This is a genomic window from Micromonospora sp. WMMD735 (assembly GCF_049178995.1).
Taxonomy (GTDB): Bacteria; Actinomycetota; Actinomycetes; order Mycobacteriales; family Micromonosporaceae; genus Micromonospora; species Micromonospora wenchangensis.
In genome coordinates this window covers 5,481,219-5,538,221 of the sequence record NZ_JBMHMJ010000002.1, presented here as the reverse complement: position 1 = coordinate 5,538,221, position 57,003 = coordinate 5,481,219, and the positions used below count along the sequence as shown (strand labels likewise).

The following is a 57,003-nucleotide window of genomic DNA, read 5'->3' as shown; positions in this document are numbered from 1 at the left end:
TGCCTCGGCGGCGGCCACCGGCTCCACGTCCGCCTCGTCGCCGAGCCCGACCTCGGCCGCCCAGCTGGCCAGGGCCACGATCTGCTCACCGGGGAGCTTGGCCCCGACCGGGGTGCCCGGATTGACGGCGAACGCCCAGCTCGGGTCCGGCCACCGCCGGATCAGCTGCACGAAGCGCACCTCGATCGTGTCGACCGGCGGCACGTCGTGCTCGGCCAGCCGCTCCGGTGAGGTGTAGACCACCACGTACGTCTCACCGTCGGTCGTCCCGGTACGCCACTGGAAACCGGGCTCGCCGGGGCGGCTGCCGGCCACCGAGTCGGGGTTGACCGGAAGCAGCACCCGGGCCAGCAGCAGGGTGGAGAGGAAGCCGTCGGTGCTGCCCGCACCGACCGCGTCCAACAGGTTCTCCTCGACCTCGTTGGCCGGCAGGAACGGCTCGTCGGCGGTCGTCGGGGTGTCCGCACCGGCGGACGTCGACGGGGCCCCGGGCGGCGTGCCGCCGGTCGCGGCCGGATCGGCGGCCGGGCCCGGTGCCGCCGGGGAGGTCGGCGCGGCGGTGGTCGGTGCCGCCGGAGAGGTCGGCGCGGCGGTGGTCGGTGCCGCCGGGGAGGTCGGCGCGGCCCGTTCGGCGGCGGGGGTCCACAGGTCGACCGGGGTGGAACGCGGGTCGGCGCCGTCCGCGTCCGGAGCGGCGACCGTCGGAGCGGCTCCGGCGGCGGGCCGGGCCGGCGCACCGTTGGTGACGCCACCTGCGGCGTCCCCCGTCGGGGCGGGGGCGACGGACCCCGCCGCCGGGCTCCCGGCGGGCGCGCCGCCCGCCGCCACGTCGTCGGCCGTCGGAGCGGCCCACGCCTGCCCCGCAGCCGGCCCGGTGACCGGTGCCGCCGGTGCGGATGCGGACGGTGCCGGGGTGGGCGGTGCCGCCGATGCGGAAGGTGCCGGTGCCGGCGTGGACGAAAGGACGGTCGGAGCGCTGACCGGCGGGGTCGCCGCCACCGGTGGGGCTGCCGCGTCCGGTGGGGCCGCCGCCACCTCCGCTCGGGCCTTCGCGGCGGCCCGCTCGGCGGACGGGGTCCACAGGTCACCCGGAGCAGGGCGGGACCGGGCGACCGGTGGCGGGCCGGCGGGCGACGGCGGGGGAACCGGCCCGGGTGCGGACGGACGGCCGGGAGCGCCGAACGGCCCGGCCGTTCCGTTCAGGTTGACCGTGTCCTCGGCACCCGGACCCCCGGCCGGCGGCGCTGCGGGCGCGGGTGCCGACGTCGGCACCTGCGGCGGCGCGGGAGCGGCCGGGGGCACGAACGGCGCGGCGGCCGGCCGGGGGACGACCGGCGGCACGGAGGCCGCCGGGGGGACGAACGGCGGTCCCTGGGCGGCGGACGGGGCCGGCGCGGGGGCGACCGGGAGGTCGCGGGACTCCAGGATCACACCCTCTATCACGATGGGCATGAACCCCCGGCGGGACACCGGCGGCGCGGAGACCGGCTCGGCGACGGAGGGCGGCAGCTCCTCCGCCTCGCCCCGGGCGGGACCGGCCGGAGCGGTCGGCCCGGCCGGGCCGGTCGGAGCGGTCGGCCCGGTCGGAGCAGCCGGACCGGCAGGTGGAGCGGCGAACGGGTCGACCGGTGGGTGCGGCTGGCGCACCCCGGAGGAGGACCCGTCCGGGGTGGGCTGCCGGCGGGGCAACGCCTGGTTGGCCTCCGCCGCCGGTGGTGGCGTACGGAAGGCGCGGGTCGCCTCCTCCTCCGCCGCCGGGCCGACGTGGAAGGCCCGGGTGGGCTCGCCACCGGGCGGGTCCACCCGGAAGGCCCGGGTCGGCTCCTCGGCCAGCGGGTCCGGGAAGCGGCCGGCCGGGGGCACCCCGTTGCCGGGACCGGACCGGGCCGGCGGATCGGTCACCCGGAACGCGCGGGCGGCTTCGTCCTCGCCCGGTTGGGTGGGTGCGGGGCGACGTCGGGGAAAGGGTTGACCGCCCATCCCGGGCCGGGTCGGTGGGGCCGCCCGCTCACCCGAGCGCAACGGATTGTCCCGGGGTGACCGGGTGGCACCACGGGCGCTGGACGGCTCGAAGAACGAGGTGCGCCCGTTGGCCGGGCCGGCGGGCTCCTCGCCCAGCAACCGGCGGCGGGGAACCGCCGGCCAGCCGGCGTTGGTCGTCCCCGGCACGGCGGGGGGATCGGGGAAGGCGGGTCGGCCCTGCTCGGGCGGACCGGCGGTGGTGGTGCGCGGGCCACCACCGGGCGGGCCACCACCGGGTGGGGCGACCGGACGCCCCCGCTCGTCGGTCAGCGACGCGCCCGTCGCCGGGCGGATGCCACCCCCGGCGGGTGGCGCGGCGGCGGACGACGCCGGCCGGGGTTGGGCCCGGCCGGCGGAGAGGTCGGCGGTCGGCTCGACGTCGGCCGGCCTACCGGGCGTGGTCCGCACCGGCGTCTGGTCGACCTCCCCCCGGGGGCGCGCCCCCGGGGCGCGACCGGGCAGCCGGACGTCACCCCGGGAGAGCTGCGAGACGAACCAGGCGGGCAGGTAGCCCTCGATCGGCAGCCCGGGGTTCACCGCCAGCCACCACTCGTGGTTGGGCCACTCGGCGGCCAGGTCGGCGTAGCGGCTGCGCCGGTAGGGGCCGGCGGAGGACCCGAGACAGGCGTACATCGCGGCGGCCGAGGTGAAGGCCAGCACGTGGGTGCGGCCACCGGTGGTCCAGGTGCCCCAGCCCATCGGCGTCGCACCGGCGAGGGCCTGACCGGAGACCGGGAGGAAAAGCTCCGAATCGGCCAGAATCCGGAAGTAGAACTCCTGGTCACCGGCGTGCAGCGCGTCCCGCATCGCCGTCTCGGCCTCGGTAGCCGGCTCCCAGTCGGTCACGGCCACCTCTCCTCCCGGATCAGGCCACAGGCGTCGCGTACAACCTACAAGGTGAAAACAAGATCACGATAAGTCGGTCACCGGCCGGGCGGCCTGGTAGCGGACCGGGCGCTAACATCCCGTTGCGGAGTCGACACGATACGGAGGCGGTCGATGTCCCGATCCGGCAGCCGACGACCGTTCGTCACCCTGGCAGCAGCCCTGCTCGCCGTACCACCGGCGGCCGTCGTGGCGTCGGTCACCCCGGCCCGCGCCGCCCCCGGCTGCGCCACGTCGCCCGCGCCGGCCCGTCCGGTCGCCGCCGCCCCGTGGCCCCAGCGACGGTACGCCCCGCAGCGGCTCACCCCGCTGGCCACCGGTTCCGGCGTCACCGTGGCGGTGGTCGACTCGGGCGTCGACAGACGGCACCCCCAACTGCGGGGGCGGGTCCTCGACGGCGCGGACTTCCTCGACCCGGGCGGTGACGGCACCCGGGACTGCGCCGGTCACGGTACCGGGGTGGCCAGCATCATCGCCGCCGGGGAAGGCTCCGGGGTGGCCTTCCGGGGGCTCGCACCCGACGCCCGCATCCTGCCGGTACGGGTGAGCGAGCAGCAGGTCGTCGAGGGGCGGGAGTCGGGGCGTACGGTCAGCGCCGCCGGTTTCGCCCAGGCGGTGCGGTGGGCGGTGGACCACGACGCCGACGTGCTCAACCTCTCCGTCGTCCTGTACGCCGACAATCCCGCCGTACGCGAGGCGATCGACTACGCGCTGCGGCGGGACGTGGTGGTGGTGGCCGCCGCCGGCAACCTGCACGACGGCGGGGACCCGCTGCCCTATCCGGCGGCGTACGACGGGGTGCTCGGCGTCGGCGCGGTCACCCCGGACGGTGTGCGCGCCTCGTTCTCCCAGGTCGGCCCGTACGTCGATCTGGTCGCGCCGGGCGGCGACGTGCTGATGGCCGCGCCGGGGCAGGGTCACCGGCGGGCCGAGGGCACCAGTTACGCCGCCCCGTTCGTGGCGGGCACCGCCGCCCTGCTGCGGCAGTACCGGCCGGACCTGAGCGCCGCCGAGGTGACCCGCCGGATCGTCGGCACCACCGATCCGGCACCGGGTGGCCGGGAGGGCGGTTACGGTGCCGGCGTGCTCAACCCGTACCGGGCGGTGGTGGAGACCGGTGGTGCTCCCCGGCCGGTCGCCCGCCCGACGACGGTCCTGCCGGTGCCGCAGGCCGACCCGGCGTCGCTGGCGCGGGGGCAGCGGCGGGCGGCGGCCCGGCAGCGGGCGTTGCTGGTCGCCACGGCCGTCGGCGGGACGGTGGTGGTGGCGGTGCTGCTGGCCGTGGTGCTTCCCCGGGGCGTCCGCCGCCGCTGGCACCCGGCCGGCCCGGCCTGACGGTGACGCCCGACCGTCGGCCGGCCGGGCGTCACCGCCGGGGAACCGCCGGCAGCGTCACCCTCGCGGAGCCGCCAGGGCCACCGGAGCCGCCAGGGCCGCCGGAGATCCGCCGGGCGGCCCGTTCACTGGAACAGGCCGGTGTTGCGCTTCTCCGTGTCGAGGTAGTCGGCGGCGGAGTCGTCCACGGCGAGCTTGATGTCCCGCAGCATCGCCTGGAGATCCTGCGATGCGGAGCGCCACCGCGCCTGCCGCTGCTCGTACGCCCGGCGGGCCTCGCCGTCCCAGCCGGCGACCAGCGGGGCGGCGTCCCGTTCGAGCTGGCCGAGCTGCGCGTCGAGGGTGTTCAGTGCCTTCTGGATGTCCGCGCCCGCCTGGTGCAGCGCGGCGAAGTTGACGACCAGCACACCGTGGTCCATCGGATCGTTCCTCCCCGGGGTTCTGGTTAGAGCGGCAGTTGGATGCCGCGACTGGTGCCGGCGACCCGGCCGGCGGCCTCGGTGTCCGAGGCGTCGTACTGGCGGCCGGCGGTGCGGATGGCCGTCGCGGTCTCCCGCAGCGCCCGTTGCAGCGCGGCCTGGTCCCGCCCCCACTGCTGTTTGACCTGCTCGAAGGAGCGCCCACCGGCACCCCGCCAGGCCTGCTGCAACACCTCCAGCTCGGCCATCAGGCCGGTCAGCATGGCCTGCAACGACTGGTCCACCTGCTCGAACCTGGTGGCGGTGTGGTGCATCACCGCCGCTTCTGCCTGGGTCTGGGACACCCGGACGTCACCTCGTCTCCCCGGTCGGGGCCGACCGCCGGCCGTCCACCACGGACGCGCCGTCCGTCGGTATGGGACCGGACGGACCTGGTCGGCGAATCAGTCGCTGACGGTAGTCGCACCGTCGCCGTTGTGCTACCCCGCCCACCTCCCCTGTGGACAACCCACCCGACGCCGGGCGGGCGGGACCCCCACCGGGTCAGCCGACCACTACGATGGGTCACGCTCCCGTCGCGTTCCGGTCTCGGCCGGAGAATCCTGGCGGGGCACCCGACAGCCGGTGACGGGCGGGCACACGGAGGAGACGCGGTGACGGCGAGCACGACCGACCGACCGCTCCGGCGGGCCACCCAGGGCCCGCCCCGGCACCGCCCCGGCACCGCCGTACACCCCGGTCAGGTCGTCGCCACGCAGGTCGCGCTCGCGTTACCGGTGGCCGCGTACGGTCGCGGGCCGGTGCCCACGGTGCTCGCCGCGGTCGGTGCGGTGGTCCTGGCCGGTCTCGGCTGGGGGCGCTGGCACGGGCGGTGGCTGTTCGACTGGTGGGGCACCGCCGTCGGGTTCCTCACCCGCCGGCACGCCCTGCCCGCCGGCACCGCCCCGGAGGCACTCCTGGGCCTGCTGCTTCCCGACGCCGCGCTGGCCGGCGTGGAGTTGGCCGACGGGCCGGCGGGGGTGGTCGACGACGCCACCGGGCTGGCCGTCCTGCTCGACCTGGGCGACCCGGGCGATCTGCTCGGTGACCGGTCCCACCCGTTGCCGGCGCCCGGCACGCTGCTCCCGCCGGCCGGGCCGGAGCAGCCGCCGGTGCGGGTGCAGGTGCTGCTGCACGCCGTGCCGGCCCCGGCGGCGGCCGGTGGCGCGGCCGGCACGTCGTACCGGCAGTTGACCGAAGGGCGGGTGCCGGGTCAGGAGCGGGCCCTGCTCGCCGTCCGGGTGCTGCGGGCACCCGGCTGGTCCGACGCGGACCTGCGTCGGGCGCTGGCCGGCACGGTGCGGCGGATCGTCCGCCGGGTGGGGCCACTGCCGGCCCGTCCGCTGGGCGGGCACGCCGCGCTACGGGTGCTGGCCGAACTCGCCCACCACGACCCCGACCGGCCGGTGCGCGAGAGCTGGTCGAGGTTGTGCACCGGCGACCAGCACCAGGCCACCTTCCGGTTGGTCCGCTGGCCGGACGCTCGGGTCGATCCGGGTCGCCGCCTGGTGTCCCGACTGCTGGCCCTGCCGGCGACCGCCACCACCGTCGCGGTCGGGGCCGGCCCGCGCGTCGGCGACGCCGCACCGGCGACGTGCCTGACGGTACGGCTGGCCGCCACCACCCCGGTCGCGCTGGAACACGCCGCCGAGGGGTTGTCCCGGCTCGTCGCCGACGCCGGTGGTGAGCTGCGTCGACTCGACGGGGCGCAGTTGCCCGGCCTGGCCGCCACGTTGCCGTTGGCGGCGCCCGGGGTGGCCACGCCGGGGGTCGAGCCGCCGGAACTGACCCTCGGCGGGGCGGGCCTGATGGTGGGGGCCAACCGGCAGGGCGGCGCGGTGACGGTCCGGTTGTTCCGCGCCGAGGGCACCCGGTTGGTGCTGGTCGGCGGGCTGGCGGCGGCCCAGTTGCTGGTGCTGCGGGCGTTGGCGCTGGGGGCCGGGGTGCTGGTGCAGACCGGTCGGCCACGCGCCTGGGAGCCGTTCGTACGCGGGGTCGGCGGGCAGCAGGGCGGGGTGGTGGTGGTCCCGAGCGGGCGGGCGGTCGGCGTCACCGGCTCCCCGCTGCGCCCGCTGCTGGTGGTGGCCGACGCGGGTACGGCTGCCGGCGAGCCGCCGCCCGGGGCGGGGTGGGTGTCCACCCTGGTGGTCCGGGACGGGTTGACCCCGGCGGACGTCGACACCCTCGGCCGGGCCGACCTGGCGGTGCTGCAACCCCTCGACCCGTCGGAGGCCGCCCTGGCGGGCACCGCGCTGGGGCTGGGCGGTGCGGCGGAGTGGTTGACCCGCATCCGGGACGACATGGTCGCGGTGGTCAACCGGCGGGCGCTGCGCTGGGCGCTGCTCTCGCCCACCCCGATCGAGTCGCAACTGGTCGGTCGGCCCGGCCGGCGCTGACCGCACGGGTCACCGTGGTTTCCCTGGCTGGACGGCACGTGACACGATCCCGGCCATGGATTTTCTGAAGGGTCTTCTGATCCGGCTGGGCTCCACGGTGGTGGCGTTCTGGCTGGCGACGCTGCTCATCCCCGGCATCACGCTCGACACCGGCTCGGCCGGCGAGGCGATCGTCACCCTGGTGCTGGTCTCGGTGATCTTCGGCGTGGTCAACGCCGTGCTCCAGCCGGTCATCAAGACCGTCGGCTGCGGCTTCTACCTGCTCACCCTCGGGCTGATCGCCCTGGTCGTCAACGGGCTGCTGTTCCTGCTCACCAGCTGGATCGCCGAGCAGGCGGACCTGCCGTTTCACGTGGACGGGTTCTGGCCCGAGGCGGTGCTGGGCGCGCTCCTGGTGGGCATCGTGACCTGGATCCTCGGGGCGATCCTCGACCGCGACTGAACCGGTGGCCGGCCGCCGCTCCCGCGGGGCGGTGGCCGGCCGGCGTCGCCCCGCCGGGGCGGCCACCGGACGGGCACCGGTCGGCGGGACGGCCACCGGGCGGGAATTGGCTGGCGGGACGGCCACCGGACGGGGTTAGCGTGGCGGGGTGTTCTCGTTGACCCATCCCGACGGCTGGCAGCTCGACACCGACCCGGAGCGCATCGACCGGGACCGGGTGCACCACTGGCTCTCCACCGACGCCTACTGGGCGCTGGGGCGCAGCCGGGAGACGACGGAGCGGGCCCTCGCCGGCTCGACCCCGTACGGCGTCTACCGACCGCAGGACGGCGGGCAGGTCGCGATCGCCCGGGTGGTCACCGACCGGGCCACCTTCGGCTGGCTCTGCGACCTCTACGTCGACCCGCAGGCGCGGGGGCGCGGCCTGGGCACCTGGCTGGCCGGCTCGATCCGCGACCATCTCGCCGGGTACGGCGTACGCCGGATCGCGCTGTCGACCGCCGACGCCCACGGGGTGTACGCGAAGCTGGGCTTCACCCCGGCGTCCCCGGCGCGGTGGATGGAGTGGGTGCACCAGCGGTGACCCCGCTCACCGGAAAGGAGCCCGATCCGGCCGTACCCCTTACGGTGGGATCGTGACTCCGCTACGGCTCGGCTACCTGTACGGCTTCGGCGCGTACCTGCTCTGGGGTTTCATCCCGATCTACCTCAAGCTGCTCCGGCCGGCCGGGCCGTTGGAGATCCTCGCCCACCGGATCATCTGGTCGGTGGTGTTCGTCGCGCTGCTGCTCGCCGCACTGCGCAACGTCGGCTTCCTGCGGTCGCTGGCCCGCCGCCCCCGGACGCTGGCCGGGATCGTCGTCGCGGCGGCGCTGATCGCGGTGAACTGGGGCACCTACATCTACGGGGTGAACTCCGCCCGGGTGGTGGAGACCGCCCTCGGCTACTTCATCAACCCGCTGGTGTCGGTGCTGCTCGGGGTGCTGGTGCTGCGGGAGCGGCTGCGCCCGGCACAGTGGGTGGCGCTCGGGGTGGGAGCGGCGGCGGTCGCGGTGCTCACCGTCGACTACGGCCGGCTGCCCTACCTGGCGTTGATCCTGGCGGCCAGCTTCGCCGGCTACGGGTTGACCAAGAAGCGGCTCGGGCTGCCGGCGGCGGAGGGGCTGTTCGTCGAGTCGGCCGTGCTGGCGCTGCCCGCCCTGGGCTACCTGGGCTGGTTGGTGAGCCGGGGTGGGTCGACGTTCGGCGAGGTCTCGGCCGGGCACACCGCGCTGCTGGTGGCGGCCGGGGCGGTGACGGCCGTCCCGCTGCTGCTGTTCGCGGGCGCGGCCAACCGGCTGCCGCTGACCGCGCTCGGCATGCTCCAGTACGTGGCCCCCGTCCTCCAGCTCGGCTGCGGCGTGCTGATCTTCCACGAGCCGATGCCGCCGGCCCGGCTGGCCGGCTTCACCCTGGTCTGGCTGGCCCTGGTGATCTTCAGCCTGGACGCGCTGCGCAACGGTCGACGCACCCGGGCCGCCGCCCGCGCCGCCGATCCGCTGCCCGCCACCGTGCACTGAACCACCCGACCGCCGCGCGGCCTACGGGGATCAGCGGACGTCGTAGCTGAGCACCAGCGTCCCGTCGGCGCGCAGCAGTTCGAGGCGGACCAGTTCGGCGTCGGTGAACCGGGTCGCCCCGCGCAGGTTCACGTCGTCGCCGGGGGCGGCCAGCCAGGAGGCGATCTGCTCCGTCGCGTCGTCCGGCCCCCGGGCCACCAGCCGGAACGTGTACGCCTTGCCGTAGCCGGCCGTCGCGTCGTACCCGCAGTGCATGGTGACCTCGGTGCCCCACTTGGTGCCGCTCAGCCCGATCTCGGCGTGCACCGCCGGGGTCTTGGCCGCGACCGGCGCCATCGACACCATCCGTACCGCCTGGGTGGTCGGCGTGGGCGTCGGGGCCGGACGCAGGGCGGACGCCCCGGCGACGCCCAGCACCAGGGCGAACCCGGCGGCGACGAGGGCGGTCAGCGCGTACCGTCGGCGGCTGCGGGTCCGCTCCCGACGGCGACGGTCCCGGGCGGTGGCGATCAGGTCGGGCACCCGGCTGACCTCGGGCGGTGGCGGAAGGAACTCCTCCAGCGTGGTCGGGTCGAGCCGGCCCAGCAGACCCGGCAGCACGGCGATCTCGGCCACCGCGTCCCGGCACGCCGCGCACCCGGCCAGGTGCCGCTCGTAGGCGGCCCGGTCGGCGGGGGCGAGCGCACCCAGCACGTACGCGCCGTCGTCGTGTGCGAACTCGCAGCGGGTCATCCGGTCACCCCCATCTCGGCCAGGGCCAACCGTAGTGAACGCAACGCGTAGTGGGTGCGGGACTTGACCGTCCCCGGTGGCACCCCCAGCCGGGCCGCCGCCTCGGCCACCGAACGGCCCTGGTAGAAGCACTCGACCAGCACCTCCCGGTGGGTGGGGCTGAGCCGGCTCAGCGCCTCGGCGATGGTCCAGGCCTCCACCGCGCGCTCCGCTTCGTCCACCGTCTCGGGCGGCTCGGGAAGGTCGTCGGTGAACACCTCGCCGACTCGGGTCGACCGTCGCCGCCAGGCGTCGATCGCCAGGTTGCGGGCGGTCGTGAAGAGCCACGCACGGACCGAGCCGCGACGCGGGTCCAGCGACTCGGGGTGCCGCCAGGCCCGCAGCAGGGTCTCCTGCACCAGGTCCTCGGCCCGGGTGCGGTCCCCGTTGACCAGCCGCAGCGCGTGCGCGTAGAGCGCCTCGGCGTGCTCGTCGTGCAGGGCGCGCAGCAGTTGGGCGTCGTGGTCGCTGATGGTGATCCCCTCGCTTCCCGCCCGACGGGTCCGGCGAACGTGTCCGCCGGTTATTACGCGCCGTGACCCCGAACGGTTCAGCGGTGACTGCTGTTCACATCCGGTTCACACCGAGTCCGGTGGCCGCTCACCCCGTCCTGGCAGCGTCCGGCCGGTACGCACGTCGCGCAGGTGACAACGGCGTGCCACCGACCTGCTTCCAGGAGGCTTTCTTCCATGAGCGACCGCCCCCGGCTGCTCCCGCTGCTCGGCACCACCCGGCACGGCAGCCGCGATGCGATGACCTGCCTGTACCGCTGCGGCAACGCCTGCGACCATCCGGTACCCAACACCTCCGACAACACCTACTTCGGCGACCTGGTCGAGGGGGAGGTGACCCGGCGGGGCGTGGTCCGGGCGGGTGCGGTGGGCGCGCTGGTGCTCGGCTTCGGCGGTGCCGCCGCCGGTGCGCTGGCCGGGGCCGTCCCCGCCGCCGCCGCGCCGGCCACCCCGGTGGTGCCGGAGGTGGCCGACCCGACCGCGCCGCAGCGCGGCGTCGGCAACGGCGCGCTGACCTTCAAGCCGATCCCGCCGAACCAGCTCGACACCCTGGTCGTCCCCAACGGGTACGACCACCACGTGGTCATCCGCTGGGGTGACCCCGTGCTGCCCGGTGCGCCCCGGTTCGACCTGCACGGGCAGACCGCCGCCGCCCAGGCCAAGCAGTTCGGCTACAACAACGACTTCGTCGGGGTGCTGCCGCTGGACCGGCGGGGCAGGCGGGCGCTGCTCGTGGTCAACCACGAGTACACCAACGAGGACCTGATGTTCCCCGGCTTCACCGGCCTGGACAACCTCACCGTCGAGCAGCTGCGCACCGCGATGGCCGCGCACGGCATGTCCGTGGTGGAGCTGGAGCGGGTCGACGGCACCGGGCAGTGGCGGGCGGTGGGCCAGGGCCGGCGGCCGTACAACCGACGGGTCACCGCGCTGGCCACGAAGTTCGAGCTGACCGGCCCGGCCGCCGGCTCGGCGTGGCTGCGTACCGCCGCCGACCCGAAGGGCCGCACGGTGGTCGGCACCCTGAACAACTGCGCCGGTGGGGTCACCCCGTGGGGGACGGTGCTCTCCGGCGAGGAGAACTTCAACCAGTACTTCGTCGGCGCCGACGCCGCGCCCGCCGAGCTGAAGCCGAAGTTCGACAGGTACGGCATCACCACCGCCGCCCGCCACCCCAGCGGCAGCCGGAAGTGGGAGCGGGCCGACGAGCGGTTCGACCTGGCGAAGCACCCCAACGAGGCGCACCGGTTCGGGTGGATCGTCGAGATCGACCCGTTCGACCCGGAGAGCCGCCCGCGCAAGCACACCGCGCTGGGCCGGTTCAAGCACGAGGGCGCCAACGTCATCGTGGCCCGCGACAAGCGGGTGGTCGCGTACATGGGTGACGATGAACGCTTCGACTACCTCTACAAGTTCGTCTCCGACAAGAAGTTCATGCCTGGCGACTCCTGGGTGGCCCGCAAGAACAACCTGACCCTGCTGGAGTCGGGCACCCTGTACGTGGCGCAGTTCAACCAGACCAGCGCCGCCGAGATCGACGGCTCGGGCAAGCTACCCGCCGACGGCGCGTTCAACGGCACCGGCCGGTGGATCAGGCTGGTCAGCGGCAACCGCTCGTACGTCGACGGGATGACCGCCGCCGACGTGCTCACCTTCACCCGGCTCGCCGGGGACAAGGTCGGCGCGACGAAGATGGACCGGCCGGAGGACGTCGAGCCGAGCCTGCTCACCGGCAAGGTGTACGTGGCGCTGACCAACAACTCCGACCGGGGCAAGGCCGGCAAGCCGGCGGCCGACGAGATCAACCCGCGCAACCTCAACAAGCACGGGCAGATCCTGGAACTGGTCGAGGACCGGGGCGACAACACGGTCGAGTCCTTCACCTGGTCGCTGCCGATCGTCGCCGGTGACCCGGCCGACCCGTCGACCTACTTCGCCGGGTACGACAAGACGAAGGTGTCGCCGATCTCCTGCCCGGACAACGTCGCCTTCGACGCCACCGGCAACCTCTGGATCTCCACCGACGGCAACGCGTTGGGCAGCAACGACGGCCTGTTCGCCACCGCCGTCGAGGGGCCGGAGCGGGGGCACCTGAAGCAGTTCCTCACCGTGCCGCTGGGTGCGGAGACCTGCGGGCCGTTCATCACCGGTGACAACCGGTCGGTGTTCGTCGCCGTGCAGCACCCCGGTGAGATCACCGGCGCGTCGGTGGAGAAGCCGGCGTCGACCTGGCCGGACGGCGACTACGCCAAGCCGGGCGTGGTGGTCACCTGGCGGCTCGACGGCGGCCCGATCGGCAGCTGACGCGCCCGTCCCGGGTCGGCCCCCGCCGGGCCGGCCGCGAAGGCCCTCTCCCGCTTCGGTCCGGGAGGGGGCCTTCGCCCGTACGCCGGGCTGTCAGAGGTCGGCGGCGATGCCGTCGGCGACCGCGCGGGCGGCGGTGAGCAGCTTGGCGCGGACCACCCGGGCGGAGGTCATCATCTCGCTGGCGGGCAGGGCGCAGGCCAGCACCACCCGCCGTTCCATGTCCTTGTCCGGGGTGACCAGGACGGCGGCGCACGCCACCCCCTGCCGGAACTGCCCCAGCTCCAACTGCATGCCCCGCCGGTCGCCGGCGGCCAGATCCGCCTCGAACGCCTCGGGGCTGGTCAGGGTGGCGGTGGTGAACGGCCGCATGCCGTAGTCGCGCAGGTAGCGCAGGCGCTGCTCGGTGGTGAGGGTGGCCAGCAGCGCCTTGCCCAGGGCGGTGGCGTGCGCGCCCTCGTCGAAGCCGGGGACCATGTCCTCCAGGTACGGCGAGCGGGCCCCCTCGGCGACGGCGGTGACCGCCACCTGGCCGCCGACGAACCGACCCAGGTAGTGGCTCCAGCCGGTGTCGACGGCGGCCCGCCGCAGCGACTCGCCGACGGCGGCCGGGCCCCGGAACGCGGTGACCAGTTCCCGGTACCGGTCGGCGATCTCCAGTCCGACGATGTAGGTGCCGTCCTCCCGCCGGATCACGTAACCCTCGTAGGCCAGGGTGCGCACCAGGTGGTACGTGGTGGCGACGGTCAGCTCGCAGCGCCGGGCGATCTGCTTGACGGTCAGGCCCTTCGGGGCACGACCGACCGACTCGAGCACGCGTAGCGCGCGGGACACACTTCGGATCAGATCCGAAGGTTCCGCCAGGGGGTCACGCACAACCACCTCCGCAGCCGGGGACTTACACCATATGAAAAACCCGGCCAAGACGGAACGCCCGTTCGGGTGGAGGATGCCAGATCAGGCGGTATACGGCGGGTTCCCAGGCGACACGCCGAGCGTTGTCAGGAACACGACTCGCGTAGGTTGGGCCCACGATGACCGACACCGCCCTCAGCCGTACGCCGGCCGTACGCCCCCTGCGGGCCGGCGGCGGGGCGGTCGCCACCACCATCGCCAGCGTCCTGCCGGTCTTCCTGGTCGGCGGGCTCGCCGTGCAGATGGGCGACGACCTCGGCTTCTCCCCCGCCGGGCTGGGCCTGGCCGTGTCGGTCTACTTCGGCGTCAGCGCGCTCGCCGCGGTGCCGTCGGGCCGGCTGGTGGAGCGGGTCGGCCCGGCCGTGGTGGCCCGCGCCGCCGTCGGACTCGCCGCCGGCTGTCTGCTCGCCATCGCCGGACTGGCCCGCTCGTACCCGGTCCTGGTCGGCCTGCTCGCGCTCAGCGCCGCCGCCAACGCGCTCGGTCAGCTCGCCAGCAACGCCGCGCTGGCCCGGCACGTGCCCGCCCGGCGGCAGGGCCTGTCGTTCGGGGTGAAGCAGGCCGCCATCCCCGCGTCCACCCTGCTGGCCGGGGCGGCGGTACCGGCGATCGCCCTCACCGCCGGCTGGCGCTGGGCGTTCGTGGCCGCCGCCGGGGCCGCGTTGGCCGCGCTACCGGCCGTACCCCCGCAGCCGGCCGGACCGGTACGCGAGCGCGCGGCGGAACGCGGCGGTGGGGCCACCACGGCGCTGGTGGTGGTCGGCGTGGCCGCCACCCTCGCGGCGGGCGCAGCCAACGCGCTGGGCACCTTCGTGGTCGACTCGTCGGTGCACCGGGGCCTCGCCCCCGGCCCGGCCGGACTCGTGCTCACCCTGGGCGGCGCGGTCTGCGTGGCCGCCCGGATCGGCGTCGGCTGGCTGGCCGACCGGCGGGACACCGGTCACGTCGCGCTGATCGCCGTGATGCTGGTGCTCGGGGCCGTCGGGTTGGGGCTGCTGGCGGTGACCGGGGCGGTGCCGCTGACCGTCGGCGTGGTGCTCGGCTTCGGATTGGGCTGGGCGTGGCCCGGCCTGCTGAACTTCGCGGTGGTCCGGCTGCACCCGCAGGCCCCGGCCGCCGCCACCTCGATCACCCAGACCGGGGTGTACGCCGGCGGCTGCCTCGGCCCGCTCGGCCTCGGTGCGCTCGCCACGGCCGGCGGCTACCCGGTGATGTGGCTGACCGCCGGGGTCGCCATGCTCCTCGCCGCCGTCCTCATGCTCACCTGCAGCAGGCTGCTGCGCCGCTCCGCAACGGCCTGAGCGGACCGGACCCGGGTGGCGCGGGGTTCAGCTGGTGCGGTCGGCGATGTAGTCGCAGAGCGACTCCAGCGCCTGCCGGGCCGGAATCCGGGGCAGCGGCGTCAACCGGGCGCGGGCGTCCTCGGCGTAGCTGCGGACGGTCTCCCGGGCCCGCTTGAGCGCCGGGGACTCCCGGAGCAGGCCGAGCGCCTCGGTGTGCAGCGCGTCGTCGACCAGCGGGCCGGTGGCCAGGATCTCCCGCAGCCGCACCGAGGCCGCGTCGGAGTCGTCGCCGGCCAGTGCGTAGAGCACCGGCAGGGTCGGCACCCCCTCCCGCAGGTCGGTGCCGGGTGTCTTGCCCGACTGCATCGACTCGGAGGCGATGTCGAGCAGGTCGTCGGAGAGTTGGAAGGCCACCCCGATGGTCTCGCCGTAGCCGGCGAGGGCCTCGGTGTGCTCCCCGGCCGCCCCACCGAACATGCCGCCGAACCGGGCCGAGGTGGCGATCAGGGAGCCCGTCTTGTCGGCGATCACCCGCAGGTAGTGGTCGACCGGGTCCTCCGTGCGGGGGCCAACGGTCTCGGCGATCTGCCCGTGCACGAGCCGGGCGAAGGTGCGCGCCTGGAGCCGTACCGCCTCCGGGCCGAGGTCAGCGGCGATGTCGGCGGCCCGCGCGAAGAGGTAGTCGCCGACCAGGATGGCCACCGAGTTGGTCCAGCGGGAGTTCGCGCTGGGCGCTCCCCGCCGCACGGCGGCCTCGTCCATCACGTCGTCGTGGTAGAGGGTGGCGAGGTGGGTGAGTTCCATCACCACGGCCGCCGGCACCACCTGCGGGCCCGCCGGGTCGCCGAACTGCGCGCCCAGCGCCACCAGCAACGGCCGGAACCGCTTGCCGCCCGCCTCGACGAGGTGCCGGGCCGCCTCGCTGACGAGCGGGTCGGCGCTGGAGACGCTGGCCCGCAGCTCCACCTCGACGTCGTCCAGCAGGCCCAGCACGGACGCCTCGACCCGCGGATCGGCCAGGTGCACACCGAGCGCACCCACCTGACCCGTGCCCGCCCGGCCCCGACGACCACCGGAGCCGACGGCACCTGAACGCTCCCCCGTCGGAATCACCACGCCATCAACCATGCCACACCCGTTCGACCTGCTCCGGCCGGGGGATACGGCCGTGGGGCCGGCACGCCTGAGCGCACCGGCCCCACGGCCGAACGGAACGGATCACCTGACGAATGCTGCGGCGTCCGTCGCCAGGTCGAGCAGGGGAGCCGGCAGCACGCCGAGGATCAGGGTGGCGGCCACCCCGATCATCAGCGCGGTGGCGGTCAACCCGCCCGGCACCGCGACGGTCGGGGTGCTCTCGCCCGGCTCGGAGAGCCACATCATCACCACGACCCGCAGGTACGGGAAGGCCAGCACCATGCTGGTCAGCACACCGGCCACCACCAGCCAGGCGTGTCCGCTCTCCAGCGCCGGACCGAAGACCGCGAACTTGCTCATGAAGCCGCTGGTCAACGGGATACCGGCGAAGGCCAGCAGGATGAAGGTGAAGACCCCGGCGTAGAACGGCGAGCGGCGGCCCAGCCCGGCCCAGCGGGACAGGTGGGTGGCCTCCCCGTCGGCGTCCCGGACCAGGGTCACCACGGCGAACGCGGCGAGCACCGAGAAGCCGTACGCGGCCAGGTAGAACATCGTGCCGGAGACGCCCGCGCCGGTCGGGGCGAGCACCCCGACGAGCAGGTAGCCGGCGTTGGCGATCGACGAGTACGCCAGCAGCCGCTTGATGTCCGTCTGGGTGACCGCCAGCACCGCGCCGATCAGCATGGTGAGCACCGCCACCACCCCGAGGACCGGGGTGAAGTCCCAGGCCGCCTGGTCGAACGCCACGTGGAAGACCCGCAGCAGGGCACCGAACGCGGCCACCTTCGTGCAGGCCGCCATGAAGCCGGTGACCGGGGTGGGCGCGCCCTGGTAGACGTCCGGGGTCCAGACGTGGAACGGGGCGGCAGCGGCCTTGAACAGCAGGCCGATGGCGATCAGCGCCATCCCGGCGAACAGCAGCACCTCGCTGGCCGGGGACTCGTTCACCGCGGCGTGCACGGTGGCGAAGTCGACGCCTGCCGAACGGCCCGGGATGCCGGCGGTGAAGCCGTACACCAGGGCCACGCCGAACAGGAAGAACGCCGAGGCGTACGCGCCGAGCAGGAAGTACTTCATCGCCGCCTCCTGGCTCAGCAGCCGCCGGCGACGGGCCAGCGCGCAGAGCAGGTAGAGCGGCAGGGAGAAGACCTCCAGCGCGATGAACATGGTCAGCAGGTCGTTCGCCGCCACGAAGATCAGCATGCCGCCGATCGCGAAACTGGTCAGCGGGTAGACCTCGGTCGCCCCGTTGCGCCCCTCGGCCTGCTGCCGGTCGTCGGCCGACTCGGCGGTCACCGCCGCCTGGGCGACGAACGCACCGCCGCGCTCCACCGACCGCTCACCGATCAGCAGCAGCGCCATCGCGGCGAGCACCAGGATGGTGCCCTGGAGGAAGAGGGTGGGACCGTCCACCGCCAGCGCCCCGCCCGCCGTGACCCGCCGGACGTCGGCGCTGAGCACCACCATCACCAGCGCGGCGAGCACCGCCAGCAGGGACAGCGAGAGCTGCACCAGGTGCCGGCGGCGGCGCGGCACGAACGCCTCCACCAGGACACCGAGCAGGGCGACCCCCAACATGATCAGGATCGGGGCGATCGCCGCGTAGTCGATCGACGGCAACTTGAGTTCGGTCACTGCGGATGCCGCCTTTCGTTCGCGACTGCGGCGCTCACTTCGCAGCCTCCTGGACGCTGCCGACCTCAGGGGCGGGATCGGTCTTGCCGACGTCCTGCATGGTCGCCTGGACGGCGGGGTTGATCACATCGGTGACCGGCTTGGGGTAGAAGCCGAGCAGCACGATCAGGGCGATCAGCGGAGCGACCACTGCCTTCTCGCGCAGGGTGAGGTCGCGGTGCATCGCCTTGACCTCGGTCAACTCCGGGTTGAGCGTGCCCTGGGTGGTGCGCTGCACCATCCACAGCACGTACGCCGCCGCCAGGATGATGCCCAGCGTGGCGATCACCGCGACCGGCTTGTTCACCGTGAAGGTGCCGATCAGCACCAGGAACTCGGAGACGAACGGCGCGGTGCCGGGCAGCGCCAGCGACGCCAGACCGGCGAAGAAGAGCACCCCGGCCAGCAGCGGGACCAGCTTGCCCGCCCCGCCGAAGTCGGAGATCAGCGACGATCCCCGGCGGGCGATGAGCATCCCGACGACCAGGAACAGCAGGCCGGTGGCGAGCCCGTGGTTGAGCATGTAGAGCACCGCGCCGGTACCTGCCTGGGTGGTGAAGGCGAAGATGCCGACCCCGATGAACCCGAAGTGCGCGATCGAGGTGTACGACACCAGCCGCTTCAGGTCGGACTGGCCGACGGCCAGCAACGCGGCGTAGAGGATGCCGATCAGCCCCAGTGCCAGCGCCCAGGGGGCGAACCACTTCGACGCCTCCGGGAACAGCGGCAGGCAGTACCGCAGGATGCCGAACGTGCCGACCTTGTCCAGCACGCCGACCAGCAGCGCGGCGGCACCCGCCGGGGCGGCCCGACCGGCGTCCGGCAGCCAGGTGTGGAACGGGAAGAACGGCGCCTTGATCGCGAAGGCGAGGAAGAACCCGAGGAACAGCCAGCGCTCCGTGCCGGTGGAGATGTCCACCTGGGTCAGCGTCTGCCAGTCGAAGGTCTTCCCACCGACCACCCACAGGCCGATCACCGCGGCCAGCATGAACAGCCCACCGACCAGCGAGTACAGGAAGAACTTCACCGCCGCGTACTGCCGCTGGTGGCCGCCGTAGCTGCCGATCAGGAAGTACATCGGCACCAGCATGACCTCGAAGAACACGTAGAACAGGAAGACGTCGGCGGCGGCGAAGACGCCGATCATCGTGGATTCGAGGACGAGCAGCAGGGCGAAGTAGGCCGGCACCGAGCGCTTCGACGCGTCGGCGTCGTGCCAGGACGCCAGGATCACCAGCGGCACCAGCACCGCGATCAGCATCAGCATGACCAGCGCGATGCCGTCGACGGCGAAGGTGAAGTTGACGTCCCAGGTGGGGATCCACGGGTACGACTCGCGGAACTGGAGCCGGTCACCGTCGGCCTGGAAGGAAACCCACATCACCACCGACAGCGCCAGCACCAGCAGCGACCAGCCGAACGCCACCTGCTTGGCCAGGTCGGGCCGGCGACGTGGCAGGAAGGCCACGACCAGGGCGCCGACCAGCGGTGCCACGGTCAGCACCGAGAGGAACGGGAAGTTGGACATTATGCGGCCTTATCTCCGTCGTGGATGCGGGGTCCGCCGGCGGGGGCGGTCGCCTTGAGGTCGATCACGCCAGCCACCCCGCCTGCACCGCCAGGAACGCCGCCACCACGAGCAGCGCGCCGGTCAGGATCGAGGTCGCGTACGACCGGACGAAGCCGGTCTGCCACCGCCGGAGCCGACCCGACCCGCCGCCGACCCCGGCGGCCAGGCCGTTGACCAGGCCGTCGACGCCCCGGTTGTCCAGGAAGACCAGCGCCCGGGTGAGGAAGATGCCCGGCTTCTCGAAGACCACCTCGTTGAAGGCGTCCGTGTAGAGGTTGCGCCGGGCGGCGGTGACCAGCACCCCGGCGGGCTGCGGCGCGGTGGCCGTGCCGTTGCGGAACAGCGCCCAGGCCAGCCCGGCACCGAGCACCGTCACCACCAGCGACAGCGCGGTCAGCAGCCAGTGCGGCAGCACCGCCGCGTGCTCGGCGTGCTCGCCGCCCAGCCCGGCGGTGGCGGTCAGCCAGTCCGGGACGGAGGTGGCGAGCAGGAAACCGGCACCGACCGAACCGATCGCCAGCAGGATCAGCGGGATGGTCATCAGCTTCGGCGACTCGTGCGGGTGCTCGATGTCCTCGGTCCACCGCTTCGGGCCGTGGAAGGTCAGCACGAACAACCGGGTCATGTAGAAGGCGGTCAGCCCCGCGCCGAGCAGCGCCGCCCCGCCGAACAGCCAGGCCGTCCAGCCCTCCCGCTCGAACGCGGCCACGATGATCGGCTCCTTGGAGAAGAAGCCGGAGAACGGGAACATGCCGATGATGGCGAGCCAGCCCATCATGAAGGTGATCCAGGTGATCTTCATGTACTTCGACAGCCCGCCGAAGCGGCGGATGTCCACCTGGTCGTTCATGCCGTGCATCACCGAGCCGGCGCCGAGGAACATGTTGGCCTTGAAGAAGCCGTGCGCCAGCAGGTGCACGATGGCCAGCGCGTACGCCGCGCCGCCGAGGCCGACGCCGAGGAACATGTAGCCGATCTGGCTGACCGTCGACCAGGCCAGCACCCGCTTGATGTCGTCCTTGGCCGCGCCGATGACGCAGCCCATCAGCAGGGTGAGCGCGCCGACGCTGACCACCACGAGCTGGAGCGTCTCGTTGGCCGAGAAGATCGGGTTGGACCGGGCGATCAGGTAGACGCCCGCGGTGACCATGGTGGCGGCGTGGATGAGGGCCGACACCGGGGTCGGGCCCTCCATCGCGTCCGGCAGCCACGCCTGGAGCGGGAACTGACCGGACTTGCCGGCCGCGCCGAGCAGCAGCAGCAGACCCAGCACCAGCACCGTGCCGCTGGCCAGCCCACCGACGGAGGAGAAGACCTCGTCGTACTGGGTGGTGCCGAGGGTGGCGAACAGGATGAAGATGCCGATCGCCAGGCCGGCGTCGCCGACCCGGTTCATCAGGAACGCCTTCTTGCCGGCGGTGGCCGCGCTCGGCCGCCCGTACCAGAAGGAGATCAGCAGGTACGACGCCAGACCGACGCCCTCCCAGCCGAAGTAGAGCATCACGTAGTTGTTGCCGAGCACCAGCAGCAGCATCGCGGCGACGAAGAGGTTGAAGTACGCGAAGAACCGTCGCCGGCCCTTGTCGTGCGCCATGTACTCGACCGCGTAGAGGTGGATCAGGAAACCCACCCCGGTGATCAGCAGGACGAAGACCGCGGCCAGCGGGTCGAAGAGCAGACCGAAGTCCACCCGCAGGTCACCGACCGTGATGAAGTCCCAGAGGCTCAGCTCGACGGACTTGTTCTCCAGCCCGCGCAGCTGGAAGAACGAGGTGAGCCCCAGCACGAACGCGGCGCCGATCGCGGCCACGCCCAGCCAGTGCCCCCAGCGGTCGGCCCGCCGGCCGAGCAGCAGCAGGATCGCCGCGCTGGCCAACGGGATCGCCACCAGCAGCCAGACGCTGCTCAGCAGCCCGTCCGCCGCCGCGTAGGTGACGGCGCCGGCCGGCTCTGCCTGGGCGTACGTCAGAATCTCATCCACCGCAGGGCCCCTTTAGTACTTCAGCAGGTTGGCGTCGTCGACGCTCGCGGAGCGCCGGGTCCGGAAGATCGACATGATGATCGCGAGCCCGACCACGACCTCGGCCGCCGCCACCACCATCACGAAGAACGCCATGATCTGTCCGTTGAGGTCACCGTTGATCCGGCTGAAGGTGACCAGCGTCAGGTTGGCCGCGTTGAGCATCAGCTCGACGCACATGAACAGCACGATCGCGTTGCGCCGCACCAGCACGCCGACCGCGCCGACGGTGAACAGCACCGCGGCCAGGATCAGGTAGTAGTCGGGGGTCACCGGACCGACCTTTCGTTCGCGACTGCGGGGCTCCGCTTCGCTGCACTCCTCGCGCTCACCGAGGCCACGCCGCCGTTCGCGACTGCGGGGCTCCGCTTCGCTGCACTCCTCGCGCTCACCGTTCCGTCCCCTTCAGGGTGGTTTCCTCGGCGGTCAGCTCCCGCTGCGGCAGGATCGCCGGGGTGCTGCGGTCGGTCAGCCGGCCGTCGGGCAGCCGGGCCGGGGTGGCCACCGAGGAGGAGGTGGCGAAGACGCCCGGACCGGGCTTCGGGCCGGGGTAGTTGCCGGGGCGGAACCGGGCCTTCATCGTGGCGACCTGGTCCATCTTGTCTTCCTTGCGCCGCTCGATGTGCGCCAGCACCATCGCCCCGATCGCCGCCGTGATCAGCAGCGCGGAGGTCAACTCGAAGGCCAGGACGTACTTGGTGAACAGCAGCCGGGCGATGCCCTGCACGTTGCCCTCCGCGTTGGCCTGGTCCAGGCCGACGGCGGTGACCCCGTTCAGCGCCCGGTACAGGCCGGTGCCGACCAGCCCGGCGAAGCCGAGTCCGAGCACCACCGCGGCGACCCGCTGGCCGCGCAGCGTCTCGATCAACGAGTCGGAGGCGTCCCGGCCGACCAGCATCAGCACGAACAGGAACAGCATCATGATCGCGCCGGTGTAGACGATGATCTGCACCATGCCGATGAACGGCCCGGCCTGGAGCACGTAGAACACGCCCAGGCAGAGCATGGTGAGCACCAGGAACAGCGCCGAGTGCACCGCGTTGCGCGCCCAGACCATGCCGATCGCGCCGATCAGCGCCAACGGGGCGAGGATCCAGAAGGTGACCTCCTCACCCCCGGACACCTGGCCCGCCGCGGCGAGCACCGTGGACGTGTTCATGCTCCGGCTCCCTTGCCCGCCGCCCGCTGGGCCGCCTGCTCGGCACCCGGGAAGGTCACCCCGGGGTGCTCCTCGACCTGGTAGCGGCCGGGCCCCATCGGCGACTGCTCGGCACCGGCCGAGGTGCCCGGGTTGGTCAGCGCGCCGACGTAGTAGTCCTTCTCGCTGTCACCGAGCCGCATCGGGTGCGGCGGCTGCTCCATGCCTTCGAGCAGCGGAGCGAGCAACTGCTCCTTGGTGAAGATCAGGTCCTGCCGGTTGTCCCGGGCCAGCTCGTACTCGTTGCTCATGGTCAGCGAACGGGTCGGGCAGGCCTCGATGCAGAGCCCGCAAAAGATGCACCGGGCGTAGTTGATCTGGTAGACGCTGGCGTAACGCTCGCCCGGCGAGAAGCGCTGCTCGTCGGTGTTGTCGCCACCCTCGACGTAGATCGCGTCCGCCGGGCAGGCCCAGGCGCACAGCTCGCAGCCGATGCACTTCTCCAGGCCGTCCGGGTGCCGGTTGAGGATGTGCCGCCCGTGGTAGCGCGGCGCCGAAACCGGCGGCTTGAACGGGTAGTCGGTGGTGACGACCTTCCTGAACATGTGCGAGAAGGTGACCCCGAAGCCCTTGAACGTTCCGGTGATCGCGCCCACGTCACACCTCCCTGGAGTCCGAGCCGGTGGCGATGTTGGCCGGCTCCCGCTCGGCGACCACGCGCTTGGTGCGCGGGCTCGGTGGTACCTGTAGATCCAGCGGGGGCAGCGGGAAGCTGCCGTACGGCCGGTTGTCGGCCTGTTCCTGCGGGGTCGGCTTCGGAGCCGGCTTGCGGCTCGGCCACAGCAGCGTCGCCAGCAGCAGCACGCCCGCGCCGATGGCGGTGGCGAGCAGCCGGTCCCGCGACTGCCAGTCCTCGATGGAGCGCAGCCCGGAAAGGACGAGGATCCAGACCAGGTTGATCGGCAGCAGCACCTTCCAGCCGAAGCGCATGAACTGGTCGTAGCGCAACCGGGGCAGGGTGCCCCGGAGCCAGACGAAGACGAAGACCAGCATCAGCACCTTGCCGAAGAACCAGAGCATCGGCCACCAGCCGGTGTTGGCGTCGGCCCACAGGGTGATCGGCCAGGGGGCCCGCCAGCCGCCGAGGAACAGCGTCGTGGTGACCGCGGACATGGTCACCATGGCGACGTACTCGGAGAGCATGAACAGCGCGAACTTCAGCGAGCTGTACTCGGTCATGAAGCCGGCGACCAGCTCCGACTCCGCCTCGGGCAGGTCGAACGGTGCCCGGTTGGTCTCACCGACGGTGGCGATGAAGAAGATGATGAAGCTGGGCAGCAGCAGGATCGCGTACCAGCCCGGCGCGGGGATCTCGACGCCGCCGATGGTGAGCCGGGTGGCGTCCCCCTGGGCGGCGACGATCCCGCTGGTGGACATGGTGCCGGCGGTCATGAACACCGCGACGATGCTCAGCCCCATCGCGACCTCGTACGAGATCATCTGGGCGCTGGAGCGCAGGCCACCGAGCAGCGGGTAGGTCGAGCCGGAGGCCCAACCGCCGAGCACGATGCCGTAGACGGCAAGCGACGAGCAGGCCAGCAGCACCAGCACCGCCACCGGCACGTCGGTGACCTGCAACGGGGTCCGGTGGCCGAAGATGCTCACCATCGGGCCGAACGGGATCACCGACAGCGCGGTGACCGCACAGACCACCGAGATGACCGGGGCGAAGAAGTAGACCACCTTGTCGGCGGCCTTCGGGAGGATGTCCTCCTTGAAGGCCATCTTGAGGCCGTCGGCGAGGGTCTGCAGCAGGCCGAACGGGCCGACCTGGTTGGGGCCGGGCCGGACCTGCATGTAGCCGACGACCCGCCGCTCGAACCAGACGCCGAGCAGGGTGGCGAGCAGGCCGAAGACGAAGGCGAAGACGATCTTGATAAGGACCAGCCACCACGGGTCCCTGCCGAAGTCCGCCAGTGTCGGGTCCTGCGCCAGGAGGGTGTTCACTGTGCACCTCCGGAGATCCGGACCACCGTGCCGGACGCGACGCCGAGGCTGCGCCGTACGGTCGAACCGGGCGAGTTGGTCGGCAGCCAGACGACGCCGTCGGGCATCTCGGTGATGGCCGCCGGCAGGGTGACCGCACCCCGGTCGGTGCCCACCGTGACCGGGTCACCGTCGGCCACGCCGAGCGTCTCGGCGGTGCCCTTGCCCAGCCGGACCACCGGCGGACGGGCGGTACCGGCGAGGTGCTCGTCGCCGTCGGTGAGGCTGCCCAGGTCGATCAGCTGGTGCCAGGTCGCCAGCACCGCCTCGCCCGCACCCGGCTGGGGCACGGTCGCCGGGGCGACCGACGGGCTGACCGGCCGGTCCGCCCGGGTCGGCGGCAGCGCGCCCAACTCCCGGCGGATGCTCGACACGTCGCCGGTGCCGAGCCGGACGTCGAGCTGCGCGGCGATCGCGTCCAGCACCCGCGCGTCGGTCATCGCGGCGGTGTGCAGCACCGCCTCGAAGGTGCGCAGCCGGCCCTCCCAGTCCAGGAAGCTGCCGGCCTTCTCGACCACCGGGGCCACCGGCAGCACCACGTCGGCCCGACGGGCCACCGCCGAGTTGCGCAGCTCCAGGCTGACCAGGAAGGGCACCGCGTCGAGCGCCTGCTCGGCCAGCCTCGGGTCGGCCAGGTCGGCCGGGTCCACGCCGGCCACCACCAGGGCGCCGAGCTGACCGTTCGCGGCGGCGGCCAGGATCTGGTCGGTGTCCCGACCGGCCTGGCTGGGGATCACCCCGGCCGGGATGTCCCACGCCTCGCCCAGCTCGGCGCGGGCCGACGGCTCGGTCACCGGACGCCCGCCGGGCAGCAGGTTGGGCAGGCAGCCCGCGTCGACCGCACCCCGGTCACCCGCGCGCCGCGGCACCCAGGCCAGCTTCGCACCGGTACGCCGGGCGACGTCCGCGGCGGCGGAGAGGCCACCGGGCACACCGGCCAGCCGCTCCCCGACGAACAGGATCGCGCCCTCGGCGCTCAGCGCCTCGGCCACCGTGTCGTGCTCGGCGAGCACGCTCGCCTCCTCGCCCGGCACCACCCGGGCCAGCTTGGCCCCGAGCTTCTCCAGGCCACGGGTGGCGAACGGGGCGATCGCGTAGACCGTCAGCTTCTTCTTCAGGTACGCCTTGCGCAGCCGCAGGAAGAGGATCGGGCACTCCTCCTCCGGCTCCAGCCCGACCAGCACCACCGAGGACGCCTTCTCCACGTCGGCGTAGGTCACGTCGGTGACCCCGGCGACGGTGCTGGCCAGGAAGTCGGACTCCTCGCGGGAGACCGGCCGGGCCCGGAAGTCGATGTCGTTGGTGTTCAGGGCGACCCGGGCGAACTTCGCGTACGCGTAGGCGTCCTCGACGGTCAGCCGGCCGCCGGTCAGCACCGCCGTGCCGCGACCCTCGTCGCGGGCGGCCCGCAGCCCGTCGGCGGCCCGGGTCAGCGCCTCGCTCCAGGACGCCTCCCGCAGCTCACCGGACTTCTCGTCGCGGACCAGCGGGGTGGTGAGCCGGTCGAAGGCGCGGGTGTACTGGAAGCCCCACCGCCCCTTGTCGCAGTTCCACTCCTCGTTGACCTGCGGGTCGTCCCCGGCGAGGCGACGCAGCACCTTGCCCCGCCGCCAGTCGGTGCGCTGCGCGCAGCCGGCCGAGCAGTGCTCGCAGACGCTCGGGCTGGAAACCAGGTCGAACGGGCGGGCCCGGAACCGGTACTGCGCCCCGGTGAGCGCGCCGACCGGGCAGATCTGCACGGTGTTGCCGGAGAAGTACGAGTTGAACGGGACGTCGCCGGAGTCGCCCTCCGCGCCGTACGCGTCGTCCCGGTAGATGTTGATCTCCTCGGCGGACGACCGGCCCATCAGGTCGATGAACTTGTCGCCGGCGATCTCCTCGGAGAACCGGGTGCAACGCTGGCAGAGCACGCAGCGCTCCCGGTCGAGCAGCACCTGGGTGCTGATCTCCATCGGCTTCTCGTACTCCCGCTTGTGCTCGTGGAAACGGGAGTCGGTGCGGCCGGTGGACATCGCCTGGTTCTGCAGCGGGCACTCACCACCCTTGTCACACATCGGGCAGTCCAACGGGTGGTTGACCAGCAGCAGCTCCATCACCCCCTCCTGCGCCTTCTTGGCGACCGGGGAGGTGAGCTGGGTGCGGACCACCATGCCCTCGGCGACGGTCTGGGTGCAGGAGGCGACCGGCTTGCGCTGCCCCTCCACCTCGACCAGGCACTGCCGGCAGGCGCCGGCCGGGGCCAGCAGCGGGTGGTCGCAGAACCGGGGGATCTCGGTGCCCAACTGCTCGGCGACCCGGATCAGCAGCGCCCCCTTGGGAGCGGTGACCTCGACGCCGTCGATGGTGAGCGTCACGGTCTCGGTCTGCCTGGCTACGTCAGTCATCAGAGTCGCCTTCCCTTCGCGACTGCGGGACTCGCAAGCTCGTTCCTCGCGCTCATCAGTGGGCTCCAACCAGAGACTTGTCGGAGAGCTTCGGCGCGGTACGCCCCTCGATGTAGTCGAGGTAGTCCTGCTTGAAGTACTGCAACGACGAGGTCACCGAGCTGGTCGCGCCGTCACCCAGGCCGCAGAACGAGCGGCCGAGGATGTTGTCGCAGGTGTCGAGCAGGGTGTCCAGGTCCTCGTGGGTGCCCTGGCCGGCGAGGATGCGCCGGTAGACCCGGACCATCCAGTAGTTGCCCTCCCGGCACGGGGTGCACTTGCCGCACGACTCGTGGTGGTAGAACTCCAGCCACCGGTAGGTCGCGTAGACCGGGCAGTCCTGGTCGGAGAAGATCTGGGTGGCCGTGGTGCCCAGGATCGAGCCGGCCGCCGCCACCCCCTCGAAGTCCAGCGGCACGTCCAGGTGCTCGGCGGTGAGCAGCGGGGTCGACGAGCCACCAGGCGTCCAGAACCGGAGCTGGTGACCGGGCTGCATCCCGCCGGCCAGCTCGATCAGCTCGCGCAGGGTGACGCCCAGGCCGCACTCGAACTGACCCGGGTTGGCGATCCGGCCGGACAGCGAGTAGATCATCGGGCCGGACGACTTCTCGGTGCCCATCGACTTCCACCAGTCCGCACCGCCCAGCACGATGTACGGCACGCTGGCGATGGTGCCGACGTTGTTGACCACCGTCGGGCTGGCGTACAGGCCGTGGGTGGCCGGGAACGGCGGGCGGAGCCGGGGCTGCCCCCGGAACCCCTCCAGCGAGTCCAGCAGCGCCGTCTCCTCGCCGCAGATGTACGCCCCGGCACCGGAGTGCACCACCAGTTCCAGGTCGAACCCGGTGCCCAGGATGTTGCGCCCGAGGTAGCCCTTGGCCTGCGCCTCGGCCACCGCGTTACGCAGCCGGCGGGCGGCGTGCACCGCCTCGCCCCGGATGTAGATGTAGGCCCGGCTGGCCCGGATCGCGTACGAGGCGATGATGACCCCCTCGACCAGCGAGTGCGGGTCGTGGGTCATCAGCGGCAGGTCCTTGCAGGTGCCCGGCTCGCCCTCGTCGGCGTTGACCACCAGGTAGTGCGGCTTGCCGTCGCCCTGCGGGATGAAGCCCCACTTGAGGCCGGTGGGGAAGCCCGCGCCACCCCGCCCACGCAGCCCGGAGTCCTTGATCAGCTGGATCAGGTCGTCCGGGTGGGCCTTGAGGGCCTTGCGCAGCGCGGCGTAGCCGTCGAGCTTCTCGTAGGCACCGATCCGCCAGGCGTCCGGGGAGAGCCAGCGGCGGGTCAGCACCGGGGTCAGCTTGGCCAGGGTCTCCGGCCGGGGAGTGGTCACTTCTGGGCCCCCGTCTCGCTCGCGACGGCGGAGCCCGCGCCCGCAGCGCCCGTTTCCGCCTCGGCTTCCTTGAGGTTGCGCTCCTGCGCGCCGGCCTCGTCGCCGGCGGGCTTGCCGTCACCGGCGGGGGCGTTCGCGGCCACCCCGGCCGCCTGCGCCGCCTGCGCGTCGCGGGTGGCCGGTGGTGCGCCGTCCGTCGGGACCTTGGTGCCGGGGGCGTCCGGCACGGCGGTGGCCGCGTCGGGCTGCCGGGTCTCGGCGGTACGCACCTGCGGCGACTTGTCGTCCGGGGCCTTGACGTCCGGCGCGGTGCTGCCGGTGACCTGCTCCGGCTTCGCCGCCGGGGCGGCCGGTGCGGGGGCCTTGGCGGCCTCGGCCTTCGCCTTGGCCTCGGCGGCGGCCCGGTCGGCCTCGGCCTTGCTGCGGATCGGGGTCTTCGGGTCGTAGCCCGGTGCCGTGATGCCGTGCTGCTCGGCCAGGCGCAGGCCACGCAGGGTGGCCTCGCCCGGTCCGCCGTCGGCGACCGCGCCCTCACGCTCGTCGGCGAAGCCGGCGAGCTGCACCGCCATCTCCTTGAGCGTGCAGAGCCGGGCACCCCGGGTCGGCATCGGCCGGCCACCGGCGCGCAGCTCGTCCACCACGCCGAGGGCGCCCTGCGGGTCGACGCCGTCGAAGAAGTCGTAGTTGACGGTCATCACCGGGCCGTAGTCGCACGCCGCCAGACACTCGGCGTGCTCCAGGGTGATCTTCCCGTCGGCGGTGGTCTCGTCGTGCCCGACGCCGAGGTGCTCGGCGAGCGTGTCGTAGACCTCCTGCCCGCCGAGCACGTTGCACATCGTGTTGGTGCAGACGCTGACCAGGTAGTCACCGGTGGGCCGGCGCTTGTACATGGTGTAGAAGGTGGCCACCGCGCCGACCTGGGCCTTGTTCAGCCCCAGCACCTCGGCGCAGAACGCCACCCCGGCCGGGGAGACGTAGCCCTCCTCGGCCTGCACCAGGTGCAGCAGCGGCAGCAGCGCCGAGCGGGACCGGTCGGCCGGGTACCGGGCGATGATCTCCCGCGCCCGCTCGCGCGTGGTTTCGTTGAAGACGGTCATCGGTCACATCCACCCATCACGGGGTCCAGCGAGGCGCCACCGGCGATCACGTCGGCGATCAGGCCGCCCTCGGCCATCGCCGGAAGGGCCTGGAGGTTGACGAAGCTCGGCTCCCGGTAGTGCACCCGGTACGGCCGGGTGCCGCCGTCGGAGACCGCGTGCACGCCCAGCTCGCCCCGGGGCGACTCGATGCCGACGTACACCTGGCCCGGCGGGACCCGGAAGCCCTCGGTGACCAGCTTGAAGTGGTGGATCAGCGACTCCATCGACTGACCCATGATCTTGGCGACGTGTTCCAGCGAGTTGCCCATGCCGTCCACGCCGATGGCGAGCTGCGCCGGCCAGGCGATCTTGCGGTCGGCCACCATCACCGGCCCCGGCCGCAGCCGGTCCAACGCCTGCTCGACCAGCTTGAGCGACTCCCGGATCTCGGCGAGCCGGACCAGGTAGCGGCCCCAGACGTCGCCGTCCGGGTGGGTCGGCACGTCGAACTCGTACGTCTCGTAGCCGCAGTACGGCATGGTCTTGCGCAGGTCCCAGGCTAGGCCGGCGGAGCGCAGCACCGGGCCGGTGACACCGAGCGCGACACAGGCGGTCACGTCGAGCACCGCGACGCCCTGGGTGCGCTCGGTCCAGATCGGCTGCCCGGAGAGGAGGTCCTCGTACTCCTTGAGCTTCTTCGGCATCATCGTGAGGAACTCGCGGATCTTGACGATCGCGGCGTCCGGGACGTCCTGCGCCACCCCGCCCGGCCGGACGTACGCGTGGTTCATCCGCAGGCCGGTGATGGTCTCGAAGATGTCGAGGATGTACTCCCGCTCGCGGAAGCCGTACAGCATGATCGAGATGGCACCCAGCTCCATGCCGGTGGTGGCCAGCCAGACCAGGTGCGAGGAGATCCGGTTCAGCTCCATCATCAGGACCCGGATCGTGGTGGCCCGCTCGGTGATGTCGTCGGTGATGCCGAGCAGCTTCTCCACCGCGAGGCTGTACGCCGTCTCGTTGAAGATCGGGGAGAGGTAGTCCATCCGGGTCACGAACGTCGAACCCTGCACCCAGTTGCGGTACTCGAGGTTCTTCTCGATGCCGGTGTGCAGGTAGCCGACGACCGAGCGGGCCTCACGGACCGTCTCGCCCTCCAGCTCCAGGATCAGCCGGAGCACGCCGTGCGTCGACGGGTGCTGCGGACCCATGTTCACGACGATCCGCTCGTCGTTGATCGGGTCGGTGCCGGAGACGACCTGGTCCCAGTCCCCACCGGTGACGGTGAAGACCCGGCCCTCGGTGGTCTCCCGCTCGGTCGCGTAGTTGGACGTGGTCACAGCACCGGCCTTCCGTTCGCGACTGCGGGGCTCCGCTCCGCTGCACTCCTCGCGCTCACTGGTACGACCTCCGGCGGTCCGGCGGCGGGATCTCCGCGCCCTTGTACTCGACGGGGACGCCGCCGAGCGGGTAGTCCTTGCGCTGCGGGTGGCCCTCCCAGTCGTCGGGCATCAGGACCCGGGTCAGGTTGGGGTGGCCGTCGAAGATGACCCCGAACATGTCGTACGCCTCGCGCTCCTGCCAGTCGGCCGTCGGGTAGACGGCGGTGACGCTGGGCAGGTGCGGGTGCTCGGCGGAGACTGCCGCCTCCAGCCGGACCCGACGCCGGTAGGTCATCGAGGTGAGCTGGTAGACCACGTGCAGCCGGCGCTCGTCGGCACCGAGGTAGTCCACCCCGGACACCGAGGAGCACAGCTCGAAGCGCAGCGCGAGGTCGTCCCGCATCACCTGGCACACCTCGGCGATCCGCTCCGGGCGGACGTGCAGGGTCAGCTCGCCCCGGTCGACGACGACCTTCTCGATCGCGTCGCCGAACTGCGGGTACGCCTCCTCCAGCGCGTCGCGCACCTCGTCGAAGTAGCCCCCGTACGGCCGGGGGGCCTCCTCGATCGGGGTGCGCTGGCGGACCAGGCCGCCGTAGCCGGACACGTCGCCGGTGCCCTGCATGCCGAACATGCCGCGTCCGGCGGGGCTGGACGGCGGCAGCTCGGCGGGAGCACCGCTGGTCGCACCGGCCGGGGTGACCGGTACCGGCACCCCGCCGTCGTTGGTGCGGTCGTCAGTCACTTGGGGCCCCTCTGCGACTGGAGGTGGTTCTGGGCGTTCATCCAGTTCTCGATCCGCAACTGCTCCTCGCGCCCCTCGCGGACCGCCTTCGTCCACTCGGCACGACGGGCCTTGTCGTTGCGGTACGACGACGGCATCGAGCCGTACGGCACCACGGGCACGTCGCCGCGCTCCAGGCGGGCCGCCTGCATCTTGCGGCCGTTCGGGCCCAGCGGCTCGTACATGATCTTCTCGCGGAGCTTGAGGATCGCGTCGATGAGCATCTCGGGGCGGGGCGGGCAGCCCGGCAGGTACATGTCGACCGGGACGACGTGGTCGACGCCCTGGACGATCGCGTAGTTGTTGAACATGCCGCCGCTGCTGGCGCAGACGCCCATGGAGAGCACCCAGCGGGGCTCGGCCATCTGGTCGTAGATCTGGCGCAGGACCGGGGCCATCTTCTGGCTCACCCGGCCGGCCACGATCATCAGGTCGGCCTGACGCGGCGAGGCGCGGAAGACCTCCATGCCCCAGCGGCCCATGTCGTAGTGCGGGCCACCGGCCGCCATCATCTCGATGGCGCAGCAGGCCAGGCCGAAGGTGGCGCCCCAGACGGACGACTTCCGCGACCAGTTGACCAGCTTCTCCACGGAGGTGAGCAGGACGCCGGCGGGGAGTTTCTCCTCGATGCCCATCTGACGTTCCTCCCTCAGTCCCAGTCCAGCCCGCCGCGCCGCCACACGTAGGCGTACGCGACGAAGACCGCGACGATGAACAGGACCATCTCCACGAAGCCGAAGATCGGCAGGGCGTCGAAGGAGACCGCCCAGGGGTAAAGGAAGATGATCTCGATGTCGAAGACGATGAAGAGCATCGCCGTCAGGTAGAACTTGATCGGGAACCGTCCCCCGCCCACCGGCTGCGGGCTGGGCTCGATCCCACACTCGTACGCCTCGAGCTTGGCCTTGTTGTAGCGCCGGGGACCGGCGAAGCGGGCGGCGGCCACGGAGAACAGCGAGAACGCCGCGGCGAGGGCGAACAGCCCGATGATCGGTGCGTAAGGCGAGAGCGACATCTTTTCTCCTGCTCGTCCTTCCCCTGCCCCAGGTGCTTGACAAAATTCACACTATTCACGTCCCTCGTGACTGCCGTCAGCGGGGGTCGATCCCTGCCCGTGCCGGTGCCGCCGTTGGCCCTGGCCCGGTCACGCCTCACACGGCCGGGGCCGCCTTCGTCATCGCGTTGATGACCCGGTCCATCGCGTCCCCGCCGCGCGGGTCGGTCAGGTTGGCCAGCAGCTTGAGCACGAAGCGCATCAGCATCGGGTGCGGCATGCCGTGCTTGGTCGCCATCCGCATCACCTCGGGCCGGCCGATCAGCTTGACGAAGATCCCGCCGAGCCGGTAATAGCCACCGAACCGGGCCTTCAGCTCCTGCGGGTACGCGGTCAGCGCCCGCTCCCGTTCCGGGCCGGCCGGGCGGGCCAGCGCCTGCACGATGACCTCGGCGGCCAGCTCGCCGGACTCCATCGCGTACGCGATGCCCTCGCCGTTGAACGGGTTGACCATGCCGCCGGAGTCGCCGACCAGCAGGACCCCCCGGGTGTAGTGCGGCACCCGGTTGAAGCCCATCGGCAGCGCCGCGCCGAGGATCGGGCCGTCGGCGTTCGCCTCGTCGGTCATCCCCCAGTCGTCCGGGGTGTTGGCCAGCCAGTCGGTGAGCAGCCGCCGGTAGTTCGTCTTGCCGAACGCGGAGGAGGAGTTGAGCACGCCGAGGCCGACGTTGACCCGACCGTCGCCGAGGCCGAAGATCCAGCCGTAGCCGGGCAGCAGCGCGTCGCTGCCCTTGCTGCGCAGCTCCAGCCAGGACTCCAGGTAGTCGTCGTCGTGCTTGGCCGGCGAGCGGTAGTAACGCCGCACGGCGACGCCGATCGGCCGGTCCTCCCGCTTGGCCAGGCCGAGGGCGAGCGGGAACCGGCCGGAGACGCCGTCCGCGGCGACCACCAGCGGGGCGTGGAAGGTGGCCGGCTCCCGGTCGGGGCCGACCTCGGCGGTCACCCCGACCACCCGGTCGTCGCCGTCGAGCACCGGGCCGATGACGTTGACGTTGGTGCGCAGCTCGGCACCGGCGGAGACCGCCCGTCGGGCGAGCAGGTCGTCGAAGTCCAGCCGGGTGCGGACCAGACCGTAGTTGGGGAAGCTGGCCAGGTCGGGCCAGTCCAGTTCGAGGCGTACCCCGCCGCCGATCACCCGCAGGCCCTTGTTGTGCAGCCAGCCGGCCTCGGGCGAGGTGTCCACGCCCATCCGGATGAGCTGCCGGGTCGCCCGGGGGGTGAGCCCGTCCCCGCACACCTTCTCGCGGGGGAACTCGGTCTTCTCCAGCAGCAGCACGCGTACGCCGTGCCGCGCCAGGTGGTACGCCGTCGCCGATCCGCCGGGACCGGCGCCCACCACGATCACGTCGGCGTCGTTCTCCACCGATGTCATCTGCGCCTCCTCCCGCACGCTCGTGAAATGCTTCACAAGCCCGATCGGGTTGGAGTCTATGACCGTGGTTACTCCGCTGCCGGGTGAGGGGTACCTAACTTCCTGGAAACATGCCGGTCGGGGTGGGTCCGCCCCTCAGTCGGGGCGACGTCGAGCCCGCCCTCGGGCCGGATCGCCGCCGGCAGGTGGTCACGCAGCGCTCCGCCGGCCGCCCGGTCGAGCGCACCCAGCACCTCGGCCACCACCTGCCGGACCTCGGTCGGGTCCGCGCCGGCCAGCTCCCTGAGCTGGGCGACCAGCTCGGCGGCATCGTCGTCGGCGGGGGCCGTCGGGTCGGTGGGCGCTACTCCGGTCATGCCGGGAAGCTTACGTGCCAAAAAGCGATAAATATGGACATCAGCGAAAGATGTCGTTCACCCTCCGTCAGGTCCGGACGGCCCGGTGCAGGGCCACCACCCCGCCGGTCAGGTTGCGCCACGCCACCCGACCCCAACCGGCCGCACCGACCCGGGCCGCCAGGGCCGCCTGGTCCGGCCAGGCCCGGATCGACTCGGCCAGGTAGACGTACGCGTCGGGGTTGCTGGACACCGTCCGGGCCACCACCGGCAACGACCGCATCAGGTACGACAGGTAGACCGTCCGGAAGGCCGGGTTCACCGGAGTGCTGAACTCGCAGACCACCAGCCGCCCGCCCGGCCGGGTCACCCGGGCCAGCTCCCGCAGGGCCGCGTCGGGGTCGTTGACGTTACGCAGGGCGAAGGAGATCGTCACCGCGTCGAAGGAGGCGTCGGCGAAGGGCAGCCGCAGCGCGTCCCCGGCCAGCAGCGGCACCTCCGGCCGGACCCGCCGGCCGGCGTACAGCATGCCCTGCGACAGGTCCACACCCACCGCGTACGCCCCGGAGCGGGCCAGTTCCTGCGTCGACACCCCGGTGCCGGCGCCCACGTCCAGCACCCGCTCGCCGGGGAGCAGCCCGAGCGCCGCCCGGGTGGCCCGTCGCCACGACCGGTCCTGCCCGAAGGCCAGGACCGTGTTGGTCAGGTCGTAACGGGCGGCCACCCCGTCGAACATCGCGGCGACCTCGGGTGGCGACTTGTCCAGGCCGGCGCGCTGGCCCTGCGGGGTACGACTCACCCCTCCACTCTGCCAGCCCGACCCCACCCACCCACCGCTGGGTCCGACCGACCCGGGGTCGACCGGCGACGTGCCGGCGCGGGGGTGGGGCGGACGCGCGGCGGGCGGGGTGGATGACCACCCCGCCCGCCGTCCTACCGTGGTGCGGAAGACCTGCCTCCGGTCAGCTCCGCGGCTTCTCGTCGCCCGGGGTCACCAGCACGAGCCGACGCCGACGGGCGAGCATCAGCAGCGCGCCGCCCGCGAGCAGCACGACGGCGCCGATGCCACCGATCAGGGTGGCCTGCGCGCCGGTCACCGGCAGACCGCCGTCGCCGCCACCGGTGCCACCACCGGTCGTCGGGCTGACGCTGGTGCTCGGGCTCGGCTGACCGCTGGTGCTCGGGCTCGGCTCACCGGTCGGGCTGGGGCTCGGGCTCGGGCCGCTGCTCAGGTCGACGAACACGTCGAACAGCGACGTGTTGTCGACGTCGTCGGTCTCGGTGAAGACCTTGCGCTGCGCCTTGCTGGCGACCTGCGGCTTCTCCTCCGGGGTGCCCTCGGCCTCGGTCAGCCCGGCGGCGAACAGGACGCCCGGGGTGAGTACCTTCTCGGTGACGCCCGTGCCGACCTTCACCCGCACGTCGGCGGTGTAGAACTCGCCAGGCCGCAGCACCGCGCCGGAGTCCTCGCAGTACGCCACCACGCCGCCCAGGTCCTGCGTGACGCAGCTCTCCGGCAGGTCGACGAAGCTGGCACCCTCCGGCAGGGCGATCCCGTAGAAGACGCCGGTGGCCCGGCGGCTGCCGCCGTTGTAGACCGCCCAGTCCAGCGGGGCGGTGCCGCCGGGCTTGACGCCGGTCAGGCCGGTTTCGCCGGCGTCGTCGCCGTCGACCACCACGTCGGCGTAGACGTCCTGCACCCAGGTGGTCAGGTCGTAGCCGGGCTTGACCACCATGATGTCGTGGTCGACCGAGTCCGAGGTGGTGTTGGACCCGCTCACGGTCACCTTCAGCACGCCACCCTTGCCGCGCGTGTCGGTGCCGAACAGCGGGATGCCGAACTCCTCGGTGGTGCCGGCGGCGATGTCGTCGGTGGTACCGCCCAGGTCGGACAGGGAGCAGGTGAAGGCGGTGCCGCTGACGGCGCAGCCGTCCGGCACGAGCACCCCGACCTTGTTCGCCTTCAGGCCCGCGGTCTCGACGGTGACCTTCACGTCCTTGGCGTCGACCGTGCCGCGGACGTTCTGGACGGAGAACTTGAACGGCTTGGCCTTGGCCTCCTTGACGCCCAGGGCCAGCTGGGAGCTGAGCGGGACGAGGTCGAGCGTCGCCTGGTCGGCGGCGCTGGCCGGGGCGGCGACGGTGGCCAGGCCACCGACGGCGAGCAGGGCCACGGCACCGAGGCGGGCCAGGGCCGAGCGGTGGAACAGAGTCATCGATCCCCCGGGGGGCTAGGGACTGCTGGGAAAGGTGGGGCTGATGTGGCGAACCGAGCGGACGTTATCCGAGATCGACGTCGGTACGCCAGCCGTGACGTGCGATTTTGTCCCAGACGGGGCCGAACGGACGAGGAGCGGGGGCGGGACGGTCACCCGTCCCGCCCCCGTTTTATATGAACGGCCCTCCCGGGCCGATGGAGGACGTACGACACTCGTCATCCGCTCGCCGCAGGCGGTGGGCGGAGGTACGTCGGGCGCACGTTAGCGGGCACCGCCGCGCGACGCCAACCCCCGCGCCGGGGCGCCGGGAGCGGGACATCCGCCCAGCGTGCCGCACGCCGCCCCAATTGCCGCGTCTTGTGGGGGCTGGTCCCGCGCCGCCTCGGCCGAACGGCGACCACGAATATCCCCCGGGCCGACACCCGGACCCGTTCAGCCAGTCACCGGAACAGCCCGATCAGTTACTCGGGGTGACGGTCGGGGTGGCTCAGCGGGCCTCGACGAGCGGCAGCGTACGGCCGGCGCCACCGCCGGGCATGGCGATCGAGGAGAAGTGCGACACCACCCGGTCGTCGGTCGGGTCGTCGGCGGGGGTGTGGTGCACCGCCAGCCGACGGTAGAGGGTGTCCCGCTGGGCCGGGATCCGGTCGGCCGAGCGGATCATGCCGATCAGCTCGTGCAGGTTGGAGCGGTGCCGCGCGCCGGCCGAGGAGATGACGTTCTCCTCCAGCATGATCGAACCGAGGTCGTCGACGCCCATGTGCAGGGCGAGCTGCCCGACGTCCTTGCCGGTGGTCAGCCAGGACGCCTGCAGGTGCGGCACGGTCTCGAAGAACAACCGGGCCACCGCCACCAGACGCAGGTACTCCAGCGTGGTGGCCTGGGTGCGGCCCTTGAGGTGGTTGTTCTCCGGCTGGTACGTCCACGGGATGAATGCCCGGAACCCCCGGGTGCGGTCCTGCACGTCGCGGATCATCCGCAGGTGCTCGATCCGCTCGGCGTTGGTCTCGCCGGTGCCCATCATCATCGTGGCGGTGGACTCCAGGCCCTGCCGGTGGGCCAGCTCCATGACCTCCAGCCAGCGCGCACCGGACTCCTTGAGCGGGGCGATCGCCTTCCGTGGCCGGGCCGGCAGCATCTCGGCCCCGGCACCGGCGATCGAGTCCAGCCCGGCGGCCTTGATCCGGGCGATGGCCTCGTCCAGGCTGACGCCGGAGACCTTCGCCATGTGCAGGATCTCGCTCGGCCCGATCGAGTGGATGGCGAGCTGCGGGTACGCCGCCTTGACCGAGGAGAACAACTCCTCGTAGTACTCCACGCCGTAGTCCGGGTGGTGGCCGCCCTGGAGCATGACCTGGGTGGCACCCAACTCGACCGCCTCGCCGCAGCGACGCAGGATCTCCTCGGTCGGGTGGGTCCAGCCCTCGGCGTGCTTGGGCGCCCGGTAGAAGGCGCAGAACTTGCACGCCGTCACGCAGACGTTGGTGTAGTTGATGTTGCGGTCGATCAGGTAGGTGACGATGTTGTCCGGGTAGCGCCGCCGGCGTACCGCGTCCGCCGCCTCGCCCAACGCGTGGAAGGGCGCCTCGGTGTAGAGCAGCAGCGCCTCCTCGGGCGTGATCCGCCCGCCGTCCGCGCCGCGCTGCAGGATGTCGTCGATCTCCCGGTTCGCCGTCACGCCTCCGAGCGTACGCCGACCTCCCGCCCCACCCTCTGGTGGTGCGTCGACCGTGACGCGTCCCGCACCACCAGCCTCGGGCACTCGCCCAAGCCCGGCGGGGAGCAGAGGCGTGGGTGTCCGCCGCAACACTCGACACCAAATGCTGGAATCATTCCGGCATTACGCCTGACTCCGACGCTGACGAGCGCATCCTGGCCGAGTTGGAGACGATGCGGGAGGCCCTTCGCTACCAGGTCGCCGAGCCACGCCGATGGAGTGGGGCGTCCGGGCCGGCACCCGCTTCAGAACAGAGGGCTGTCCTCCGCGCTGGCTGACGGGCCCCGCCCCGATCGACGCCGGCCGACCGCCGGAAGCGCCGGGCCGGGGCCGTAGGTAACCGAGGGCCCCCGGCGTGACTCGGAAACCCGCACCAGAGTCCCCCGCTCGACCAGGTCGCTGAGCAGTCGTGACGTCGCCTGAGCGTCGAGGTCGAGAGCGATCCGCACCATCCGTGCGTTGATCTGGCCAGCAGCCCGCAACAGCTCGACGACCTTGCGCTCGGCGTCGTCGCCCTGTCCTCGGCGATAGCGGACCGCCGGGCCGAGAGCGCTCAGCACCGGGCTACGCAGCCGATAGTTCGGGGCCCGCCGTCGGGCGGTCTCCCGCGTGGGCTCCAGCATCGCCACCGGCTCGGTGCTCAGTCGCAGCAGCACCTCCTGCGACTCGACCACGTCCTTCTGCAGGAGTGGGGCCGCGTCGACGGCGGACACGACGCGATGGGTCAACAGGTGGTAGAGGATCAGCAGGGTATCGGCGTCGTCCTGCTCAGCCTCGGGCAGCGCCGCGACGTAGCGGGTGACATGCCGGTTGGGTGCGCCGCCGAGCAGGGTGACGGTCACCTGGTCGGGTTCCTCGACGTACCGTGGCGGTTGGTGGCCCACCCGGACCATCTCCCGGTACATCCGATCCACCCCGACACCCGCCTCCTCGGCGAGCCCCAAGACCCGCACAGCCCTGGCCAGCGCCGGGTTCCGTGGCCGGGAGGTGGTGGTCAGGATGTTCTCCACAGTCACTCCGAAGACCAATGGCCCGGGTGAGGCCACGAGCAGTCGGGTGGGGGCATGCTCGATACGCACCGGTCCGCCAAGGCGGTAGTCACGGTGGACGAGAGCATTGACCACCGCTTCCCGGACCGCCGCCTCCGGCAGATCGGCCAACTGCACCTGCTGGCCACCGGGCAGGTTGACCGGTGTCTTGTCCACCCGGGCGTCGATGATCTCCAGCACCCGTACCAGGGTGCGCAGCAGCGGCCCGGCGATCCGCTGCACGACGGTCGGCTCACCCGCAGGGGTCTTACGGAACTGGTAGACCGCGAGATCCCGGGCATCCTGCTGGGGGCCGGGATCCACCAGCAGGAGCGCACCAGCGTGGTTGAGACGACCCTCGGGACCGAGCAGGCCCAGGATCCGTAGCAGGTCGCCGTCGGTTTCGGAGGCGTAGCGCCGCCGCGCCGGGTCGGGACTCTGCCGGAGCAGCCCCCGCGCGATGTCGAGCGCCACCGGCGACACATCCGACCTGTCCAGTTCCGCATCGCCAGCGGACCAGTCGACGCTGTGTCGATCGGCCAGTGCGGAAGCAATCTGCGCTGCGGTCATCGGCACGCAGGAGGTGCCGACCCGATGGGTCGTACGCTGATCAACCTGGTGGATGTCGGGGCTGCGGGGAACGGAGACCATGAGAAGCCGACGCCCCGCGTACTCGATCTCGTGGCTGGAGACGATGAGCGACGGCTCGGTGAGTTCGTAGATCCGCTGAACGACCCGGAGCGGATCGAGGTCGGTGCCCTCGAACGCCTCCGAACCGGCGATCCGGTCGTGCACTCCGACCACCAGCACGCCGCCGATGTCGTTGGCGAAACAGGCCGCTGCCGCCGCCAGCATCCGGAGCGCATCCTCCCGGGACCGGCCCTGCCGCTTGAAGTCCAGCGTCCTCGACTCAAGCGAGTCGGCGGTCTCCCCCGCGAGGATGCGGGCGAGCGCCTCTGCTGGCTCCTTGCCGGTCATCGGAGTTTCCCATCAGTTTTAGCGAACCCTTCCCAGCAAGGGTAAGACAAAACTACGGGAAAACCCGGCAACGGCGGGGATTCTGCAGCCCATCTGGCTGCGGCCGTACGATCCGGCTGACTCGCCCGGTCCGATCCCGTCCGGGGTCGAGCGGTTCCGGTGACGCAGGCGGGACGAGCCGGAGCCGCCGAGCGAGGCCGAGCGGGAGGCCGCCCGCTACACGGTGGTGCCGGTGTCACCCGACGCGGCGCAGGCGCTCGGCGACGATCGGGGCGAGGTCGGGCTGCAACTGTTCCGCGACGAGGACCGGGACGGCAATCCGCCGCACCCGGACGAGGCGGTCAGGCTGATCGAGGAGGCCTGGGGGGAGCCGGTCGCCCTCATCGAGCACCACTCCGACCTCCCCTACTGGACCGCCCACCTCCGCACCGACTGACAGTGCGCCGGGGCCGCGAATCCGGCACATAACCATCGATCCCGGGCGAGTCGCTGACGTCATCAGCTCGACAGGGCCCGCAACAGACACAGGACCCCCGCCCGAGAGCGAGGACAGGGTCACCGGCCCCCGGAGGCTCGAAACCACCGCCGGCAGTGCCGCCGACCCGGCTATCCGTCGTAGTCGACCGTCAGGGTGTCGGTGGTCGGGCTGGACTGGCAGGTCAACACGTACCCGGCGGCCACCTCGTCCGGCTCCAGGGCGTAGTTGCGGGCCATCGTCACCGCGCCGGAGACCACCTTCGCCCGGCAGGTCGAGCAGACCCCACCCTTACAGGCGTACGGCAGCTCGCCGCGCACCTTCAGCGCCGCGTCCAGCACCCGCTCGTCGCGGCCCATCGTGAACTGGGACGACCGGCCGTCCAGCACGATGGTCACTTCCGCGCCGCCGGTCGACTCGCCGCTGCGGCGGACCGGCTCCGGTGGGGTGTCGACGTGGAACAGCTCGGTGTGCACCGCCGACTCGGCCAGGCCCCGGCCGGTCAGCACCGCCTTCGCGTCCAGCACCAACTGGTAGGGGCCGCAGAGGAACCACTCGGCGATCGCGTCGCCCGGCACGATGGTGTCCAGCAGCCGGCCCAGCCGCTCGGCGTCGATCCGGCCGGACAGCAGCGGCGACTCACCCGGCTCCCGGGACAGCACGTGCACCAGGTGCAGCCGGGTCGGGTAGCGGTCCTTCAGGTCCGCCAGCTCCTCGGCGAACATCACCGTGTTGGCCGTGCGGTTGCCGTACACCAGGGTGAAGGTGCTGGCCGGCTCGACGGCCAGCGCGGTCGCGACCAGCGCGAGCACCGGGGTGATCCCGGAACCGGCGACCACCGCGCCGTAGTGCCGCACCCGGTCCGGCGCGAACGCCGTGGTGAAGTGCCCCAGCGGGGGCAGCACCTCGACGGTGTCACCGTGCCGCAGCGCGCCGCAGGCATAGCTGGAGAACGCGCCGCCGGGGATCTCCCGCACCCCGATCCGCAGCCGGCCGTGCCGGGCCAGGTCGTCAGGTGTCGAGCAGATCGAGTACGACCGCCGCACGTCCGCACCGGCCCCGGGCCCGCCGCCGGTGCCGGCCGCGTCCGACGGCGGCGCGGGCAGCCGTACGGTCAGGTGCTGGCCGGCGGAGAACGCGAAGGTCGCCCGCAGCTCCTCGGGCACCGCGAAGGTGATCGCCACGGCGTCGTCGGTGAGCCGGTCCACGGCGGCCACGGGCAGCGGGTGGAAGGCCGGCCTGCGGCGCACCGGGCGGGAGATCGTGACAGTCACAGCGCCTTCAGGTGGTCGAAGGGTTCGGAACAGGACCGGCAGCGCCACAGCGCCTTGCACGCGGTGGAGCCGAACCGGCTGAGTTGGGTTGTCTCCGGCGACCCGCAGCGCGGGCAGCGCACCGCCAGGGTCACCGGCACCGCCGTGCCGTCGCCGCGCGGGGCGGGCGGGGCGATGCCGGCGGCGGCGAGCTTGGCGCGGCCGTCGGCGGAGATCCAGTCGGTGCTCCAGGCGGGGCTGAAGACCGTGCGGACCTCGGCGTCGGGATGCCCGGCGGCGGTCAGCGCCCGCCGGATGTCGTCCCGGATCACGTCCATGGCGGGGCAGCCGGTGTAGGTGGGGGTGATCGTGACGACCACCCGCCCGGTGGCCGGGTCCTCGTCGACCGCCCGCAGGATGCCCAGCTCGTCGATGGTGATCACCCGGATCTCCGGGTCCACCACCGCCGCGACGGCCGTCCTGGGGTCGGTCACCGCCGCCGTCCCCGGCCCGACCCGCTCACCACCGGGCCCCGGGGTGGGCGCGGTGCAGCACCTGCATCTCGGCCAGCAGGAAGGACAGGTGCTCGGTGTGCACACCGTCGCGGCCGCCGCCCGGCGTCCAGCCGGTCTCCGGCCGGGTCAGGGTGGCCTCGGCCAGCACCGGGTGCACCACGGCCTCGAAGTCGGCCCGCAGGGTGGCCGGGTCGACCGGGGCCGCCGGGTCCGCCGTGAACAGCTCATGGTGGTACGGCCAGAGCTGGTCCAGCGCGGCCTGGGCGCGGCGGTGCGACTCGTCGGTGCCGTCGCCGAGCCGCTTCACCCACAGCGCGGAGTGGTCCAGGTGGTAGGCGGACTCCTTGCGCGCCTTCGCGCCGATCGCGGCGAGCCGCTCGTCGGGGCAGCCGGCCAGCGCGGTGTAGAGCGGCACCTGGTACGCCGCGAGCAGCAGCAGTTTCACCATGGTCACCGCGAAGTCGCCGTTGGGCAGCTCGACCAGCAGGCAGTTGCGGAACTCCCGGTCGTCGCGCAGGTACGCCAGCGCGTCCTCGTCCCGGCCGGCGCCCTCCAGCTCCCCCGCGTACGACAGCAGCAGGCGGGCCGCGCCGAGCTGGTCGAGGGCGATGTTGGCCAGGGCGATGTCCTCCTCCATCTCGGGCGCGCGGGTGGCCCACTCGCCGAGCCGCTGGGCGGCCACCAGCGCGTCGTCGCCGAGGGCGAGGGTGAAGTCGAAGGGGCCGTTCACAGGGCCGGTCTCCGTTCGCGACTGCGGGGCTCGCAAACCCGGCTCACTCCTCATGCTCACAGGTGGGCCACGCCGTCAGGCACCTCGTAGAAGGTGGGGTGGCGGTAGACCTTGTCGGCGGCCGGGTCGAAGAAGGCGTCCTTCTCGTCGGGGCTGGAGGCGGTGATCGCACCGGCCGGCACCACCCAGATGGAGACGCCCTCCTGTCGCCTGGTGTAGAGGTCCCGGGCGTTGCGCAGGGCCAGCTCGGCGTCGGGGGCGTGCAGGCTGCCGACGTGGGTGTGGGACAGCCCCCGTCGGGCCCGGACGAAGACCTCCCACAGCGGCGAGGTCACCGCCGCCCGGGGCGGTTCGTTCTGCTCGCTCACGCGGCCACCTTCTCCCGCTGGTCCGTGGCCCGGCTCTGCGCGGCCCGCTTCGCGGCGTACGCCGTGGCGGCCTCGCGTACCCAGGCGCCGTCGGCGTGGGCCCGTCGCCGGTGTTCCATCCGTTGCCTGTTGCAGGGGCCCTCACCGGAGATCACCCGCATCAGCTCGTCGTAGTCGGGCTGGGTGAAGTCGTACGCCTGCCGCTCGTCGTTCCAGCGCAGGTCGGGGTCGGGGATGCGCAGGCCGAGGACCTCCGCCTGCTGCACGCACATGTCGACGAAGCGCTGCCGCAGCTCGTCGTTGGAGAACCGTTTGATCTTCCAGGCCATCGACTGCGCGGAGTGGGTGGAGTCACCGTCCGGCGGGCCGAACATCGCCAGTGACGGGTACCACCAGCGGTCGAGCGCGTCCTGCGCCATCGCCCGCTGGGCCGGGGTGCCGTGCGCCAGGGTGTGCAGGATCTCGTAGCCCTGCCGCTGGTGGAACGACTCCTCCTTGCAGACCCGGATCATCGCCCGCGCGTACGGCCCGTAGGAGCAGCGGCACAGCGGGACCTGGTTGACGATCGCCGCGCCGTCCACCAGCCAACCGATCGCGCCCACGTCGGCCCAGGTGAGGGTGGGGTAGTTGAAGATCGAGCTGTACTTCTGCCGACCGTCGAGCAGCAGTTCGACCAGTTCGTCGCGGCTGACGCCCAGGGTCTCGGCGGCGGCGTAGAGGTAGAGGCCGTGGCCGGCCTCGTCCTGCACCTTGGCCAGCAGGATGGCCTTGCGCTTGAGCGAGGGGGCCCGGCTGATCCAGTTCCCCTCGGGCTGCATGCCGATGATCTCGGAGTGGGCGTGCTGGGCGATCTGCCGGACGAGCGTCCGACGGTAGGCGTCGGGCATCCAGTCGCGGGGTTCGATCTTCTGGTCGGCGTCGATCACGTCGGCGAAGTACGCCGCCGGGTCCACGCCGGGCGTGGCGGTGCCCTCCCGGGCGCGGGCCGCCGCCTCGCGCAACGCCGCCTCGGCGGCCTCGACCTGACCGAGCAGGCCACCACCGGGCGTGTCCTGCTCCGGGGCGAAGTCGTTGCCATACATTCGTCAAGTGTTACAGCTCGCCTCCGATGACACCAGAGGGTGTAACAGGATTTGAGTAGCGGCTTCCGTTACCAGGTGGATGCGCTCGGTCGATACCAGGACACCTCCTCGGATATGACTTGGGTCACTGATCAAAGATGAATACCCACAAGGGGCGCAAACCGTGCCTATATCTCGACTTACCGGCAGTTTGCCGTGCGTCGGATTCTGGCGAGTCGGCTGTCCGGACGTAGACTTCCCCGGTCACCACCGATCGGCTACCGACGATCGCCAGCGAGACACAGGCCACTCCCCCGGCCTCGGCGGTCGAGCCGACACCCGCGGAAGCAGCCGGTCCCCCCGGCCTGACATCTGGAGTTCACCCACGCATGCGATCTCGCGTGATCATGGTGCTCGCCGTTATGGCGGTGCTGCTCGGCACCGGCCTGCTGGTGCCGACCGCGTACGCCAAGCTCGCCGGCGACGACCCGACCGGCGGTACCGGCGGCGGCACGGCGGAGAAGGTGCCCGCGCCCGCGCCGACCGCGCCCCCGGCGCCCACCCTGGCCGCCGCCCCGGTCTCGGTGACCTTCAAGGGGGAGTTCTTCGCCTGGGCCCTGCAGGACCGCAAGACCGGTCAGGTCTCCGGCTCGAAGAACATGACCTCGACCAGCTCCACCGAGTCGATGCTCAAGGTCTGGATCGTCTCCGACTTCCTGCGCGAACTCGGCGACGAGAAGCCAGCTGCATCGATGTTGAAGCTCGCGAGCATGGCCATCCGGGACAGCGACGACGACGCCACCAACAAGCTCTACGCGAAGGCGGGCGGCTCGTACCGGGCGCTGGACAACGGCCAGCCCGGCCCGGTGCTCAAGCGGGCGATCACCATCTGCGGTCTCAAGGACACCAAGCCCGGCAACGTCCCCGGCTACGAGGGCTGGTGGAGCTTCACCCGGATGTCCCCCCGCGACGCGGCCCGGCTCGGTGACTGCGTCGCCGACGGCAAGGCCGCCGGCCCCCACTGGACCAAGTGGGTGCTCAACGAGATGGCCCAGGTCCGGGGCAGCGTGGGCAAGCAGCTGGCCCGCTCCGGCGGCGGCCGCTGGGGCATCATCGACGGCCTGCCCGACGAGATCACCAAGCAGGGCCCGGTCGCGATGAAGAACGGCTGGACCCCCCTCAGCTACGACAGCAACTGGCACGTCAACTGCCTCGCCGTCACCGACAAGTGGAGCCTCGCCGTGATGATGCGCTACTCGATCAGACAGCCGCTGAGTTACGGCGCCAAGGTGTGCGCCAGCGTCGCCACCCAACTCGTCACCCCGCAGCCCGGCGCCGCGCTCAAGGTGCCGCAGCCGCTCGGGAAGCTCTGATGCCGGGCAGCCGGCGGCCCGGCCGCTCCGCCCGGCGGGACCACCGCCCGCTGAAGATCGTCGCGGTCGCCGCGGTCCTCACCGGCCTCGTGCTCGTCTCGCTGCGGCTGCTCCCCGGCTCGCCGATGGAGTCCACCGCCGCCTCGCGCTGGGGTGACACGTCCACCGCGTCCCGGTCCACCGGGTCGGCCGTCGACCGCCGCAGCCGGCCGACCCCGGCACCGTCGCCGACCCCCTCGCTCACCCCGCTGCCCTTCGCGGACCGGGACCTCGACCTCGACATCGAGGGCTGGTACGCCTGGAGCGTCCTGGACCGCCGCACCGGCACGATCATCGGCTCGGACAACATGGCCGAGACCAGCACCACCGCCTCGCTGATCAAGTCGTGGATCGTCGCCGACTACCTGCGCCGGGCGGCCGAGAAGGGGCAGACCCCGAGCGACGCCAAGCTCGCCGACGCCACCCGGATCATCCGGGACAGCGACAACACCCGGGCCGAGCAGTTCTACAACGGGGTCGGCCGGTCCGCCTCGATCAAGCGGCTGCTCTCGCTGTGCAAGCTCACCGACAGCAGCGTGGCCGACGACGGTGGCTGGAGCCGGACCAACCTCTCCCCCCGCGACGCCGCCCGGCTCGGCAACTGCATCGCCGACGGTCGCGCCGCCGGCCCGACCTGGACCAAGTGGCTGATCAACGAGATGCGGCTGGTCCGGGGATCGGGTGACTTCGGCATCCGCAAGGCGTTCCCGGCGGCCCAGCAGAAGAAGATCGCCATCAAGAACGGCTGGATCGACCGGACCCGCGAGCAGGAGATGCACATCAACTGCCTGGCCATCGGCGACACCTGGACGATGGGCGTGATGGTCCGCTACCCGATCAACCTGGGCTACGAGTACGGCATGAAGAACTGCCAGAAGATCACCAAGGCCCTGCTCGGCCCCAGCACCTGACCGGCTCGATCGACTCCGGGTTGATCGACTCCGGAACGCCGATGTAGCGGTATCCCCGGCCGGGGATACCGCTACATCGCCGCACAACCGGTTGGGTCAGCCGGCGAAGAACTCCGGGCCGCCCTCGGGCAGGGCGGGGGCCTCGCCGGTCGCCGCCGCCCGCCGGGCGAACTCGCGCAGGCCGGCGACCTGCCGCTCACCCAACGAGAAGTCGAGGGCGCGGAAGTACGTGGCCAGCGTCGCCGCGTCGAACGGCTCCCAGCGGGCCGCCGCCTCGGCCACCTGGTCCAGCTCGGCCAGGCACAGGTCACGGGAGCGCAGGAACGCCTCGTGCACCTCCTTGACCAGGCCCGGGTGGGCGGCGGCGAAGTCCCGGCGGACCGCCCAGACGGCGAACACCATCGGCAGCCCGGTCCACTCCCGCCACGCCTGACCGAGGTCGGTCACCGCGAGCCCCCGACCCGGTGCCTCGTAGAGGGCGCGCAGCGCCACGTCACCGATCAGCACCCCGGCGTCGGCCTCCAGCAGCATCTGGGTCAGGTCGGGCGGGCAGCGGAAGTACTCCGGGTGGACGCCGTACCGGTCGGCGAGCAGGAGCTGGGCCAGCAGCACCCCGGTCCGCGAGGTCGAGCCGAGCGCGACCCGCCGGCCGTCCAGCTCGGCCAGCGGCCGGGTGGAGACCACGTTGACCGAGAGCACCGGCCCGTCGCTGCCCACCGCCAGGCCCGGCAGGAGCAGCAGCTCGTCGGCGTGCCGCAGGTATTCCACCTGGGAGATCGGGCCGATGTCCAGGTCACCGGCGACCAACGCCGCACTGAGCCGGTCCGGCGAGTCCTTGTGCAGGTCGACGTCGAGCAGCGCGCCGGAACGCATCAGCCCCCAGTAGATCGGCAGGCAGTTCAGGAACTGGATGTGCCCGACCCGGGGACGTGCCACGCGCTCAACCATGCCCCGACCGTATCCCCGCCGGCCCGTACCGGCTCACCGGGAGGCCCGGACAGTGGCCAACCCCGCACCGCCGGCACCGCGCCGACCTGGTCGGATCGAGGACCGCCCGCTGCCAGGCCGTAATTCGGTTGCCGGGACGGCCCGCGGTAGTAGGCTACTTTGTCCCGCCCGACGGCCGAGGTGTGTAGCACCGCAGCGGACGTCCCCGCGCCGACCCCGGGTCGGAAACGCGAGCGGCAGTGTTCTTCCCGTGTCGAGGAGTACGAGGATGACCCTGCACGCCCCCGAACAGTCCCTGGACGACGAGCTCGCCGCCGAGCGGGCCCACCTGGCAACCTCCCGGCAGGCGCTACGACGGATGCGCGACCGCGCCGAGTCGCTCTTCGCCACCGGTGACAAGGTCGCCGGGGACGCGTACACCGCCGAGCAGCTCGGCCGGCACCTGGCCCGACGGGTCGCCGAGCTGGCCGACGACCCGACCACCGCGCTCTTCTTCGGCCGCCTGGACTTCGGCCCCGCCGACCCGGAGCACGCCGGGCGCGGCTACCACGTCGGCCGGCGGCACGTCACCGACGACCGGGGCGAACCACTGGTGCTGGACTGGCGGGCCCCGGTCTCCCGCTCGTTCTACCGGGCCAGCGCCCGGGACCCGCAGGGCATCGCGGTACGACGGCGGTTCGGGTTCAACGCCGGGGCGCTGACCAGCTTCGAGGACGAGCACCTGGACCGGGGTGAGGAGCTGGGCACGGCCAGCCGCATCCTCACCGCCGAGATCGAACGCCCCCGGGTCGGACCGATGCGGGACATCGTCGCGACCATCCAGCCCGAGCAGGACGAACTGGTCCGGGCCGACCTGGCCGACTCGATCTGCGTCCAGGGTGCGCCGGGCACCGGCAAGACGGCGGTCGGGCTGCACCGCGCCGCGTACCTGCTCTACCTGCACCGGGAGCGGCTGCGCCGGGCCGGGGTGCTGATCGTCGGCCCCAACCGGGCGTTCCTTGCGTACATCGCGGCGGTGCTGCCCGCCCTCGGCGAGGTCGAGGTGGCCCAGGCCACCGTGGAGGACCTGGTCGCCCGGGTGCCCGTCCGCGCGGTCGACGATCCGGAGGTCGCCGTCCTCAAGCACGATCCCCGGATGGCCGGGGTGCTGCGCCGGGCGGCGGACCAGCGGATCACCGCGCCGACCGAGCCGATCATGGTGTCGGACGGGTCGTTCCGCTGGCGGATCGGTCTGGAGCCGCTGCACCGGGTGATCGAGGAGACCCGGCGGGAGGGCCTGCCGTACGACACCGGGCGGGAGCGGGTCCGGGCCCGGGTGGTCGGGTTGTTGCAGCGTCAGGCCGAGGCCCGCCGGGCCGAGTCGCCGGGCGACGCCTGGCTGCGCCGGATGGGCAGGGCCCGCCCGGTGACCGCCTTCCTCGACGCGGCCTGGCCGGCGCTCACCCCGGAGGGCCTGGTGCACTCGGTGCTCCGCGACCCGGCCGTCCTCGCCGCCGCCGCCGACGGCCTGCTCACCGCCGACGAGCAGGCCCTGCTGCGCGGCGGGGCGACTCCCACCGATCCGACCGGCACCGACCCGACCGGTGCCGGGCCGGTCAGGAGCCGGTCGGGGGCCGGCGCGGCGGGCACGAAGCTCGGCCGGACGCCGAAGGCGACCCGGTGGACCGCCGCCGACACGGTGCTGATCGACGAGGCGGCCGGGCTGATCGAACGGCCCGCCGGCTTCGGGCACGTCGTCGTGGACGAGGCGCAGGATCTCTCGCCGATGCAGTGCCGGGCCATCGCCAGGCGCAGCGAGCACGGATCGATCACCCTGCTCGGCGACCTGGCCCAGGGCACCGCGCCGTGGGCGGCGAGCGACTGGCGGGAGTCCCTGGCCCACCTGGGCAAGCCGGACGCGGTGGTGGTGCCGCTGAGCGTCGGGTTCCGGGTGCCCGCCGTGGTGGTCGCGTTCGCCAACCGGCTGCTGCCGGCGCTGGCGGTCGACGTGCCACCGGCGGTGTCGCTGCGCCGCGACGGTGCGCTCGACGTGCGTACCGTGACCGACCTGGTGGCGGCGACGGTGGCCGAGGTGCGCGCGGCGCTCGGGCACGACGGTTCGGTCGGGGTGATCGCCGCCGACGACGCGGTGGACGGGCTGCGGGCGGCGCTCGCCGACGCCGGGGTGCCGACCGCGACCGCCGACGACGTGGCGGCCTCGGCCCGGGTCACCGTCGTCCCCGCGACCCTGGTCAAGGGCCTGGAGTACGACCAGGTGGTGGTGGTCGAGCCGGCCGCGATCGTGGCCGCCGAGCCGCGTGGCCTGCACCGCCTCTATGTGGCGTTGACCCGGGCGGTGTCCCGGTTGTCGGTGCTGCACACCGCACCGCTGCCCGGCCCGCTGGCCGATCCCCCGGACGGCCCGACGCCGGCCTGACCGCACCTGCACGTCGGCCTGACCGCATCTGCCCCGGACGGCCCACCGGACGCCGTCGGGTCGGGCCCTGCCGTCGGGTCGGGCCCTGCTGTCCGGTGGCCGACCCGGCCGGCCGACGACTCGACTTTGTGTTTTAAAGTAGTTTGCATGACCCCCGAAGACGACGCCCCCATCGACGCCGCCGCCGCGATGCGGCTGATCCGCGAGCAACGGGCCAGCACCGTCCGCCGGCTGGAACCCGACCCCCGGGTGCACTACTGGCCGTGGGGGTTCGCCTGGCTGATCGGCTTCGGGGTCTACTTCCTGCGGTTCTCCCCCGACGGCCGCACCATCGTCGCGATGCCCGCCTGGCTGCCGCTGAGCGTGCTCTTCGTGCTGCTCGTCGCCGCCGCAGTGGTCTTCGGGGTGGGCAGCGCCCGCGCCTACCGGCACGTCGCCGGCGAGTCGGCCCTGCGCGGCAGGTGGTACGGCACGGCCTGGGGCCTCGGGTTCTTCGGCCTGTCCGTGGTGATCGGCCGGGTCACCGACAGCCTGCCGTCCGACCTCGCCGGGCTGCTCTGGTCGGCGCTGTCGGTGGGGTTGACCGGTGCCCTGCACATGGCCGGCGGCGCGATCTGGCTCGACCGCACCCTGTACCGCCTCGGCGTCTGGCTCACCGCCGTCAACATCGTCGGTGTCGTCGCCGGCCCCGGCTGGCACGCCCTGGTCGTGTCGGTCGCCGGCGGCGGCGGACTGCTGGTGGCCGGCGCACTCGCCCGGCGGCGGCACGGATGAGCGAACTCGACCCGGTCATCCACGCCCAGGCCCGGCTGCGGGTGGTGGTCACCCTGGCCACCCTCGCCGACGGCGACCGGATCACCTTCCCCCGCCTGCAGGAACTGCTCGCGATGACCGCCGGCAACCTCTCCGTCCACCTGCGCAAGCTGGAGGACGCCGGCTACGTCGAGATCGACAAGACCCACCGCGGACGCACCCCGACCACCCTGGTCCGGCTCAGCCGGCGCGGACGGCGGGCGTTCGAGGAATACACCGAGAACATCCGCGCCCTGCTCGACCCCGCCGACCCCCGGGAGCCCCGATGATCCTCGCCCATGCCGACCAGGCCACCCGCCGGTACGGCGACGTCCTCGCCCTCGACCGGGCCGACCTGACCGTCTCCACCGGCGAACTCGTCGGCCTGCTCGGGCCGAACGGCGCCGGCAAGAGCACCCTGATCAACCTGCTGGTCGGGCTGCGCCGCCCCAGCGCCGGGCGGGTCGAACTCTTCGGCGGCGACCCCCGCCGGCCGGCGTCCCGACAGCAACTCGGGGTCACCCCGCAGGAGACCGGCCTGCCCGGTACCCTCCGGGTCGGCGAGGTGGTCGACTTCGTCTCCGCGCACTACCCCGACCCGGTCCCCCGGGGTGAACTGCTCGACCGGTTCGGCCTCACCGACCAGGCACGACGACAGACCGGCGGGCTCTCCGGCGGGCAGCGGCGTCGGCTCGCCGTCGCGCTGGCGTTCGTCGGCCGGCCCCGGCTGGTCGTCCTCGACGAGCCGACCACCGGGCTGGACGTCGAGGCCCGGCACACCCTGTGGGAGGCCATCCGCTCGTTCCACGCCGACGGCGGGACGGTGCTGCTGAGCAGCCACTATCTCGAAGAGGTCGAAGCGTTGGCGCAGCGGGTCGTGGTGCTCGGGCAGGGCCGGGTGCTCGCCGACGACACCACCGACGCGATCAGGGGCATCGTCGGCGTCCGCCGGGTCAGCCTCGTCGCCGACGACCTGCCCGCGCTGCCCGGCGTGGTCGCCACCGAACACACCGAGGGGCGAACCCACCTGCTCACCACCGACGCCGACCAACTGGTCCGCGACATGGTCACCGCCGGGGTGACGTTCCGCGAGCTGGAGGTCCGCCCCACCTCGCTGGAGGAGGCGTTCCTCGCCATCACCGCCGGCCCGACCACCACCGACCCGGCCACCACCACGAGCGCCGCCGTCGGCGCCCGACCCACCGCCTGAGGAGTCGACGCCGTGCCGCTCACCCTGGTCCACGCCCGCTACCAGCTCCTGGAGACCATCCGCATCCCCGTCGCCGTGGTCGGCAGCGCGTTCTTCCCCGCCGCCGCGATGCTCTTCTTCGTCGTCCCGTTCGCCGGCGACGACCCGACCGGCGCGACCTACGCCACCGCCGCGATGGTCACCTTCGCGGTGATGAGCGCCAACATCTTCCAGTACGGCGTCGGCGTCGCCGAGGACCGCGACCAGCCGTGGAACCCGTACACCCGGACCCTGCCGGCCGGGCCGGGACCCCGGCTGGCCGGGCGGATCCTCGCCGGGCTGGTGCTGACCTACCTGTCGATGCTGCCCGTCGTGGTCATCGCGGCGGTCGCCACGGCCGCCCGGGTCACCCCGGTCGGGCTGCTGCTCGGCGCGGCCACCGTGGCCGTGGTGTCGGTGCCGTTCACCCTGCTGGGGCTCGCCATCGGCTACTCGCTGCCGAGCAAGGCGGCGATCGTCGTCGCACAGGTCATCTTCTTCCCGCTGGCCTTCGGCGGCGGCCTGCTCTCCGCGCCGGGCGACGCGCCCGGCTTCATCCAGGCGGTCGCCCCCTTCCTGCCCACCCGGGGCGCGGTCGAGCTGATGTGGGCGGCGGTCGGCGACTGGCGGCCCGACCCGCTCGCCCTGGCCATGCTCGGGGTCTGGATCGTGCTGCTCGCCACGGTCTCCGGCTGGGCGTACCGCCGGGACGAGGGTCGCCGGTTCAGTTGACCTGTACGCCGGTTCGGCCCGGTGGCCGCCGCCCGGTGCCACGATGCCGGCAGGGCGGCCACCGGCCCGCCCCACAGCCGAGAGGGGTCGACGTGCGCACCGTCGCCGCGGGCACGCCCTGCTGGACCGACCTGGCGACCCCCGACCTGGACGCCGCCCGGCGGTTCTACCCGGAGCTGTTCGGCTGGACCGGCCGGATCGCACCCGAACCCGAGCGGGCCGGCTACACCACCTTCCACCGGGACGGCCGGGCGGTGGCGGGTGCCGGCCCACCGGCCGACCCGGGCCGGGAGCCGGTCTGGTCGACGTACGTGGCGACCGACGACGCCGACCTGGTCACCACCCGGGTCGAGGCGGCCGGCGGGCAGGTGCTGGTCGCCCCGTTCGACGTCCTGCACGCCGGCCGGATGGCGGTCTTCGCCGACCCGGCCAGCGCGGTGTTCAGCGTCTGGCAGCCGATGCGGACCCCCGGCGCCGAACTGCTCGACGCCCCCGGGGCGATGTGCTGGAACGAGCTGGTCAGCCCCGACCCGGAGGGCGCGAAGGTCTTCTACGAGCTGGTCTTCGGCTGGCACCCGGAGGAGCAGCCCGCCGGAGGACCCGGCTACACCGGCTGGCGGTGCGGGGCCCGGATCGTGGCCGGGATGCTGCCCACCCCCGGCCCCGCGCGGCCGGCGTACTGGTCGGTGTTCTTCGCGGTGGCCGACGTGGACGCGACCGCCGCCCGCGCCACCACCCTCGGCGGCACGATCCTCACCCCGCCCCGGGACACCCTGCTCGGCCGCCGGAGCACCCTACGCGACCCCACAGGTGCCCGGTTCTCGCTGCTCCACCCCGCCGCCGACCCCACCTGACGACGGGGACGCCGCAGCTCAGGGGCGCGGCGGGCCGGGGCGGCTCGGCACCACCAGCGGACCGTGGTCGCCGGGGACGACCCTCACCCGGGCCCGGTAGTGGCGGGACAGCAACTCCTCGGTGAGCACCTCATCGGGCGGGCCCGCCGCGACGACCCGGCCGTCGGCGAGCAGCACCATCCGGTCGGCGTACTCGCCGGCGACGGAGAGGTCGTGCATGGTGGCGAGCACGGTGAGGCCGTGCGTCCGGCGGAGCTGGTCGACCAGCTCCAGCACCTCCTGCTGGTGGCCGATGTCCAGCGCGCTGGTCGGCTCGTCCAGCAGCAGCAGGGTGGCCCCCTGGGCGAGGGCACGGGCCAGGAACACCCGCTGCCGTTCCCCGCCGGAGAGGGTGGCCAACTCCCGCCCGTGGAACCCGATCAGGTCCAGCCGGTCGAGGACATCGTGGACGACGGCCAGGTCGGCCGCCGACTCCCGGCCCAGCGGCGCGATGTACGGGGTACGCCCCAGCAGGACGTAGTCGAACACCGACATCCCCGCCGGCACCACCGGGGACTGCGCCACCGTCGCCACCACCCGGGCCCGCTCCCGGCGACGCAGCGCGCCGGACGGCGTACCGAAGAGGGAGACCGCGTCCGGGGCGGGCAGCAGGCCGCCGACGGCGCGCAGCAGGGTCGACTTGCCGGCGCCGTTCGGCCCGATCACGGTGACCCACTCGCCCGCGGCGACCGTCAGGTCGACGCCGGCCAGGATCACCTCCCCGCCTAGCCGCACGTGCAACCCCCGCACCTGCACCGCCGGCACGCTCACCGGTCCGCTTTCGTTCGCGACTGCGGGGCTCGCAACACCGGCTCACTCCTCGCGCTCACGGGGCTGTCTCTGTTCGCGACTGCGGGGCTCGCAACACCGGCTCACTCCTCGCGCTCACGGGGCTGTCTCTGTTCGCGACTGCGGGGCTCGCAACACCGGCTCACTCCTCGCGCTCACGGGGCTGTCTCTGTTCGCGACTGCGGGGCTCGCAACACCGGCTCACTCCTCGCGCTCACGGGAACACCCGGCGGGCGGTGCGCAGGACCAGGACGAAGAACGGGCCGCCGAGCAGGGCGGTGACCACGCCGATCGGGATCTCGGCGGGGGCGGCGGCGGTCCGGGCGACCACGTCGGTCAGCGCCAGGAACGCCGCCCCGAAGAGCAGCGACAGCGGCAGGATCACCCGGTGGCTCGACCCGGCCAGCAGCCGTACGGTGTGCGGCACGATGATCCCGACGAAGCCGATCAGCCCGGAGGCGGAAACCGCGGCGGCGGTGCCCAGCGAGGCGGCGGCGATCAGCAGGTAGCGGGAGCGTTGCGGGTGCAGCCCGAGGCCGCTCGCCTCGTCGTCGCCGACGGAGAGCACGTCGAGTTCGCGCCGGTGCAGCAGCACCACCACGGTGGTCAGCACGAAGTACGGCAGGATCAGCCGCACGTCACCCCAACCGGCGGTGCCCAGCCGGCCGAGCAGCCAGGAGTAGACCTGCTGGATGCTTTCGGAGTGCCGTTGCAGCAGGTACGTCTGCCCGGCGGCGAGGAACGCGGACACCGCGACCCCGGCCAGGATCAGGGTGGCCGGGGAGCGGTCCCGCCCACCGGCCGCCCCGAGCAGGTAGGTCAGGGCGACCGCGCCGAGCGAGCCGACGAACGCGGCGAGCGGAATGGTGACCGGCATCCCGGTCAGCGCCCCGCCGGCCCCGACGCCGCCCAGCGTGATCACCGCGGTCACCGCGAACCCCGCGCCGGCCGCCACCCCCAGCAGGTACGGGTCGGCCAGCGGGTTACGGAACACCCCCTGGTAGCAGCCGCCGGCCAGGGCGAGCAGACCGCCGACGAGCAGGCCGAGCACCACCCGCGGCAGCCGCAGCTCGGTAACGATCGCGATCTCGCGTTCGGTGAGCCCGCTGTCCAGGCGTACCCCGGGCAGCAGGTTGAGCAGCTCGGCGGCGACGCTGCCGGGCGGCAGGCTGACCGGGCCGAGGGACACCCCGGCGACCAGGGCCACCAGCACGGCGAGCACCCCGGCGGCGAGCCAGCGCTTGCGCAGGCCGGCTGGCCGGGGCGTACCGGTGACGCGGGCCGGCCGGGACGCGTCGCGCGTCCCGGCCGGTGCGGGTGTGGTGGACCGCACGGTCACCGGACCGTCACGCCGGTACCTTGGCGGTGGCGTCGACGATCGACCGGAGCAGGTCGACCACGCGCGGGCCCCAGCGCGAGGCGATGTCGTCGTCGAGCGCGACGACCTGGTTGTTCTTGACGGCGGTGACGCCGGCCCAGCCGCTGCGGGCCTTGACCGTGTCGGCGCTCTGCTGGCAGCACTTGACGTCGGCGAGGAAGACGAAGTCGGGGTTCGCCTTGACGATGACCTCCTGGGAGAGCTGCGGGTATCCGCCGTTCTTGCCGTCGGCGTCGGAGGCGTCGGCGATGTTCTCCAGGCCGGCCAGCGCGTAGATCGAGCCGATGAAGGTCTTGCTGGTCGCGCTGTACAGCTCCGGCCCCAGCTCGTGGTAGTAGGTCAGCTTCGTCGACCGCTGCGGCAGGTCCTTGGTGAGCTTGCCGATCTCGTCCTTCATCCGGGCGGTGACGTCCGCCGCCTCGGTCGGGTGGCCGGTGAGGGTGCCCAGGTCGGTGAGCTGCCGGTAGGTGTCGTCGAGGGTGGCGGCGGCCGGGGTGAGCAGCACCGGGACCTTCAGCGCGGTGAGCTGAGCGATGATCTTGTTGGTGTCGTTGGCGAGGACCACCAGGTCGGGGTTCTTGCCGGCGATCGCCTCGGCGTTCGGCTGGAAGCCGGACAGCTCGCTCTTGGGCGCGTCGGCCGGGTGGTTCGACTGGTCGTCGACGGCGGTGACCTGCGAGCCTGCCCCGATGGCGAAGAGCATCTCGGTCGCGGTCGGCGACAGCGAGACGATCTTCTCGGGCCGCTTGTCGAGGGTGAGGTTGCCCACCGTGGCCGGGAAGGCCGCCGCGCCGGAGCTGCCGCCGGCGGCGGGGGTGTCGTCGGAGGTCTTCTCGGCGCACGCGCCGAGGGCGAGGGCGGCCACCGCGAGGGTCGCGGCGAACAACCGGGGGGTACGTCGGGACATCTGGCCTCCTGTCGGTCGAGGAGC

The 57,003-nt window shown here is 72.7% G+C and carries 52 protein-coding genes (1 of these 52 cut by a window edge); 16 read left to right on the top strand and 36 right to left on the bottom strand.

Annotated elements, in window-relative coordinates; translation table 11 throughout:
* Positions 1 to 2,868, bottom strand: the 5' portion of a protein-coding gene (locus ACN268_RS24145; protein ID WP_421485116.1) for an SseB family protein. It extends 528 nt beyond the left edge of the window; 2,868 of the gene's 3,396 nt are visible here — the first part of the coding sequence; it begins with the start codon at positions 2,866 to 2,868; the stop codon falls past the left edge of the window.
* Between the two features lie 153 nt (positions 2,869 to 3,021).
* Between ACN268_RS24145 and mycP the strand changes: the two genes are divergently transcribed.
* Positions 3,022 to 4,242 carry a type VII secretion-associated serine protease mycosin gene (mycP, locus tag ACN268_RS24140; protein WP_421485115.1) on the top strand — a complete coding sequence of 407 codons (1,221 nt, stop codon included), beginning with the start codon at positions 3,022 to 3,024 and terminating at the stop codon, positions 4,240 to 4,242.
* A 125-nt stretch (positions 4,243 to 4,367) separates the two neighbouring features.
* Here mycP and ACN268_RS24135 read toward each other — a convergent pair whose 3' ends face one another.
* On the bottom strand, positions 4,368 to 4,661 hold the full coding sequence (locus ACN268_RS24135; protein ID WP_088646135.1) for a WXG100 family type VII secretion target: 294 nt from the start codon (positions 4,659 to 4,661) through the stop codon (positions 4,368 to 4,370).
* Positions 4,662 to 4,687: 26 nt separating this feature from the next.
* On the bottom strand, positions 4,688 to 5,005 hold the full coding sequence (locus ACN268_RS24130) for a WXG100 family type VII secretion target (RefSeq protein ID WP_421485114.1): 318 nt from the start codon (positions 5,003 to 5,005) through the stop codon (positions 4,688 to 4,690).
* Positions 5,006 to 5,314: 309 nt separating this feature from the next.
* On the opposite strand from ACN268_RS24130, the gene eccE reads away from it, so the two are divergent.
* From eccE to rarD, 4 genes are all read left to right on the top strand, one after another.
* Complete coding sequence (eccE, locus tag ACN268_RS24125; RefSeq protein WP_421485113.1) at positions 5,315 to 7,096, top strand: type VII secretion protein EccE; 1,782 nt, start codon at positions 5,315 to 5,317, stop codon at positions 7,094 to 7,096.
* 55 nt (positions 7,097 to 7,151) lie between these two features.
* Positions 7,152 to 7,538: a phage holin family protein gene (locus ACN268_RS24120; protein WP_421485112.1), complete on the top strand. Its 387-nt coding sequence runs from the start codon at positions 7,152 to 7,154 to the stop codon at positions 7,536 to 7,538.
* A gap of 148 nt (positions 7,539 to 7,686) precedes the next feature.
* On the top strand, positions 7,687 to 8,121 hold the full coding sequence (locus ACN268_RS24115; protein WP_421485111.1) for a GNAT family N-acetyltransferase: 435 nt from the start codon (positions 7,687 to 7,689) through the stop codon (positions 8,119 to 8,121).
* Positions 8,122 to 8,173: 52 nt separating this feature from the next.
* Entirely contained in the window at positions 8,174 to 9,097 is a 924-nt protein-coding gene (gene rarD, locus ACN268_RS24110; RefSeq protein ID WP_421485110.1) for an EamA family transporter RarD, read from the top strand.
* A gap of 30 nt (positions 9,098 to 9,127) precedes the next feature.
* Here rarD and ACN268_RS24105 read toward each other — a convergent pair whose 3' ends face one another.
* On the bottom strand, positions 9,128 to 9,829 hold the full coding sequence (locus ACN268_RS24105; RefSeq protein ID WP_421485109.1) for an anti-sigma factor family protein: 702 nt from the start codon (positions 9,827 to 9,829) through the stop codon (positions 9,128 to 9,130).
* Positions 9,826 to 10,320 carry a sigma-70 family RNA polymerase sigma factor gene (locus ACN268_RS24100; RefSeq protein ID WP_245854939.1) on the bottom strand — a complete coding sequence of 165 codons (495 nt, stop codon included), beginning with the start codon at positions 10,318 to 10,320 and terminating at the stop codon, positions 9,826 to 9,828. The genes ACN268_RS24105 and ACN268_RS24100 overlap by 4 nt, the downstream gene beginning before the upstream one ends.
* Before the next feature lie 237 nt (positions 10,321 to 10,557).
* Between ACN268_RS24100 and ACN268_RS24095 the strand changes: the two genes are divergently transcribed.
* Entirely contained in the window at positions 10,558 to 12,684 is a 2,127-nt protein-coding gene (locus ACN268_RS24095; RefSeq protein ID WP_421485108.1) for a PhoX family protein, read from the top strand.
* A 93-nt stretch (positions 12,685 to 12,777) separates the two neighbouring features.
* Here ACN268_RS24095 and ACN268_RS24090 read toward each other — a convergent pair whose 3' ends face one another.
* On the bottom strand, positions 12,778 to 13,560 hold the full coding sequence (locus ACN268_RS24090; RefSeq protein WP_088646144.1) for an IclR family transcriptional regulator: 783 nt from the start codon (positions 13,558 to 13,560) through the stop codon (positions 12,778 to 12,780).
* A gap of 158 nt (positions 13,561 to 13,718) precedes the next feature.
* Here ACN268_RS24090 and ACN268_RS24085 point away from each other — a divergent pair, with 158 nt between their 5' ends.
* Positions 13,719 to 14,900, top strand: coding sequence for an MFS transporter (locus tag ACN268_RS24085; RefSeq protein WP_421485107.1), 1,182 nt, complete (start codon positions 13,719 to 13,721; stop codon positions 14,898 to 14,900).
* 27 nt (positions 14,901 to 14,927) lie between these two features.
* Here ACN268_RS24085 and ACN268_RS24080 read toward each other — a convergent pair whose 3' ends face one another.
* The 21 genes from ACN268_RS24080 to ACN268_RS23980 form a co-directional block, all read right to left on the bottom strand.
* Complete coding sequence (locus tag ACN268_RS24080) at positions 14,928 to 16,010, bottom strand: polyprenyl synthetase family protein (protein ID WP_421485106.1); 1,083 nt, start codon at positions 16,008 to 16,010, stop codon at positions 14,928 to 14,930.
* Positions 16,011 to 16,100: 90 nt separating this feature from the next.
* Complete coding sequence (gene nuoN, locus ACN268_RS24075) at positions 16,101 to 17,654, bottom strand: NADH-quinone oxidoreductase subunit NuoN (protein ID WP_204925777.1); 1,554 nt, start codon at positions 17,652 to 17,654, stop codon at positions 16,101 to 16,103.
* A 34-nt stretch (positions 17,655 to 17,688) separates the two neighbouring features.
* Entirely contained in the window at positions 17,689 to 19,221 is a 1,533-nt protein-coding gene (locus ACN268_RS24070) for an NADH-quinone oxidoreductase subunit M (RefSeq protein WP_421485105.1), read from the bottom strand.
* Positions 19,222 to 19,285: 64 nt separating this feature from the next.
* The gene (gene nuoL / locus ACN268_RS24065; protein ID WP_421485104.1) at positions 19,286 to 21,244 is read right to left on the bottom strand and encodes an NADH-quinone oxidoreductase subunit L; all 1,959 of its coding nucleotides are present in this window, start codon (positions 21,242 to 21,244) and stop codon (positions 19,286 to 19,288) included.
* A gap of 12 nt (positions 21,245 to 21,256) precedes the next feature.
* Positions 21,257 to 21,556 (bottom strand): NADH-quinone oxidoreductase subunit NuoK, encoded by a 300-nt coding sequence (gene nuoK, locus ACN268_RS24060; protein ID WP_067300503.1) that lies wholly within the window; start codon positions 21,554 to 21,556, stop codon positions 21,257 to 21,259.
* Between the two features lie 115 nt (positions 21,557 to 21,671).
* Entirely contained in the window at positions 21,672 to 22,442 is a 771-nt protein-coding gene (locus ACN268_RS24055) for an NADH-quinone oxidoreductase subunit J (protein WP_088646150.1), read from the bottom strand.
* Positions 22,439 to 23,077, bottom strand: coding sequence for an NADH-quinone oxidoreductase subunit NuoI (gene nuoI / locus ACN268_RS24050; RefSeq protein WP_088646151.1), 639 nt, complete (start codon positions 23,075 to 23,077; stop codon positions 22,439 to 22,441). Before nuoI ends, ACN268_RS24055 begins: the two co-directional genes overlap by 4 nt.
* Before the next feature lies 1 nt (position 23,078).
* On the bottom strand, positions 23,079 to 24,428 hold the full coding sequence (gene nuoH, locus ACN268_RS24045; protein WP_421485103.1) for an NADH-quinone oxidoreductase subunit NuoH: 1,350 nt from the start codon (positions 24,426 to 24,428) through the stop codon (positions 23,079 to 23,081).
* Positions 24,425 to 26,851, bottom strand: a complete 2,427-nt coding sequence (locus ACN268_RS24040; protein WP_421485102.1) for an NADH-quinone oxidoreductase subunit G — start codon at positions 26,849 to 26,851, stop codon at positions 24,425 to 24,427. Before ACN268_RS24040 ends, nuoH begins: the two co-directional genes overlap by 4 nt.
* 55 nt (positions 26,852 to 26,906) lie before the next feature.
* On the bottom strand, positions 26,907 to 28,223 hold the full coding sequence (nuoF, locus tag ACN268_RS24035) for an NADH-quinone oxidoreductase subunit NuoF (RefSeq protein ID WP_421485101.1): 1,317 nt from the start codon (positions 28,221 to 28,223) through the stop codon (positions 26,907 to 26,909).
* Positions 28,220 to 29,320 carry an NADH-quinone oxidoreductase subunit NuoE gene (gene nuoE / locus ACN268_RS24030; RefSeq protein ID WP_421485100.1) on the bottom strand — a complete coding sequence of 367 codons (1,101 nt, stop codon included), beginning with the start codon at positions 29,318 to 29,320 and terminating at the stop codon, positions 28,220 to 28,222. The genes nuoF and nuoE overlap by 4 nt, the downstream gene beginning before the upstream one ends.
* Complete coding sequence (locus tag ACN268_RS24025) at positions 29,317 to 30,642, bottom strand: NADH-quinone oxidoreductase subunit D (protein ID WP_421485099.1); 1,326 nt, start codon at positions 30,640 to 30,642, stop codon at positions 29,317 to 29,319. The genes nuoE and ACN268_RS24025 overlap by 4 nt, the downstream gene beginning before the upstream one ends.
* A gap of 55 nt (positions 30,643 to 30,697) precedes the next feature.
* Complete coding sequence (locus ACN268_RS24020) at positions 30,698 to 31,429, bottom strand: NADH-quinone oxidoreductase subunit C (protein ID WP_088646157.1); 732 nt, start codon at positions 31,427 to 31,429, stop codon at positions 30,698 to 30,700.
* Complete coding sequence (locus tag ACN268_RS24015) at positions 31,426 to 32,103, bottom strand: NuoB/complex I 20 kDa subunit family protein (RefSeq protein WP_088646158.1); 678 nt, start codon at positions 32,101 to 32,103, stop codon at positions 31,426 to 31,428. Before ACN268_RS24015 ends, ACN268_RS24020 begins: the two co-directional genes overlap by 4 nt.
* A gap of 14 nt (positions 32,104 to 32,117) precedes the next feature.
* Positions 32,118 to 32,483, bottom strand: a complete 366-nt coding sequence (locus tag ACN268_RS24010; protein WP_067300536.1) for an NADH-quinone oxidoreductase subunit A — start codon at positions 32,481 to 32,483, stop codon at positions 32,118 to 32,120.
* A 136-nt stretch (positions 32,484 to 32,619) separates the two neighbouring features.
* Positions 32,620 to 33,894 carry a geranylgeranyl reductase family protein gene (locus tag ACN268_RS24005; protein ID WP_421485098.1) on the bottom strand — a complete coding sequence of 425 codons (1,275 nt, stop codon included), beginning with the start codon at positions 33,892 to 33,894 and terminating at the stop codon, positions 32,620 to 32,622.
* Positions 33,895 to 33,962: 68 nt separating this feature from the next.
* A complete protein-coding gene (locus ACN268_RS24000; protein ID WP_421485097.1) occupies positions 33,963 to 34,250 on the bottom strand; it encodes a hypothetical protein in 288 nt (95 codons plus the stop codon).
* A 67-nt stretch (positions 34,251 to 34,317) separates the two neighbouring features.
* Positions 34,318 to 35,028 carry a demethylmenaquinone methyltransferase gene (locus ACN268_RS23995; protein WP_421485096.1) on the bottom strand — a complete coding sequence of 237 codons (711 nt, stop codon included), beginning with the start codon at positions 35,026 to 35,028 and terminating at the stop codon, positions 34,318 to 34,320.
* 163 nt (positions 35,029 to 35,191) lie between these two features.
* Positions 35,192 to 36,445: an LPXTG cell wall anchor domain-containing protein gene (locus tag ACN268_RS23990; RefSeq protein ID WP_421485095.1), complete on the bottom strand. Its 1,254-nt coding sequence runs from the start codon at positions 36,443 to 36,445 to the stop codon at positions 35,192 to 35,194.
* A gap of 490 nt (positions 36,446 to 36,935) precedes the next feature.
* The gene (gene mqnC, locus ACN268_RS23985; protein ID WP_421485094.1) at positions 36,936 to 38,126 is read right to left on the bottom strand and encodes a cyclic dehypoxanthinyl futalosine synthase; all 1,191 of its coding nucleotides are present in this window, start codon (positions 38,124 to 38,126) and stop codon (positions 36,936 to 36,938) included.
* A 284-nt stretch (positions 38,127 to 38,410) separates the two neighbouring features.
* A complete protein-coding gene (locus ACN268_RS23980; protein ID WP_421485093.1) occupies positions 38,411 to 40,171 on the bottom strand; it encodes an ATP-binding protein in 1,761 nt (586 codons plus the stop codon).
* 232 nt (positions 40,172 to 40,403) lie between these two features.
* Here ACN268_RS23980 and ACN268_RS23975 point away from each other — a divergent pair, with 232 nt between their 5' ends.
* Positions 40,404 to 40,607: a hypothetical protein gene (locus tag ACN268_RS23975; protein ID WP_421485092.1), complete on the top strand. Its 204-nt coding sequence runs from the start codon at positions 40,404 to 40,406 to the stop codon at positions 40,605 to 40,607.
* A gap of 170 nt (positions 40,608 to 40,777) precedes the next feature.
* Here the strand turns inward: ACN268_RS23975 and paaE are convergent, their stop codons facing one another.
* Genes paaE through paaA form a run of 5 tightly spaced genes read right to left on the bottom strand, consistent with a single transcriptional unit; the run spans position 40,778 to position 44,594 of the window.
* Positions 40,778 to 41,920: a 1,2-phenylacetyl-CoA epoxidase subunit PaaE gene (paaE, locus tag ACN268_RS23970; RefSeq protein ID WP_421485091.1), complete on the bottom strand. Its 1,143-nt coding sequence runs from the start codon at positions 41,918 to 41,920 to the stop codon at positions 40,778 to 40,780.
* Positions 41,917 to 42,393, bottom strand: coding sequence for a 1,2-phenylacetyl-CoA epoxidase subunit PaaD (paaD, locus tag ACN268_RS23965; protein WP_421485090.1), 477 nt, complete (start codon positions 42,391 to 42,393; stop codon positions 41,917 to 41,919). Before paaD ends, paaE begins: the two co-directional genes overlap by 4 nt.
* A 25-nt stretch (positions 42,394 to 42,418) precedes the next feature.
* Positions 42,419 to 43,198 (bottom strand): 1,2-phenylacetyl-CoA epoxidase subunit PaaC, encoded by a 780-nt coding sequence (gene paaC, locus ACN268_RS23960; RefSeq protein WP_421485089.1) that lies wholly within the window; start codon positions 43,196 to 43,198, stop codon positions 42,419 to 42,421.
* A gap of 2 nt (positions 43,199 to 43,200) precedes the next feature.
* A complete protein-coding gene (paaB, locus tag ACN268_RS23955) occupies positions 43,201 to 43,512 on the bottom strand; it encodes a 1,2-phenylacetyl-CoA epoxidase subunit PaaB (RefSeq protein WP_204925759.1) in 312 nt (103 codons plus the stop codon).
* On the bottom strand, positions 43,509 to 44,594 hold the full coding sequence (gene paaA, locus ACN268_RS23950; protein WP_421485088.1) for a 1,2-phenylacetyl-CoA epoxidase subunit PaaA: 1,086 nt from the start codon (positions 44,592 to 44,594) through the stop codon (positions 43,509 to 43,511). The genes paaB and paaA overlap by 4 nt, the downstream gene beginning before the upstream one ends.
* A gap of 368 nt (positions 44,595 to 44,962) precedes the next feature.
* On the opposite strand from paaA, the gene ACN268_RS23945 reads away from it, so the two are divergent.
* Both ACN268_RS23945 and ACN268_RS23940 read left to right on the top strand, forming a co-directional pair.
* Positions 44,963 to 45,946, top strand: a complete 984-nt coding sequence (locus tag ACN268_RS23945; protein WP_421485087.1) for a hypothetical protein — start codon at positions 44,963 to 44,965, stop codon at positions 45,944 to 45,946.
* Complete coding sequence (locus tag ACN268_RS23940; RefSeq protein ID WP_421485086.1) at positions 45,946 to 46,896, top strand: hypothetical protein; 951 nt, start codon at positions 45,946 to 45,948, stop codon at positions 46,894 to 46,896. The genes ACN268_RS23945 and ACN268_RS23940 overlap by 1 nt, the downstream gene beginning before the upstream one ends.
* 96 nt (positions 46,897 to 46,992) lie before the next feature.
* Here ACN268_RS23940 and ACN268_RS23935 read toward each other — a convergent pair whose 3' ends face one another.
* A complete protein-coding gene (locus tag ACN268_RS23935; RefSeq protein ID WP_421485085.1) occupies positions 46,993 to 47,844 on the bottom strand; it encodes a menaquinone biosynthetic enzyme MqnA/MqnD family protein in 852 nt (283 codons plus the stop codon).
* Positions 47,845 to 48,112: 268 nt separating this feature from the next.
* On the opposite strand from ACN268_RS23935, the gene ACN268_RS23930 reads away from it, so the two are divergent.
* From ACN268_RS23930 to ACN268_RS23905, 6 genes are all read left to right on the top strand, one after another.
* Positions 48,113 to 50,260, top strand: coding sequence for a HelD family protein (locus ACN268_RS23930; protein WP_421485084.1), 2,148 nt, complete (start codon positions 48,113 to 48,115; stop codon positions 50,258 to 50,260).
* A 147-nt stretch (positions 50,261 to 50,407) separates the two neighbouring features.
* The gene (locus ACN268_RS23925) at positions 50,408 to 51,034 is read left to right on the top strand and encodes a transporter (RefSeq protein ID WP_421485083.1); all 627 of its coding nucleotides are present in this window, start codon (positions 50,408 to 50,410) and stop codon (positions 51,032 to 51,034) included.
* Positions 51,031 to 51,342, top strand: coding sequence for a winged helix-turn-helix domain-containing protein (locus ACN268_RS23920; protein WP_088646174.1), 312 nt, complete (start codon positions 51,031 to 51,033; stop codon positions 51,340 to 51,342). The genes ACN268_RS23925 and ACN268_RS23920 overlap by 4 nt, the downstream gene beginning before the upstream one ends.
* Positions 51,339 to 52,262 (top strand): ABC transporter ATP-binding protein, encoded by a 924-nt coding sequence (locus ACN268_RS23915; protein ID WP_421485082.1) that lies wholly within the window; start codon positions 51,339 to 51,341, stop codon positions 52,260 to 52,262. Before ACN268_RS23920 ends, ACN268_RS23915 begins: the two co-directional genes overlap by 4 nt.
* A gap of 12 nt (positions 52,263 to 52,274) precedes the next feature.
* Positions 52,275 to 53,012, top strand: a complete 738-nt coding sequence (locus tag ACN268_RS23910; protein WP_421485081.1) for an ABC transporter permease — start codon at positions 52,275 to 52,277, stop codon at positions 53,010 to 53,012.
* A gap of 92 nt (positions 53,013 to 53,104) precedes the next feature.
* Positions 53,105 to 53,866: a VOC family protein gene (locus ACN268_RS23905; protein ID WP_421485080.1), complete on the top strand. Its 762-nt coding sequence runs from the start codon at positions 53,105 to 53,107 to the stop codon at positions 53,864 to 53,866.
* A gap of 18 nt (positions 53,867 to 53,884) precedes the next feature.
* On the opposite strand, the gene ACN268_RS23900 is transcribed toward ACN268_RS23905, so the two are convergent.
* From ACN268_RS23900 to ACN268_RS23890, 3 genes are all read right to left on the bottom strand, one after another.
* Complete coding sequence (locus tag ACN268_RS23900; protein WP_421485079.1) at positions 53,885 to 54,676, bottom strand: ABC transporter ATP-binding protein; 792 nt, start codon at positions 54,674 to 54,676, stop codon at positions 53,885 to 53,887.
* 232 nt (positions 54,677 to 54,908) lie between these two features.
* Positions 54,909 to 55,943: a FecCD family ABC transporter permease gene (locus ACN268_RS23895; RefSeq protein ID WP_421486978.1), complete on the bottom strand. Its 1,035-nt coding sequence runs from the start codon at positions 55,941 to 55,943 to the stop codon at positions 54,909 to 54,911.
* A 97-nt stretch (positions 55,944 to 56,040) separates the two neighbouring features.
* Positions 56,041 to 56,979, bottom strand: a complete 939-nt coding sequence (locus ACN268_RS23890; protein WP_421485078.1) for an ABC transporter substrate-binding protein — start codon at positions 56,977 to 56,979, stop codon at positions 56,041 to 56,043.
* Between the last annotated feature and the right edge of the window lie 24 nt (positions 56,980 to 57,003).

Bases quoted from the DNA above. Each gene is read 5' to 3' on its own strand.
- mycP (WP_421485115.1), top strand. From the start codon at position 3,022: ATGTCCCGATCCGGCAGCCGACGACCGTTCGTCACCCTGGCAGCAGCC.
- ACN268_RS24135 (WP_088646135.1), bottom strand. From the start codon at position 4,661: ATGGACCACGGTGTGCTGGTCGTCAACTTCGCCGCGCTGCACCAGGCG.
- ACN268_RS24120 (WP_421485112.1), top strand. From the start codon at position 7,152: ATGGATTTTCTGAAGGGTCTTCTGATCCGGCTGGGCTCCACGGTGGTG.
- ACN268_RS24105 (WP_421485109.1), bottom strand. From the start codon at position 9,829: ATGACCCGCTGCGAGTTCGCACACGACGACGGCGCGTACGTGCTGGGT.
- ACN268_RS24095 (WP_421485108.1), top strand. From the start codon at position 10,558: ATGAGCGACCGCCCCCGGCTGCTCCCGCTGCTCGGCACCACCCGGCAC.
- ACN268_RS24085 (WP_421485107.1), top strand. From the start codon at position 13,719: ATGACCGACACCGCCCTCAGCCGTACGCCGGCCGTACGCCCCCTGCGG.
- ACN268_RS24080 (WP_421485106.1), bottom strand. From the start codon at position 16,010: ATGGTTGATGGCGTGGTGATTCCGACGGGGGAGCGTTCAGGTGCCGTC.
- ACN268_RS24070 (WP_421485105.1), bottom strand. From the start codon at position 19,221: ATGTCCAACTTCCCGTTCCTCTCGGTGCTGACCGTGGCACCGCTGGTC.
- ACN268_RS24055 (WP_088646150.1), bottom strand. From the start codon at position 22,442: ATGAACACGTCCACGGTGCTCGCCGCGGCGGGCCAGGTGTCCGGGGGT.
- ACN268_RS24040 (WP_421485102.1), bottom strand. From the start codon at position 26,851: ATGACTGACGTAGCCAGGCAGACCGAGACCGTGACGCTCACCATCGAC.
- nuoE (WP_421485100.1), bottom strand. From the start codon at position 29,320: ATGACCGTCTTCAACGAAACCACGCGCGAGCGGGCGCGGGAGATCATC.
- ACN268_RS24015 (WP_088646158.1), bottom strand. From the start codon at position 32,103: ATGGGCATCGAGGAGAAACTCCCCGCCGGCGTCCTGCTCACCTCCGTG.
- ACN268_RS24010 (WP_067300536.1), bottom strand. From the start codon at position 32,483: ATGTCGCTCTCGCCTTACGCACCGATCATCGGGCTGTTCGCCCTCGCC.
- ACN268_RS24005 (WP_421485098.1), bottom strand. From the start codon at position 33,894: ATGACATCGGTGGAGAACGACGCCGACGTGATCGTGGTGGGCGCCGGT.
- ACN268_RS24000 (WP_421485097.1), bottom strand. From the start codon at position 34,250: ATGACCGGAGTAGCGCCCACCGACCCGACGGCCCCCGCCGACGACGAT.
- ACN268_RS23990 (WP_421485095.1), bottom strand. From the start codon at position 36,445: ATGACTCTGTTCCACCGCTCGGCCCTGGCCCGCCTCGGTGCCGTGGCC.
- ACN268_RS23980 (WP_421485093.1), bottom strand. From the start codon at position 40,171: ATGACCGGCAAGGAGCCAGCAGAGGCGCTCGCCCGCATCCTCGCGGGG.
- paaC (WP_421485089.1), bottom strand. From the start codon at position 43,198: ATGAGGAGTGAGCCGGGTTTGCGAGCCCCGCAGTCGCGAACGGAGACC.
- paaA (WP_421485088.1), bottom strand. From the start codon at position 44,594: ATGTATGGCAACGACTTCGCCCCGGAGCAGGACACGCCCGGTGGTGGC.
- ACN268_RS23945 (WP_421485087.1), top strand. From the start codon at position 44,963: ATGCGATCTCGCGTGATCATGGTGCTCGCCGTTATGGCGGTGCTGCTC.
- ACN268_RS23940 (WP_421485086.1), top strand. From the start codon at position 45,946: ATGCCGGGCAGCCGGCGGCCCGGCCGCTCCGCCCGGCGGGACCACCGC.
- ACN268_RS23935 (WP_421485085.1), bottom strand. From the start codon at position 47,844: ATGGTTGAGCGCGTGGCACGTCCCCGGGTCGGGCACATCCAGTTCCTG.
- ACN268_RS23930 (WP_421485084.1), top strand. From the start codon at position 48,113: ATGACCCTGCACGCCCCCGAACAGTCCCTGGACGACGAGCTCGCCGCC.
- ACN268_RS23925 (WP_421485083.1), top strand. From the start codon at position 50,408: ATGACCCCCGAAGACGACGCCCCCATCGACGCCGCCGCCGCGATGCGG.
- ACN268_RS23920 (WP_088646174.1), top strand. From the start codon at position 51,031: ATGAGCGAACTCGACCCGGTCATCCACGCCCAGGCCCGGCTGCGGGTG.
- ACN268_RS23915 (WP_421485082.1), top strand. From the start codon at position 51,339: ATGATCCTCGCCCATGCCGACCAGGCCACCCGCCGGTACGGCGACGTC.
- ACN268_RS23890 (WP_421485078.1), bottom strand. From the start codon at position 56,979: ATGTCCCGACGTACCCCCCGGTTGTTCGCCGCGACCCTCGCGGTGGCC.